Consider the following 56432-nt stretch of genomic DNA (forward strand, 5'->3'; position numbering starts at 1 on the left):
GCCGCATCGTGCAGTTTGGCGATCAGGCGGCCATCGGTGGAGTACGCCGGAGAATCCGGCAGGGTCACACCCGTCAGCGGGTACAGATTGCTCAGGCTCGCGCCGGAAAGCTTGAGGCGTAGATCCAGCGCGCCCAGGTTCTGTGGATCGGTCAGGGTCCCGGCGATCACCGCATGGGTGTCACCGACTTTCACGTCAGCCTGTACCGGAAACGGCTGACTGGCGTCCTTGAGCGCGAGCAGACCGCCCACCTTGCCGGTGCCGCTCAGTTTCTGACCGTGGTACTGGCCGGTGACCGCCAGACCGAATGCGTAGTCCTGCGGCACTGCGCCCTTTTCCTGAGCCTTTTGCGCTTCCTTGCTGCCGACGATTTCACTGAACGGGACCGGCTTGCCGAGCAGGTCGATCACGACGTCCAGATTGGCGTTGAGTTTCTGGTCGTTGAAGCTCACCAGCCCCTTGTCGAACTTGATCGCACCGATGTCCATCACCCATTTGGAGGGCTCGGCATTCGGGTCGGACTTGGGCAGTTCGAACACCCAGTTGGCGCGACCATCGGCCAGGCGCTCCAGCCGGGCCTCGGGGCCGGTCAGGTCGATACGCGGGATAACCACTTGCTGCGCCAGCAGCGGCAGCAGCGAGAGACGAAATTCGACGTGCTTGAGGGTCACCATCTGCGGGGTCTTCGACCACTCGGGGTTACCCAGGCTCAGGTCGTCGGCGACAAAATGCGGCGACGGCACCCAGGCGCGCCAGCCACCGAGTTCGGGCTCGCGCGTCCAGCGCACATCCAGATCACCATTGATGGCGAACGGACGATGCAGCGCTTCGCTGACTTTCGCGTTGAGGGTGGGTTTGATGCGGTTCCAGTCGAAAGTGACAATCACAATGACCAATATAGCCAGCACCACCAGCAACGTGGCACCTGTCCAGGCGAAAATCTTGCGGCTGCGCGTCATGCGTGACTCTCCAGAAAACAGCGCCCCGACCCTGGCGCGCTGAATACGACATGAATATTCGACTGACAAACGCGCCGAGGGTTTGATTTGAATACGAAAATGCATCGAAGGCCAGCACTCATGCACTATTACTGGTCAAGGAGCCTGACTGAAAACCCTTTCGACGCAGGTAAAGCGCATTTGCTAAAGTGCATCCCAGCCTAATCCAAGAATCGTTTGAGCCATGCTGCCCCGCGCCGAACAGAAACAACAGACCCGAAGAGCCTTGCTCGATGCTGCCCATCAACTGATGGAGAGCGGGCGCGGCTTCGGCAGCCTGAGCCTGCGCGAAGTGGCGCGCACGGCGGGCATCGTGCCGACCGGGTTCTACCGGCACTTTGAAGACATGGACCAGCTGGGGCTGGCGCTGGTCAGCGAGGTCGGCCAGACCTTTCGCGAGACCATCCGGCTGGTGCGCCACAACGAATTCGCCATGGGCGGGCTGATTCGTGCGTCGGTGAAGATATTCCTCGAACGCGTAGCGGCCAACCGCTCGCAGTTCCTGTTTCTGGCGCGCGAACAATACGGCGGCTCCTTGAAGGTGCGTCAGGCGCTCGGAGCACTGCGCGAAGGCATCAGCGCCGACCTTACGGCCGATCTGGCAAAGATGCCCAAATGGCAGCACCTGAATGCCGATGCACTGTCGATCATCGCCGACCTGGTGGTGAAAAGCGTGTTTGCGATGCTGCCGGAACTGATCGACCCGCCCCCCGCCTCACTTGCCCCGCACCTGACACCTCAGGCGAAGATCACCCAGCAACTGCGCTTCATCTTCATCGGCGCACGGCACTGGCGGGGGCTGGGCAGTCATGATTGAGCGTCAGCACGCTGTACTCCGTCCTGCGGCGTTAACCGTCTCACTATTAACGTTATCTTGATCACCACACTACGCACCAACTTAAAGCACGAACTTGATTGCGCACCATAAAAGATCACTGATAAGCCCGCCAATGCTCGCATCACCTGCCTCTGTCAGCCTTTTCCCTACAAGCTGCACTGTTGGCAAGCCCCTTGCTCTGATTTGACGCATCGCAATTGGCTGGAAGCTATCTGATGCTGGTGATTCACGACCGAATCGAACCTCAGGCCGAATGGGCCGCCGAGCTGCATTTGAATTTCGAGGCACGCAGCAAAAGTCGACTGCGCTGCTTCAGTGCGGAAAACGAAGACGTTGGCCTGTTTCTGCAACGCGGCCAGTCGCCGCTGCGCGATGGCGAGTTTCTGCAGGCCAAGGACGGCCGTGTCGTGCGTGTCTGCGCACGTCCTGAAAAACTCATGCATGTCACGTGCAGCAGCACCTTCGAACTGACCCGCGCGGCTTATCACCTTGGCAATCGTCACGTGGCCCTGCAAGTCGGCGACGGCTGGCTGCGCCTGCTCGACGATTACGTGCTCAAGGCGATGCTCGACCAACTGGGCGCTACTGTCGACACCATCGAAGCGCCGTTCCAGCCGGAACATGGCGCCTACGGCGGCGGGCATCATCACTCGCGCGCAGGCGAGGAGGATTTCAACTATCCGCCGCGCATGCACCAGTTCGGCGTGCGCAAGTGAACAGCGCCTGGGCGCTGTTGCGCCTGGCCAGTCCGCAGCTGCCCATCGGTGGCTACAGCTATTCGCAGGGGCTGGAAATGGCAGTGGAGCAATCCATTGTGGTGGACCCGCAGACCGCGGGCCGCTGGATCGGCGATCAACTGTTGCTTAATCTCGCGCGTTTCGAGGCGCCCCTGCTGCTGGCTCATTGCGAGGCGGCGGCAGCCGGTGACTGGGGCCAGTTGCTGCAAGTCAGCGAACAGCATCGCGCCAGCCGCGAGACCCGCGAGCTGCATCTGGAAAGTCGGCAGATGGGCTACTCCTTGAAGCAGTTGCTCAATGGCCTGCCTGAACTGGATCGTGATGCACGGCATTTTCTGCAGCAGACTGCCGAGCCGCACCTGGCCCTTGGCTGGGCGCTGGCCGCACGCGCCTGGCAGATCAGCCCGCAGGATGCGCTGGCCGCCTGGCTATGGAGCTGGCTTGAAAACCAGCTGGCGGTGCTGATGAAAACCCTGCCGCTGGGCCAGCAAGCCGCCCAGCGCCTGACCAGCGAACTGTTGCCGTTATTGCAGCAGGCGCAGGTCAGTGCCAGCGCACAAGAACCCGGCCATGCCGGCAGCGCAGCCTTCGGTCTGTCCCTGGCGAGCATGGCGCACGAACGTCAATACAGCCGGTTATTCCGGTCCTGATCAGCCCTTATGGAGAACTCAATGAACAGCCAACCTCTGCGCGTCGGAATCGGTGGCCCGGTCGGATCCGGCAAGACGGCGCTGACCCTGGCGCTGTGCCTGGCATTGCGCGACCGCTATAACCTGGCCGTCGTGACCAACGATATCTATACCCGCGAAGACGCTGACTTTCTGGTGCGTAACGAGGCACTGGCACCAGAGCGCATCATCGGCGTTGAAACCGGCGGCTGCCCGCATACCGCGATTCGTGAGGATGCTTCGATCAACCTGGAAGCGGTCGACCAACTCAATCGCCGCTTCGAAGGCCTGGACCTGATCATCGTCGAGTCCGGTGGCGACAACCTTTCCGCGACCTTCAGCCCGGAGCTTTCCGACCTGACCATCTACGTAATCGACGTGTCGGCCGGCGACAAGCTGCCGCGCAAGGGCGGTCCGGGCATCTGCAAGTCCGACCTGCTGGTGATCAACAAGATCGACCTCGCCCCTTTGGTGGGCGCGTCACTGGAGATGATGGACAGCGACACGCGCAGGATGCGTGGCGAAAAGCCGTTCGTGTTCAGCAATCAGAAAACCGGTCAGGGTCTGGAACAGATCATTGCCTTCATTGAGCGCCAGGGCCTGCTGACTGCGGCCGCCTGAATTCACAACCAAAAGGAACCCGTCGATGAATTACAAAAAAGCCCTTGGCGCCCTCGCGCTGTTGCTGGTCCCGACTCTGGCGCTGGCTCACCCCGGTCATGGCGATAACGGCCTGATCGCCGGTATCAGCCACCCGATCGGCGGGCTGGATCATTTGCTGGCAATGCTTGCCGTCGGCTTGTGGGCTGCGCAGCAACAAGGTTCGGCACGCTGGGCGCTGCCGTGCACCTTCGTCGGCACCATGCTGATCGGCGGCATGCTGGGCTTTGAAGGTCTGAACCTGCCAGCGCTGGAAAGCGGCATTGCCGCATCGGTACTGGCTCTGGGCCTGGCCGTGGCATTGGCAGTACGTCCGCCACTGGCATTGGCGGTAGCCGCAACAGCCCTGTTCGCCTTGTTCCACGGCGTGGCGCATGGCCTTGAACTGCCGGAAATGTCCAGCCCATGGGCCTACGCAGCAGGTTTCGTTGCAGCGACCGCGGCCTTGCATGCGCTGGGTTATGCAGTGGTTCGCGTGTTGCCGCAGGCGGCAGCACCGCTGGTGCGTATCGCCGGTGCAGCTTCTGCGGCAGCGGGAGTATGGTTGCTGGCAGCCTGAGGGAGTTTCGCGCTGCTCGTGTCCGCTTCAGCTGGGCATGATCAGCGTGAAAGCACAGGAATGCGGTACAGGTAGAGCAGCACTGCGCTGGCAAACGCCAGCAGGCAGACCGGCAACGGATGCAGACCGAACAGCACCGCGATGGCGGCGATCCAGGCAGGCAACCCGGCGGCCAGAAAGGCCAGGCGGCGGATGGCAGCGAGTTTCAGCCATGCTGCCGGCTCCTCGGGGGTATCGAGTGCAGCCTGGGTGACGGCCAACGCGCGCTTGTACGCGCCGAAGGGTTTCAGGCTGACGAACATCGAGCCTATCCCGGCGATGAACAGCGGGAGCGCCAACACCGGAATGAGCGGCTCGCTGGCACCGAAAAAGACACAGACCACCAGCAATGGCGCCAGGGTCAGGCCCAGTTGACGCCACCATTGCATCTCCAGCTTTTGACGAACCTCGCTGCGTGTCACGCGGGACCGACCTCGCTTTGATGTTCGTTACCCATCATGTGCCCCAGCTTGCCCGCCTTGGTCGCCAGATAAAGGCGGTTGTGCGGGTTTTGCCCGGTGTGCAGAGGCACGCGCTCAGCGACCCTGATGCCCATCTCGGTCAAGGCTTTGACCTTGCGCGGGTTGTTGGTCATAAGCCGTAGCGACTGCACGCCCAGATGCTGAAGCATCGGCAGGCAGATCGCGTAGTCACGCTGATCGGCAGCAAAGCCCAGACGCTCGTTGGCTTCAACCGTATCGGCACCGCCATCCTGCAACTCGTAGGCGCGGATCTTGTTCATCAGACCGATACCGCGCCCTTCCTGGCGCAAATACAACAGTACGCCCCGCCCTTCGGTGGCGATGGCGCGCAGGGCAGCCTCCAGTTGAGAGCCGCAATCGCAACGCTGACTGAACAGGGCGTCGCCGGTCAGGCATTCGGAATGTACGCGACCCAGAACCGGCTCACCGTCCGCCACATCGCCCAGACTCAGGACGACATGTTCACGGCCGGTTGCCGACTCGATAAAGCCGTGCATGGCAAACTCTGCAAAGGGAGTGGGCAGTTTGGAAGCGGCGACAAAGACGACGGGCACCGTGTGCTCCTGATCAGTATGAAGACTGGAAATTCGCAAGATTTGCATTGTAACAGCAGGTTCCTGCAGACGCTCAGGGTGAATTCTCGGGCATTTAGATCATAAAGTTCGATAAATAGAAGCGCTCATCCGCTCACTGCTCACCGCCAAAATGCTGGTAGCCACGCGTGTCGGGTGTGACGTCTTGCCCCGTGTCGTCGAAAAGCACGACGCCTTGCCCCTGCTCTACCCGGCCAATGACATGCACCGGCCAGCCTTCTTTCAGCAGAACCGGCAGATGTTCGGAGGGCAGCGTGAAGGCCAGGATGTAATCATCACCACCGCTCAGCGCGGCCTGTCGGGCTGAGGGCAGATCGAACAAGGTCAGCAACTGATCGGACATCGGCAGCCTGTCGCGCTCGACCACCAGACGCACACCCGAAGCGCGGGCGATATGCCCACAGTCGGCCAGCAGCCCATCGGAGATGTCCAGCGCCGACGTCGCCCTGCCGCGCAAGGCCTGGCCCAGCGCCAGTTGCGGTTGGGGCGACCAGTAGCGGGCCAGCAATGCTTCGGCGATCGAGGGTTCGGCGCTGCGCTGCTTCAATACCAGCGGCAATGCACCTGCGCCATCACCCAGCGTGCCGCCGACACACAGCAGGTCACCCGCCTCGGCACCCGCGCGGGTCAGGGCTGATCCGGCCGGCACAGCGCCGAACACTGTCAGGGTCAGGCTCAAGGGACCGCGCGTGGTATCACCACCGATCAGACGCAGCGAACAGCCTTGCGCCATCTGGTTCAGGCCGCGAGCGAAGGTCTGCAACCAGTCGGCATCGACCTGCGGCAGGGTCAGGGCAAGGGTGAACGCGACAGGCCGGGCGCCCATGGCCGCCAGGTCACTGGCAGACACTGCCAGCGCACGCTGGCCAAGCAGAAAGGGGTCGCAGACATCAGGAAAATGCACCCCGGCAACCAGGGTGTCGGTCGAGATCGCCAACTGCTCGCCGGGCGTCAACGCCAGCAGCGCGCAGTCATCGCCGATCCCCAGGGCAACTTCCTCGCCCGCCTGCGCACAGGGCGCGGCGGCGAAGTAATTGCGGATCAGCTCGAACTCTCCCATGAAGGTCAGGCGCGAATCAGCGCTTGTGGGCCTTCACTTCGACTTCACGCAGGCGCGGCGCCAGCTTGTCCAGCACGCCATTGACGAACTTGTGGCCGTCAGTGGAGCCGTAGACTTTCGCCAGCTCGATGCCTTCGTTGATCACCACGCGATAAGGCACGTCGATGCGCTTGAGCAGTTCGAAGGTGGACAGGCGCAATATCGCCAGCTCAATCGGATCGAGTTCTTCGATGGTCAGGTCAAGGCAAGGCTTCAGAGCGGTGTCGATCTCGGTCTGGTTGGTTGCCACGCCGTGCAACAACTCACGGAAGTAAGTGCCGTCAACGTTACTGAAGTCATTATCGACACGGAACTGGGCTTCGATTTCGTTCAGCGCGTGGCCAGCCATGTGCCGTTGGTACAGGGCCTGAGTTGCCATCTGACGCGCTTCGCGACGTTTGGCGCTCTTGCCCTTGGCGATTTCCGGCGATTTGGCGTCGCGCGGGTTGAACTGGTCGGTATCGTCGGAAATCACTTGGCCTCCAACTGCGACAGCAGGCTGACCATTTCGATGGCGGACAGGGCAGCTTCAGCGCCCTTGTTGCCGGCCTTGGTGCCGGAGCGCTCGATGGCCTGCTCGATGGAATCGACAGTCAATACGCCGAAAGCGACCGGCACGCCGAACTCCATGGACACCTGGGACAAGCCCTTGACGCACTCGCCTGCCACGTATTCGAAGTGCGGAGTACCGCCACGGATCACTGCACCCAGTGCGACGATGGCCGCGAACTCGCTGCGCTGGGCAACTTTCTGCACAACCAGTGGAATCTCGAACGCACCCGGCGCACGGATGATGGTGATGTCGCTTTCGCTCACACCATGGCGTACCAGCGCATCAACGGCACCGCTAACCAGGCTTTCCACGACGAAGCTGTTGAAACGGCCAACTACCAAGGCATAGCGGCCTTGGGGGGCGATGAAGGTACCTTCGATGGTCTTCAAGGTCATTCGGTGAGTCTCGTATTAAAGAGCAAGCCCGCCTTGGGGCGGACTTTGAGGGATATTAGGCCACGAATCATGCCTGTCAGGCCAAAACCTGCGAAAAACCATCTTTCACACGCCCCGACCTGCCAGTATTTATTCGGAGGGCACGTATTCTACAACTTCCAGATCGAAACCGGATATCGCATTGAACTTCATCGGCGAACTCATCAGGCGCATTTTGCGCACGCCAAGGTCACGAAGGATCTGCGAACCGGCACCGACCGTGCTGTACGTAGTCGGCGTCTTGATCGGTTGCTGACCGGCGGTTTCGCGAATATGAGCCAGCAAGACATCGCCATCCAGCGGGTGACCGAGCAGCAGCACCACACCGCTGCCCGCCTCGTTAACCGCGCGCATGGCGGCGCGCAGGCTCCAGCGGCCGGGCTGGTTGACCATCAACAGGTCACGCAGCGGGTCCATGTTATGCACGCGAACCAGCGTGGGCTCTTCGGCACAGATGGTGCCCAGGGTCAGCGCCAGATGCACGTCGCCCTCGACCGAATCGCGGTAGGTCACCAGGTTGAAACTGCCCAGTTCGCTGTCCATCGGCTGCTCGGCAATCCGCTGAACGGTACGTTCGTGGATCATCCGGTAGTGAATCAGGTCGGCGATGGTGCCGATCTTGATGTCATGTTGCAGGGCAAATGCTTCGAGTTCGGCGCGACGCGACATGGTGCCGTCGTCGTTCATGACTTCGCAGATCAGGCCCGTCGGCTCGAAACCGGCCATGCGCGCCAGGTCGCAGGCCGCTTCGGTATGACCGGCGCGCGCCAGGGTGCCGCCCGCCTGAGCCATGAGCGGGAAGATATGCCCAGGGCTGACGATGTCTTCGGCCTTGGCGTCCTTGGCAGCGGCGGCCTGCACCGTGCGTGCACGGTCGGCTGCCGAGATGCCGGTGGTCACGCCTTCGGCGGCTTCGATGGAAACGGTGAACTTGGTGCCGAAACCCGAACCGTTGCGCGCTGCCATCAGCGGCAGCTTGAGGGTTTCGCAGCGCTCGCGAGTCATCGGCATGCAGATCAGACCACGGGCGAAACGCGCCATGAAGTTGATGTGCTCGGGCTTCACGCATTCGGCGGCCATGATCAGGTCGCCTTCGTTTTCGCGGTCTTCGTCATCCATGAGGATGACCATCTTGCCCTGGCGAATGTCTTCGACCAGTTCTTCGATACTGTTGAGCGCCACGCGGCACCCCCTTCAATCAATTCAGGATTTGAGGTAGCCGTTCTCGGCCAGGAAGCTTTCGGTGATCGTGCCGTGGCCCGGCTCGGCGGCCTTGTCACCCAGCAGCAGGCGCTCCAGATAACGCGCCAGCAGATCGACTTCCAGGTTGACCTTACGGCCGGGCTGGTAGTCGGCCATGATCGTTTCGCTCCAGGTATGAGGCACGATGGTCAGTTCAAACTCCGCGCCGTTGACCGAATTGACGGTCAGGCTGGTGCCGTCGACCGTGATCGAGCCTTTGTGGGCGATGTATTTGGCCAGTTCACGTGGCGCACGCACCGTGAACTGAATGGCACGGGCGTTATCCGCACGGGCAACGATTTCGCCGACGCCGTCGACATGGCCGCTGACCAGATGGCCGCCCAGACGTGTGGTCGGGGTCAGGGCCTTTTCCAGGTTGACCCGGCTGCCGCTCTTCAGGTCGACAAAGGCGGTGACGGTCAGAGTCTCGCGGCTGACGTCAGCCCAGAAGCCATCACCGGGCAATTCGACGGCGGTCAGGCATACGCCATTGACGGCAATGCTGTCGCCGAGTTTGACGTCGGTCAGGTCAAGCTTGCCGGTTTCCACGTAAACGCGGACGTCGCCGCCTTTGGGAGTCAGGGCGCGGATGCTGCCAATGGATTCGATAATGCCGGTAAACATGGGTCCTCCGGGAGAACAAGGGCTGCGCGCAAGGCGAAAGCCGGGAATTATACGCCGGGTGTGCGCACAGGGAGAGCGATGACTCGCCAGTCATTACCGACAGCACGCATTTCCACAATGTTCAGTTCCAGCGCTTCGCTCATCTGCGCCAGTGGCAGATCGAGCAGCGGACGGGCCGATGAGCCGAGAAACTTGCCGGCAATGAAGAGCTGAAACTCGTCGACCAGCCCGAGACGCGCAAAAGCCCCCGCCAGTCGCGGACCGGCCTCGACCAGCACTTCATTGACGCCCCGCGCTGCGAGTTCGCCCATCAACCTGCGCAGGTCCACATGACCGGCGCTGTCGGCCAGCGCGAGCATTTCGTGGCCCTCCTCCTGATAGCGGCCTCGCGCCGACGCAGCAGCGCAGGTCACGACCAGCGCACTGCCTGCCTGGAAGAACGGTGCATCGAGCGGCACACGCAAACGGCCGTCGATCAACACGCGCAACGGCGCGCGTGCCGCGGCCAGCGCGGTCAATTCGGCATCGAGCCCCAGTTCATCAGGGCGTATGGTGAGACGAGCCTTGTCAGCCAGCACCGTGTCGGCACCGCTGAGCACCACGCTCGACTGGGCGCGCAGGCGCTGTACGGCAGAGCGCGCCTCGGGGCCGGTGATCCACTGGCTTTCCCCGCTGGCCATCGCCGTTCGGCCATCCAGGCTCATGGCCATTTTGACCCGCACATACGGCAGGCCGGTCTCCATGCGCTTGAGAAAGCCTTTGTTCAGCGCTCGCGCTTCGCTTTCCAGCACACCACACTGAACGCCGATGCCGGCATTCATGAGGCGCAACAGGCCGCGACCGGAAACTTCGGGGTTGGGGTCCTGCATCGCTGCGACAACCCGCGTCAGCCCGGCTTCGATCAGTGCATCGGCACAGGGCGGTGTGCGCCCCTGGTGACTGCACGGCTCGAGGGTGACGTAGGCGGTCGCGCCTCTGGCCAGCTCGCCGGCCTGGCGCAAGGCATGCACTTCGGCATGCGGTTCACCGGCGCGCGCATGCCAGCCTTCGCCAACGATCCGGCCTTCACGCACGATCACGCAGCCGACTCGCGGGTTGGGATGCGTGGAGTACAGCCCCTTGCGCGCCAGCTCGAGTGCTCGCGCCATGTAATGAACGTCGAGAGCCGCCTGTTCAGTCAGCAATGCATTTATTCCTTGCCCGGCTCGCGGGCCAGACGATCGATTTCTTCACGGAATTCGTTGAGGTCCTGAAAGCGGCGGTACACCGAAGCGAAGCGGATATAGGCCACTTCGTCGAGCTTCTGCAGCTCGGTCATCACCAGCTCACCCACCACCAGTGATTTGACTTCGCGTTCGCCGGTTGCGCGCAGCTTGTGTTTGATGTGAACCAGGGCCGCTTCCAGGCGCTCGACACTCACCGGACGCTTTTCGAGCGCCCGCTGCATACCGGCGCGCAGTTTTTCTTCATCGAAAGGCTGGCGGCTGCCGTCCTGCTTGATCAGACGCGGCAAGACCAGCTCGGCCGTTTCGAACGTGGTGAAGCGCTCGCCGCAGGCCAGGCACTCGCGTCGGCGGCGTACTTGCTCGCCTTCGGCGACGAGGCGGGAGTCGATGACTTTGGTGTCATTGGCACCGCAGAAGGGACAGTGCATGGTGGCTGGCAACAAAAGAATGAGGAGCGCCATGTTAGCGCATCCTGCTGGCAAGACAAGGCTGAGGGTTTACGGTATATAGACGCACATTAAAGCGGTGTGAAATTGTCCGGGCTCGGTAATACTGCACGCTTGGCGTCCCCCAGCCTTTCGAATTTTGTCTTGTGGAGCTTTTGATGACGTTACGCCCCGCTTTTCTACTCTGCTTCATCGGCTTGCTGGCCGCGTGCAGCAGTAATGACGCGCCGAAACCGGCTGCGCCGCCACCGGTCGCACCTTCGATCAAGCTGCCCGCCGGGCCGGGGCCACTGCAACCTTACCAACGTGAACTCAGCGGGCAATTGCTGGGCGTGCCGGCCGGCGCCGAGGTCGAGCTGGCAATGCTGGTCATCGACGAGCGCGGGCGTCCACAGAAGCTGCTGACCAACACCCTGCTCAAGGGCAACGGTCAATCATTGCCTTTCCAGCTGCGCTTCAACCCGGAAGCCTTTCCGGTCGGCGGACGCGTCGAGTTGCGTGGCCGCGCCAGCAAGTCCGGGCAATTGATCCTGCACCTGCCGTCAATGCGTATCGATCAGCCGGTGACTCAGGCCCTGGGGCAGTTGCAGTTCGTCAAGGCGCCATGATCGCTCCGCAGCATCTGCAACACGCGCTGAGCGAACTGCTTGGCGACGCCCGGTTGGTAGTCACTGCGCTGCCGGGCACCGAGCTGAAGCTGTGGCTGATCGACGATGTCAACATGGACCGCGCCTTCAGCCCGGAGGAAACGCGGCGCATTCTGGAAGAACCACCGTACTGGAGCTTCTGCTGGGCGAGCGGCCTGGGCCTGGCGCGTTTTCTGGCTGAAAACCCGCACTGGGTGGCCGGCAAGCGGGTACTGGACTTCGGTGCAGGCTCGGGTGTAGCGGGCATTGCCGCGCTCAGGGCCGGGGCGCTTGAGGTGGTGGCCTGTGATCTCGACCCTCTGGCGCTCGCTGCCTGCCGGGCCAATGCCGAACTCAATCAGGTGCCATTGAGTTACTCGACGGATTTCTTTGCCGAGGCGGACCGCTTCGATCTGATTCTGGTCGCCGACGTGCTCTACGACCGCGCCAACCTGCCGTTGCTTGATCAGTTTCTCTCCCGGGGCCGCGAGGCACTGGTGGCAGATTCCCGCGTGCGCGACTTCAAACACGCTGCCTACCAGCGTCTGACGATGCTGCATGCCCACACCCTGCCGGACCTGGCCGAACCGCACGAGTTTCGCGACGTGAGCCTCTATCACGCGGCGCGGTGAGCGCTAAATAACAGTCCGGGATTGCTCAGCTAAACGGCTTTTGTAGGAGCGAACTTGTTCGCGAAGACGGTCGTTCAAACGATAAATTTCCAGAGAGCTTTCCACCCCTTTCGCGAACAAGCGAAGCGTCGCCCGGTTCGCTCCCACGGCCTTCGGCCAGCATCAATAGCAATGAGTGTGGGCACGATCATGTCCAATAGACGACACCGCTTTCAGCATTGCCCTGCGGGCTTTATAGTTGGCAGCATTCAGATTCTTCGAGACGTGCAATGAGCCAGGAAACTGCTTACATCTTCGACGCAACCGCCGCGAACTTCGATCAACTGGTGATCGACAAGTCCTTCGACCAGCCGGTGCTGGTGGATTTCTGGGCCGAGTGGTGTGCGCCCTGCAAGGTCTTGATGCCCCTGCTGCAGCAAATCACCGAGAGTTATCAGGGCGAGCTGCTGCTGGCCAAGGTCAATTGCGACATCGAGCAGGACATCGTGGCGCGCTTCGGCATTCGCAGCCTGCCGACCGTGGTGCTGTTCAAGGACGGCCAGCCGGTAGATGGCTTTGCCGGTGCCCAGCCCGAGTCGGAAATCCGCAAGATTCTCGACCAGCACGTGGTCATGCCGCCACCGCCAGCCGCCGACCCGCTCAAGCAGGCACAGGCGCTGTTTGCGGAAAGTCGTTTCGCCGAAGCCGAAGCACAGCTCAAGGTGCTGCTGGGCGAAGACAACACCAATGGCGCCGCGCTGATTCTGTATGCGCGCTGCCTGGCCGAACGTGGCGAACTGAGCGAGGCCAAGGCTGTGCTGGATGCGGTCACCGGTGATGCGCACAAGGCCGAACTCGCCGGCGCCAAGGCCCAGCTGACGTTCCTCGCGCAAGCCGCGACCCTGCCGGACGCCGCCGAACTGAAAAGCCGTCTTGCGCAAAACCCGCAGGACGATGAAGCGGCGCTGCAACTGGCGATTCAGCAGTTGTCGCGTCAACAGTACGAAGCGGCGCTCGAGGGCTTGCTCAAGCTGTTCATCCGCAATCGCAATTACGCCGAGGGCCTGCCGCACAAGACGCTGCTGCAGGTATTCGACCTGCTGGGCAACGAGCACCCGCTGGTCACGGCCTACCGCCGCAAACTGTTTGCCGCGCTGTACTGAGGTAAAAAGCAACAGGCACGGCTCGGGTGCCTGTTGTTATTGAAAGCCGTCAGGTCACGTCGCTTCGACCCAGCTGTACAGCGGCGCATCCCCGCCGCTCTCGACTTTCACGTTCGCCGAGTGACGCAAGCGCACCAGCAGATGCTTGCCCGCAGCGGTACTGCCCGCCAACCCTTCCAGTTGCCCCAACAGATCCGGCCCACTCATCTGCCCGGCCTTGCGCAGCAATTCCTGAGCGACTTGCCAGAGCCTGTCGTCCTGGTTGAGCGGCGTGCTCTCGGCCACGGCGGCTGGCGCCTCCGGGGCCACGCCCTTGAGCTGCGCGCCCAGTTGTGCCCAGTCTCCTTCGTCCAGTTCTAGGGTCAAATCCACCGGCCACTGGCCTACGGTTCCACGAATACGCAACATGATGTGCACCTGCTGACAGTCAGGCGTACATGCTCCCACAGGCTGGCGCGCATTCCCATGATCAACCGTAACGCCACTGATTGAGGAGCGGTTCCTTGCCGTTCATGAAATTGCCAAGCGCCCGCACGTCGTAGACGTTTTCCCAGTACTCGATAATTCGGCCATCGCGAAACCGCCACAGGCCGCAAAACGGCATGATGATTTTCCGGCCCTCGCAACTGGCGCGCATCTCGCCCAGCACCGAGCCGAAGTGATCGTTGGCGACGATGTCGTGGACATCCATGTACAGGGTCTGATGCGTGCGTCTGATCAGATTGATCTGGTGGGAAAGCACGGCCTCCTTGCCAACGGCTATGGACAAGCCACCGCCAGCGCCTTGATCCGCCTTGTGCAGCACGATGTCAGCGTCGGCGAATTCGGTGATGCGTGTCATATCCTTGTACACCGCACGCAGGACTTCTCTGTTCGAATGGAGCTTGTTCATGAGTATCTTCCCTGATGTCGCGCTCGGCCCAGGTCGAGCGCAGGTCCCGGCTGGCGATGAAAATCTTTCCTGCGCATCCGGCGCAGGTGTAGCGATTTTCATCTTCCAGAGTAGGACTTGATAACGCGAAGTGTGAGACTACTTAGGCATAAGCACTGCACGGGGTATTCCCGATAAACTCGTCGATGGTGCTTTGCTGCAGCCCGGTCACCCGGCGCCTGGATAAAAACACGTCCACGCAGAACGCTACTTGTTATAAGATCACATAACAGTTTTTCTCGATTATTGTTCTGGAGCCCGCTATGCGCCGTCTGCTACTCGCCCTGCCTTTCGCCCTGTTGCCACTCGTTGCTGCGCACGCGGCTGAAGAACACGACCACGATCATGGCGATGAACATGGCAGCCTGGGCGCGCACGAGCATGGCGTAGGGCGTCTCGATGTGGTGCTGGAAGGCAAGACGCTGGAATTCGAATTCGACAGTCCGGCCATGAACATCGTCGGCTTCGAACACGTTGCGACCTCGGATGAAGACAAGGCCAAAGTCGCCAAGGCCCGCGAATTGCTGCTCAAGCCCAACGCGTTGTTCAGCATTGCCGATGCCGCCAATTGCTCGGCCACTTCGGTGAAGCTGGAAAGCCCGCTGTTTGGTGACAAGGATGACGATCACGACGCGCATGCCGACGCTGGCGATGCCGAGCATCACGAGCACAGTGAAATCCACGGTCACTACAAGTTCGTCTGTGACGCACCGGCCATTCTGAAGAAGCTCGACCTGTCGCAAATCTTCAAAACCTTTCCCGACACCAAGAAGCTTCAGGTACAACTGATTTCGCCAGGCGGCCAGTCGGGCGCAGAAGTGATCGCAGCCAACCCGACGCTGAAATTCTGATCGCACCCTGCGGCACAACGACCGGGCCTGGCCCGGTCTTTTAATTTCCAACCGAGCGTGAGTCAGCCCATGACCCAAGCACTGATCGAACTGTCGGACCTGCGCTTCAACTGGCCCGGCCACCCGCAACTGCTGGACATCCCCGAGTTCCGCCTGCAAAGCGGTGAAACCCTGTTCCTCAAAGGCCCGAGTGGCAGCGGTAAAACCACGCTACTGGGCCTGCTGGGCGGTGTGCAAAAACCGGTCAGCGGCAGCATTCGCCTGTTGAATCAGGACCTGTCGGCCCTCTCTTCGGCCGCGCGTGATCGCTTTCGCGTCGATCACACCGGCTACATCTTCCAGCAGTTCAACCTGCTGCCGTTTTTGTCGGTGCGGGAAAACATCGAACTGCCCTGCCACTTTTCCAGCGTGCGTGCCGAGCGTGCCAGGCAACGCCACGGCAGCGTCGAGAAAGCGACCACCACCCTGCTCGCCCACCTGGGTCTGGAAGATCCGGCGATGCTGACACGCCGCGCCGACTCGCTGTCGATCGGCCAACAACAGCGAGTCGCTGCCGCCCGCGCGCTGATCGGTCAACCGGAACTGGTGATTGCCGACGAGCCTACGTCTGCGCTGGACGCGGACTCGCGCGAGGCGTTCATTCGCCTGTTGTTCGCCGAGTGCCGCGAGGCCGGGGCCAGCCTGCTGTTTGTCAGTCATGACCAGAGCCTGGCACCGCTGTTTGATCGCAATCTGTCGCTGAGCGACCTGAATCGCGCCGCCGTCGCCGTGGAGATTTGAGATGTATCTGTTTCGTCTGGCCATGGCCAGCCTGGCCAACCGCCGTTTCACTGCATTCCTCACTGCCTTCGCCATTGCGCTGTCGGTTTGCCTGTTACTGGCCGTCGAACGGGTGCGCACCGAAGCGCGTTCCAGTTTCGCCAGCACCATCAGCGGCACCGACCTGATCGTCGGTGCACGCTCGGGCTCGATCAACCTGTTGCTGTACTCGGTGTTCCGCATCGGCAATGCCACCAACAACATTCGCTGGGACAGCTTCGAGCATTTCGCCAACAGCAAGCAGGTCAAGTGGGCGATCCCGGTTTCGCTGGGCGACTCCCATCGTGGCTATCGGGTGATGGGCACCAATGAGGCGTATTTCGAGCATTACCAGTTCGGTCGCCAGCAGCACCTGGAAATGGCCGAAGGACGCGAGTTCAAGACCGACCCCTTTGAAGTGGTGCTGGGTTCGGAGGTCGCCAAGGCGCTGCATTACAAGCTGGGCGACAAGCTGGTGCTGGCGCACGGTGTAGCGGTGATCAGCCTGGTCAAGCATGACGACAAACCGTTCACCGTGGTCGGCATCCTCAAGCCGACCGGGACGCCGGTGGACCGCACGCTGCATATCAGCCTGGGCGGCATGGAAGCCATTCATATCGACTGGCACAACGGCGCCCCGGCACGCGGCAGCGAGCGCATTTCAGCCGATCAGGCGCGCAATATGGACCTGACGCCGACTGCGATCACCGCGTTCATGCTGGGCTTGAACAGCAAGATTTCCACCTTCAGCCTGCAACGCGAGATCAACGAATACCGTGGCGAACCCATGCTGGCGATTCTGCCCGGCGTGGCACTGCAGGAGCTGTGGAGCCTGATGGGCACGGCGGAAAAGGCGCTGTTCGTGATTTCGCTGTTCGTGGTGCTGACCGGGCTGATCGGCATGCTGACCGCGATTCTCACCAGCCTCAATGAACGGCGCCGGGAAATGGCCATCCTGCGCTCGGTCGGCGCGCGCCCTTGGCATATCGCAAGCCTGCTTATACTCGAAGCCTTCGCCCTGGCGCTGGCGGGTGTCATCAGCGGCCTTGCGCTGCTCTATATCGGCATCTTCGTGGCCCGCGACTACGTGCTCGACAACTACGGTCTGTACCTGTCGTCTATGCCACCTGGCCAATATGAATGGACATTACTCGGTGCCATTCTCGGCTGCGCGCTGTTGATGGGAACCGTGCCAGCCTGGCGAGCCTACAGGCAGTCACTGGCCGATGGACTGTCGATTCGTTTATGAGGACCTTCATGATGCGGCGCATGCTACTCACTCTGCTGTTCTCGGTTACCACTCAAGTGTGGGCCGCCGAGCCGCGTGAGCTGACCTGGAATGACATGATTCCACCCGATGCACCTGTGGTGAAGCCGGTAACGGCTCCGCTCCACGATATGTCCAAGCTGTCCGATGCACTGGCCATGGAGGCAGCGCCTGCGGCCCACCAACTGGCGCCGCATGCGCCGGTGGTCAAGGCACTGGATGGCAAACTGGTGCGTTTACCGGGCTACATCGTGCCGCTCGAGGTCAGTGAGGAAGGCCGGGTGACGGAGTTTTTGCTGGTGCCGTATTTCGGCGCCTGCATCCATGTGCCGCCGCCACCGGCGAACCAGATCGTGCACGTCACGAGCGAGCTGGGTGTGAAGGTCGATGAGCTGTATCAGCCGTACTGGATCGAAGGACCGATGCAGGCCAAGTCGTCTTCCAGCGAACTGGCAGAAGCGGGCTATCAGATGCAGGCAGACAAGATTCTTGTCTACGAGTTGCCGGATTCATAAGGATGACGAGGTTCCCAGCGATTTCATTGAGCTGAGTCAAAGTCGCCGCTCGACAGCGCTTTAACATTACGCCCATAAATTTTGACTGATCTCTGGAGCCTCCATGCACAAGCATCTGTTACGCGCGTCCCTTGTCGCGCTTGCCCTTACTGCCCCGGTCGCGGCACACGCCTACCAGCCTGGCGACTTCATCGTTCGCGCCGGTGTCGCGCACGTTCAACCCAATGAAGACAGCGGCGAAGTGCGCCTCGACGGTGCCAAGGTTTCCGGCACCAAAGCGACTGTCGACGGCGAAAACCAGCTGGGCCTGACCTTCGCCTACATGCTGACCCAGCACGTCGGTATCGAGCTGCTGGCCGCCACACCGTTCAGCCATACCGTGTCGGTCAAAGGCCTCGGGCCTGGCCTGGATGGCAAGCTGGCCGATATCAAACAACTGCCGCCGACGCTGTCGTTGCAGTACTACCCGATGGAACCATCGTCGAAGTTCCAGCCGTATGCCGGCGTGGGCATCAACTACACCACCTTCTTCGATACCGACCTGACCGGCAACCGCAAGGATCAGGGTTTCAGCAACCTCAAGCTCAAGGACTCGGTCGGCCTCGCCGGGCAGTTGGGCATGGATTACATGATCACCGACAACGTACTGCTCAACGCCTCGGTCTGGTACGTCGACATCGACACCAAAGCAACCGTGGACGGCCCGTCAGCCCTGGCCGTCGGCAAGACCAAGGTCGACGTGGACATCGACCCGTGGGTGTACATGGTGGGCGTGGGTTACAAGTTCTGACCTGAACGTCTCAAGCGCCACACACACAAAGGCACCCTCAGCGGGTGTCTTTGTGTTTTGTAGACCTGATGATCTCGTACCAACTCCATGACGAAGTAATGCCGCGCTTTTTGCAGGAGCGGGCTGGTCCGAAGGCAGTTAAATTCGATGCACTTTCTGCGCCTGCAATATCGTCTTCGCGAACAAGTTCGCTCCTACAGGTGCTCACAGGCTTTTGTAGGAGCGAACTTGTTCGCGAATAGGTAGTTACACTCGATGTACTTTCTGCGCCTGCAATATCGGCTTCGCGAACAAGTTCGCTCCTACAGGTGCTCACAGGCTTTTGCAGGAGCGAACTTGTTCGCGAATAGGTAGTTACACTCGATATGCTTTCTGCGCCTGCAATATCGGCTTCGCGAACAAGTTCGCTCCTACAGGTGCTCACAGGCTTTTGCAGGAGCGAACTTGTTCGCGAATAGGTAGTTACACTCGATGTAATTTCTGCGCCTGCAATATCGTCTTCGCGAACAAGTTCGCTCCTACAGGTGCTCACAGGCTTTTGTAGGAGCGAACTTGTTCGCGAATAGGCAGTTACATTCGATGTACTTTCTGCGTCTGCAATATCGGCTTCGCGAACAAGTTCGCTCCTACAGGTGCTCACAGGCTTTTGTAGGAGCGAACTTGTTCGCGAATAGGCAGTTACATTCGATGTACTTTCTGCGCCTGCAATATCGGCTTCGCGAACAAGTTCGCTCCTACAGGTGCTCACAGGCTTTTGTAGGAGCGAACTTGTTCGCGAATAGGTAGTTACACTCGATGTAATTTCTGCGTCTGCAATATCGGCTTCGCGAACAAGTTCGCTCCTACAGGTGCTCACAGGCTTTTGTAGGAGCGAACTTGTTCGCGAATAGGCAGTTACATTCGATGTAATTTCTGCGCCTGCAATATCGTCTTCGCGAACAAGTTCGCTCCTACAGGTGCTCACAGGCTTTTGTAGGAGCGAACTTGTTCGCGAATGGGCAGTTACATTCGATGTACTTTCTGCGTCTGCAATAGCGTCTTCGCGAACAAGTTCGCTCCTACAGGTGCTCACAGGCTTTTGTAGGAGCGAACTTGTTCGCGAATAGGCAGTTACACTCGATGTACTTTCTGCGTCTGCAATATCGTCTTCGCGAACAAGTTCGCGCCTACAGGTGCTCACAGGCTTTTGTAGGAGCGAACTTGTTCGCGAATGGGCAGTTACATTCGATGTAGGACTCACTGCCCCATCAGCAACTCCAGCCCACGCACCAGCGGCGTTGGCTCGTCGAGGGTGAAGTGTTCCAGCAGGCGCTGGTTGCTGGCGCGGGAATGTTTGATATCGCCCGAGCGCGGCGCCTGGTAGGTGACTTCCGGCTGCTTGCCGACAACCTGCGCAAGCGCAGCCAGCAGTTCGTTGAGCGACGTGGTCTTGTTCAGGCCGACGTTGATCGCACCTTCGATGGCGCTTTCCCGTGACAAGGCCTGCAGCAGCAGCTTGAGCAGATCCCCGACATAGTAGAAATCCCGCGTCTGCTCGCCGTCGCCAAACACGCTGATCGGCAGGCCTTTGCGGATACGCTCGGCAAAGATGCTGATCACGCCGGAGTACGGCGACGATGGGTCCTGGCGTGGCCCGAAAATGTTGAAGAAGCGAAAGATCACCGGTTCCAGGCCATGCTGGCGACGGTAGAAATCCAGGTAATACTCGCTGGCCAGCTTGTCCGAAGCGTAAGGGGTCAGCGGTGCCTTGGTGGTGTCCTCGGTGATCGCTTCGCCCTCACCGTTGTTGCCGTACACCGCCGCGCTTGATGCGAAGATCACGCGCTTGATGCCCGCTTCGCGCATGGCCTCGCAGACATTCAACGTGCCGATGAAGTTGCTCTGGTGGGTGCGCACCGGGTCGTCTACCGACGCCTGCACCGAAGCCACTGCCGCCAGGTGCACAACGGCTTTGCAGCCCTGCGCCGCGCGCTTGACCAGGTCGGCATCGGCCACGTCCCCTTCGATCAGCTCGACCCGCGGATTGTCGAGCGGCAAATTGCTGCGCTTGCCTGCCGAGAGGTTGTCGAGGATACGCACGGCCTGCCCGCTGGCAAGCAATGCGTCGGTCAGGTGCGAGCCGATGAAACCCGCACCTCCAGTGATCAGAACAGGAGCGTCAGACATGTCGATAATACCGATCCAGCAGGTTTGGCAGACCGGCCCGCCAGGCGCGAGGCTTGATGCCGAAGGTGTGGAGAATTTTCTTGCAGGCCAATACCGCGTGCTGCGGTTCTTCGGCTGCATCGGGACGCGCGGCATGAGCCTGCGCAGTGGGCGATTCGATAGCCAGCGCGTGCAGCAGACGCGCTTCGGTGAGCACTGCCTGCCCCAGCGCCAGCGGCGTGGTCGCCTCGTGTCCGGCGTAGTGGTAGGTGCCCCATAGCGGCGCTTCGCAGTCGAGTTGCTTGATGACCGAAATGATCACCCGCGCCGCATCATCGACCGGCGTCGGGTTGCCGCGACGATCATCGGCGAGCAGCAGTTCTCCGGGTTCTTTGGCACGCGAGAGGAAGCGGCCCAGCACACCATCGGTGCTGTCATCCAGCAGCCAGCCGAAACGCACCAGTACATGTTGCGGGCAGGTCGCGCGGACGCTCTGCTCGATACGCCACAGGGCCTGACCGCGCAGGCCCAGCGGTACAGGCTCGTCTTTTTCGCTATAGGCCGTCGCGCGCGAACCATCGAACACACGATAGCTGGACGGCTGAACCAGCGTGATGTTGTGGTGCTGACAGAGTTCGGCAAGACGCTCGACAGAGCGCTCCTGATGGGTCAGGCGCGCTTCACTCACGGTCTCCGCCTGAAACCAGTCGAAGTAGTAAGCAAGGTTGATCAGGGCATCGGGACGGGTGTCATCAAGCAGTTGCGTAAGGCTCGCCACGTCCCAGCCGTCTTGCGGTGGACGTGGTGCGAGGAAACCAATGTCTTCCTCGGCACCCAGACGAATCAGCGCCTGCCCGAGGGCATTCCCGCCGCCCAACAGCATAAGGCGCATTCGCATAGAGTCAGCAGGCTCGGTATCAGGTAATCAAACGAACAATTGAAAAACGCCTGCAAACATAACACGTTGCCTGCCAACCCCCAACAGTTGCGCAGCCTGGCGGGTTGATGACGCCGCGACAAAGCGTTGCAGCGTCCTGACGTGCCGGTTGAGTTATTGAGCTGCCGGGCCCGGCGTGCTGTTGCCCTTGGATAGACCGGGCGGCGCAGGTACAGGTGCAGAAGGTGTCGCCGCAGCAGGATCCGAAGGCGCGGGTGGGCCTTCGGCTTCGACGCCAGCCTGCGGATTGTTGAAGCCCGGCCCCATGACCATCTGTGGATAAGTCTGTGCGAAACGCACATTCGGATTTTTATCCACAAGCCGCTTGAGGCGCTCGTTGAAAGCGCGCCCTACCGCGTACTGCCCGCCCGAAGAGGTACGAAACTGCGCGGTCAGCACCATGCCGTTGAGGTCCATGCTATCGACGCCGAACACTTCCAGCGGCCCCTGAAGGTTGTGCTTGAGCAGAATGTCTTCACTGATCGACTGGCCGGTTTCGCGAATCAGCGCCAGCGCATCATCAATGTCGGAGTCGTAGGTGAAGCGCACCGAGAAGAACGCGTAAGCGAATTGCCGTGACTGGTTGGTGACCGCCTTGATCTGGCCGAACGGCACCGAGTGGACGAAGCCCTTGCCGTCGCGCAGGCGCACGGTACGGATGGTCAGGCTTTCAACCGTACCGGAATGGCCCGTGCTAAGCACCACCCAGTCGCCCACCGAAAAGGTGTCCTCGATGATGATGAACAGGCCGGTGATCACGTCCTGCACCAGTTGCTGCGAACCAAAACCGATGGCCAGACCGACCACCCCGGCACCCGCCAGCAGTGGTGCCACGTTGATGCCCAGATTGGCCATGGTGGTGATCGCACAGATCACCACCAGAATGATTTTCACCGCATTGCGCAACAGCGGCAGAATGGTTTTGATCCGAGTGCTCGGCTGACGACCGCTGCGATGATTGACCGGCGGTTTGAGGGCTTCCTGAATGGCGGTGTCGAGTACCACCCACAACAGCCAGGTGACGACGAAGATCAGACCGATACTGCTCAACGAATCACTGATCACCCGGCCAAGGGTGTTGCGCTGGGCAAACTCGAACATCGAGAAGCCCCAGATGCGGCCGAGTATCTCGATGAAGCCGATGGCCAGTGCGATACGCAACACCGCGTACACCAGGCTCAACAGGCGCGCCTTATACACGTGCCCGCCGCGCCCGAGGGTTTCCGTCGGTTTGAACAGGTGCTGGAACACGGTGCTGAGAAACACCGTGGCAATCAGCAGAATAGTGGTGAACAACGCGCAACGCAGCGCTTCCTGACTGTCCTCACCGGCGCCGATGAGGTTGATCGCCGAGACCAGAATCATCAGCAGGATCGGCAGGTGCCACAGCCTGGAGAATATCTTCAACGACTGTTGCAGCGCGGGCCGTTGCAGGCGACTGCTCAATGAGCGGTTACGGATCAGGTGGGCAACCGGGCGACGCACCTTGATGATCAACATGCAAAACACTACCGAGGCGAACAGCCCGGTAAACACCGCAACACTGGTGGTGACGTTACTGCCGAGCTGACGGGCGATCTGCGGACTGGTCAACGCATCGCTCAGCGCCGCCAGAAAGCCGACCACGAACAGTGGCCTTGGTGCGTAGCGGCGAATCATGTGCACGGCGGCACGCTTGTGCCCGAAGTTGAACATCACGATCACGCAGAGCAGCACCGAAGTCGAAACGATGCCGCTGCTGGTTGCATACGCGAAACACAGCGCCAGCGCACGGCCTACCGAAGACGGCATGAAGTGGCTGACGTAAAGGGTCAACGGCAGGCAGACGATGGCTGGCAGGGTAAACGGCAACACGTACTTGAGCAGCGCCTGACTGCGCGCGCGCACCCGCATGAACGGTGTACGGCACAAGCGTACAGCCAGAAAACGACCCAGCGTGGTCAGAACCGCAAACGATGCGATCCATACAAAAGACAGGGCGAGGAAGTCCCCGGCGACACTCCATGGAGAACGTGTAGTGCGTTTGTTGACCAGCTTTTCGAGCTCATCGGCGGCGCGGTCGGCGCGCAGTTGCCAGACGTCGAACAGGTTGTCGTCCAGATTGAGCTTTTCCTGGACGTCATCGATGCTGGTACTGATGGCGCCGAGCAATCCGCCCTGCACCAGCAGCTCGGGAGCCTCGGCGGCAGGCTCTGCGCCATCGGCCGGTTTCGCATCGGTCTGGTCCTTGTCCGCTGCCTTGTCATCCGCCTGCGCAGCGGGTTTGTCAGCAGCCTTGGAGTCGGCTTTGGGGTCAGCCTTTTCAGCCGCCTTGTCGTCTGCCGGCACCGCCGCGCCCATCGGTAATGCAGGTACATCGGCCGCCTGGAGATTGAAACTGCCTGCGAATAGCAGCAGACCCGAAAGGATCAAGATTTTCAGCTGAGACGCCACGCAGTTCTCTCCTTCAATGGGCAAGTCAAACCATGGACAGGGCAAGGCAAGCCTCGACCCCAATGAACTGATTCCCGTATGCGCGGCAAGTTCGGTTTCGGCAGGGAAATACGATGAGTCAATGTTTCAGAAAAATCGCGCCAGGGCAGTACGCTCAGTCTTCTCGACTGAACTATGCAAAACGCTCACTGCCGGACTTATCGGGGGCTGCCGAAGGTGTACAGCCGTTTGCGCACCACGGCGTTCGCCCTGTAAACCCGACATCGAGAACCCGACATCGAGAGGAATCTGCATGAGCACGTTCAACACCAAAGATGGCACCGAGATCTATTACAAGGATTGGGGCACGGGCAAACCGGTCCTGTTCAGCCACGGCTGGCCGCTGGATGCGGACATGTGGGAATACCAGATGCAATACCTGAGCAGCCGGGGCTATCGCACCATCGCCTTCGACCGCCGCGGGTTCGGTCGTTCCGATCAGCCGTGGACCGGCTATGACTATGACACCTTCGCTGACGACATCGCCGAACTGATCGAACACCTCGATCTGCGCGAGGTGACGCTGGTGGGCTTCTCCATGGGCGGCGGCGACGTCACCCGCTACATCGCCAAATATGGCAGCGAGCGGGTGGCCAAACTGGCGTTGCTGGGCTCGGTTACGCCGTTTTTCCTCAAGACCGGTGACAACCCGGAAGGCGTCGATCAGTCGGTATTCGATGGCATCACGGCAGGCCTGCTCAAGGACCGTGCTCAATTCATCAGCGACTTTGCCAGCACGTTCTACGGCATCAACCACGGCCAGAAAGTCTCCGAAGGCGTACAGACGCAGACACTGAACATTGCGCTGCTCGCTTCACTCAAGGGCACGCTGGATTGCGTAACAGCGTTCTCCGCAACCGACTTCCGCCCGGACATGGCAAAAATCGATGTGCCGACCCTGGTGATTCATGGTGACGACGATCAGGTGGTGCCGTTCGAAGCCTCGGGCAAGCGTGCTGCAGCGATGATCAAGGGTGCCGAACTGAAGGTCTACCCAGGCGCACCGCACGGGTTTGCAGTGACCCATGCAGAGACGCTCAACAAAGACCTGCTGACGTTTGTGCAGGGCTGATCGTTTGTGTGACAGGGAGCCGATTGCCGACTCCCTGTCGGGAGCGGATCAGTCGGCCTGTACGGTCAATTGATTCTGCTCGCCCAGCCCCGCGATCCCCAGACGTATGCGTTGCCCCGCACGCAGGAAGACAGGTTGTGGCTTCACGCCCTGCCCCACACCCGGTGGCGTCCCCGTCGAGATGACATCGCCTGGTTGCAGGCTCATGCACCGGCTCAGGTAGGCGATCAGTTGCGGCACGCTGAAAATCAACGTGCGCGTATTGCCATTCTGATAACGATGGCCATCCACTTCCAGCCACAGGTCGAGCGAGTGAGGGTCGGCAACTTCATCGCGGGTCACCAGCCACGGACCTAGCGGGCCGAAGGTATCGAAGCCTTTACCCTTGTCCCAGGTCCCGCCGCGCTCGAGCTGCCATTCGCGCTCGGACACATCGTTGATCACGCAATACCCGGCCACATGCTCCATGGCATCGGCTTCGTCGATGTAGCGCCCGCCTTGCCGATGATCACGCCCAGCTCGACCTCCCAGTCAGTCTTGAGCGAACCACGGGGGATCTGGACATCATCATTGGGGCCGCAAATTGCGCTGGTCCACTTGTTGAAGATGATCGGCTCCTTCGGCACTTCCATCTGCGACTCGGCTGCGTGGTCGGCGTAGTTCAAGCCTATGCAGATGAACTTGCCGACCTGCCCGACACACGGCCCGATGCGTGGCTGGCCCGGAACCAGAGGCAGGCTCTCGGGATCCAGCGCAGCCAGGCTTGCAAGACCTGCAGGGCTCAGCACATCGCCAGCGATATCCTTGACGTGTGCGGACAGGTCACGGATCTGGTTGGCAGCATCAAGCACGCCTGGCTTCTCCAGACCCTTCTCACCGTAACGTAGCAATTTCATCGAATTCTCCCGTTTCTGTCCAAGGTGTGAACCGCGGATCAAGAGGGTGACGCCCTGTTGCCCAGCCTGCGCGGCGATACGTTTTCGTATAAGTCCGAACCTGACAAGTCCGGACACATAGCATTGCAGCCGATGCCTCGCCTAATGAAATTTACGAACAATTGCGCGGCAAGCCGGGTTCGCGTTTAACCACAGAAAACCAGGATCAAACAGCGGCGGTCATAATTAATACACACAACGAGTATTAATATCAGCTCCAGTTGAAACGAGCCTTTCGCCAACACGACGGGCTCGTATTCTTTCACGGGTGAGCTGAACTCATGTCAACGCTGATACTGTCCCGCCGATTACCGCCGCGTCAGCTACGCCACTGGCCAGATCAGCCCGTGGGTAACTGCAACGTTGCCCCATCGTCACTTGTCGTCCAGCACAGCGACAACACGCCACGCACATGGCCGCACGGCGCGTTGGCGATTGCACTGGCGATCGGGTTGCATGCCGCGCTGGCAGCGTGGCTGATGGCCGATCACCCGCAAGCGCCCGAGCCGACCCCGCCGATGCCGATCACCGTGCAGTGGGTGCCGCCGCCCGTTGCGCCGCCCGTTGCACAACCGACGCCGCCCGAGCCAACGCCTCAGCCAGCACCTGAGCCGCCTGCGCCAGCTCCCAAGCCCGCGCCACCTGAGCCCAAACCTGCCGAGCTACCCAAGCCCAAGGCGCAGCCCAGAACCGCGCCAAGCAAACCTGTCGCCAAGCCTGTTGCGCCAGCGCCTTCCGTCGCGGCGCCCGCACCGGCGCCTGCTGCAGCGCCAGCGCCAAGACCTGCGCCAACGGCGCCACAGACCACCACCGCGCCCATAGGCCGGGCGGGTTACCTGAACAATCCGCCGCCGGTCTACCCACCCGCCGCCGCGCGCCGCCATCAGGAAGGCACGACGATGCTGCGTGTGCATGTGCTGCCCAACGGACGTACCGACCAGGTGCAAGTGCTGCAAAGCAGCGGCGTCCCGGCGCTGGATGAAGCCGCGCAGGCCGCCGTCCGGCAATGGACCTTTATTCCCGCCAAACGCGGCGACACCCCGGTAGAAGGCTGGGTCAACGTCCCCATGGCTTTCAAACTCGCACCCTGAGGCTCACGTCATGAACACCGCTTACTCCGTACTCATTACTCAATCCTCAATGGCCCTGCTGGTGATTTTCTCGCTGGTGACCTGGGCACTACTGCTTGGCAAAACCTTCCAGCACTGGCGACTGACCCGGCAGAACCGACGCTACGCCACGCAGTTCTGGGCCGCCCGCGACCTGAAAAATGCGCTGCACCTGCCGCACAGTGAAGGCAGCCTGGCGCGCCTGACCGATGCCGGCGCGCAGGCCCTCGCCGCGCCCCACGACTCGCCGGACCTGGGCCACAGCTGGAACCGCCAGGACTTGCTCGAGCGCAGCCTGCGTCAACAGATCCACAAGGAACGTCGTCGCCTGGAAAGCGGCATGATCCTGCTGGCATCGATCGGCAGCACCGCGCCCTTCATCGGCCTGTTCGGTACGGTGTTCGGCATCATTCATGCGCTCAGCGCGATCAGCCAGGCCAAGTCGGCGAGCATTGCGGTGGTCGCCGGCCCCATTGGCGAAGCGCTGGTCGCGACCGGCGTCGGCATTGCCGTCGCGGTGCCTGCGGTGCTGGCCTACAACTTTTTCGGGCGGCGTCTGAAGCTGGTGATCGCGGACCTTGAAGAGTTCGCCGTGGACTTCCTCAACCTCTCGCAACGCAACGCCTTCCGGCTGCAACCCGACCACCGCGACAAGACGGCCCCGAGCCTGAAAGGAGTGAGCTGACATGTCCTTCTCCACGTCCAATGATGACGATGCAATCAGCGACATCAACATCACGCCGTTGGTGGATGTGATGCTGGTACTGCTGGTGACCTTCATCGTCACCGCACCGCTGCTCAATAACGCCATACCGCTGGACCTGCCGCAGACCGTCGCCACCACCTCACTGGATCAGGCCGACCCGGTGGTGGTGAGTGTCGATGCCAGCGGCGGCGTGTTCATCGACAGCGAAGCTGTAGCGCTGGAGCAACTTCCGGAGGCGCTGCAAGCCCTGCACAGCAAAGACCCGGACGTTGCCGTCAGCCTGCGCGCCGATCAGGCGACGGGTTACGGCCGCGTAGCCCAGGTGCTGGCCGATGTGCAGAAAGCCGGCATCAGTCGCCTGTCGGTGATTACCGAAAGCCCCTGAAACAAAAACCTGTCGTTCACCACATGACCCGCCGCAAGCGCGGCGCCCTGACGCCTCCAGGAAAACCTTTCCATGAACAATCGATCGATACTGCGTGCACCTCGATTCCCGGTAACGCGCCTAGCGCTACTGGTTTCATTGAACTCACTGTGCCTGATCAGCCCGTTCATTCAGGCCGATGACGAGGTGCCCACCTCGGCAACGGTGCCCGCCAGCGACAACAGCGCCGCCATGACGCTGGGCACGGTGTCAGTGATTGGTCAGGGCGAGACCCGCCAGGTGCAGCGCGTGACGCAAAAGGATGTGAAGGCTTACTCGGCAGGCACCAGCCCGATGAAGGTTCTGCAACGCCTGCCGGGGGTCAACTTCCAGTCCGGTGACCCGCTGGGCCGTGAAGAAGGCAGCCAGCGCATCAGCCTGCGCAGCTTCGATATGCACCACCTGGGCTACACGCTGGACGGCGTCACCCTTGGCAACATGAGCTTCGGCAACTTCAACGGTCTGAGCATCACCCGCGCGATCATCGCGGAAAACATCGCCTCCAGCGAAGTGGCACCCGGCATCGGATCACTGGGCACGGCATCGAACAGTGATCTGGGCGGCACGATCCAGTTCACCAGTTCCAACCCTGATAAAGAGTTCGGCGCGCGTCTGTCGCAAACCCTGGGCAGCTACGACACGTCACGCACTTTCATGCGGGTCGACACCGGCGAATACAACGGACTTTCAGCGTACGTGTCGGGCGAAAAGTACGACGCCGACGCCTGGAAAGGCCACAACAACCCGCAAAAGTCCGACGCGGTGAACGCCAAGGTCAACTACAACTTCGGCGACAACCGGGTGAGTTTCTTCCACAGCACCTCGTCCCATGACGAAGCCAACCTGCCGAACATGTCGAAGAGCATCATCCAGCGTCTGGGCTACAACTGGAGCTACTACACGCCGGACTGGACCCGCGCGGTCAATGCGGCCAACGGCATTTATAGCGGCGGGGTAACCAGCGCAAACGATGCGACCTACAACGCCAGCAGCCTGCGCGACGACGAACTGGATATCCTCAACGGCAACTTCTCGCTGACCGATGATCTGGTCCTGGACGCCACCGTCTATCACCACCATGACTCGGGCCGCGGCAACTCGTATTACCCGTTCGTCTACACCAGCGGCTCGACGACAGTGCCGAGCAATTCGATTCGCAGCACAAAATACGGCATCGATCGAACCGGTTTCCAGAGTTCGCTGACCTACTACCTGGGCCAGCATGAAATTCAGGGCGGGTTCTGGATTCAGTCCAACAAGAACGACATCTCGCGCTACCTGTTCGATACCACCAATGCGACGCCGCAGAACCACATCGTCAAAACCGATGGCCTGCCCTTGGCGGCCACCGTTCTGGACCAGAGTTACAATGACCTGACTCGGCAGTTCTACCTGCGCGACACCTACACATTGCTCGATGACCGCCTCAAACTTGAGTTCGGCGCGAAAAATACCGTGACCACCTCGACAGCCGAGGGCAAAGGTGGCGGTTATGCCAGTGGTTCGCTGCAAGCGCGGGACAGGTTTCTGCCGCAAGCAGGTGCGACCTACAAACTCGACGAGTACGACGAAGTCTTCACCTCTTACTCGGAAAACATGGCCGCATTCCCGAGTGGCGGTTACAGCCCGTTCTTCACGACGCAGAGCGCCGTCGATGCGCAGAACGGCTTCAAGGACCTGAAGCCGGAAACCTCGAAAACCGTCGAATTGGGCGTGCGCCGCAGCACCAAGCTGTATTCGGCCTCGGCGGCGATCTACAACACCAAATTCGATAACCGCCTGGTCGCCATCACCAATTGCACGGGCATCGTCATCTGCCAGAACGGCGTCGCCAACGTCGGTTCGGTCACCAGTCGAGGCCTGGAACTGTCGTTCGGCCTGACGCCCAATGAGAACTGGCGCTGGTCCAACTCCATGTCCTATAACCACAGCACTTACGACGATGACTACGCCAGCGGCGGCAACACCGTTCATGTAAAAGGCAAGACCGTCGTCGATACACCGAAACTGATGTATTCAAGCAACCTGGACTGGAATTGGGAACACTGGAACGCCGGCTTGCAAGGCAGCTACATCAGCAAGCGCTATTACACCTACACCAATGACTCCAGTGTCAGCGGCTACTGGCTGGCGAACGCCAACCTCGGCTATGACTTCGGCAAACTCGGCGCCCTCAAGGACACCACGCTGTCGCTGAACATGGTCAACCTGTTCGACAAACGCTACATCTCCACCCTCAACACCGACGCCAGCGCAGCCACCGACCCGGCGGGCAACTTGCAGATTCTTCAAGTGGGCACACCGCGCAGCGCATTCGTAACACTGGGCGTGAAACTCTGATCGTTGCTGACTGAAGACGGGCGAAGGATCGCCCCACCCGCCACCTGCATTGAATGACGCTACGCGGTTTGCTGCTGGAGACAGGATCCTTTGGGAGCAAGCACGCTTCTGGAGACCGGCTCTGTGGGAGCGAGCTTACTCGCGAAGGCAATCCGCCAGTCGCTGCATAATACGTGTCGGTTGCCAGCCCCACGGCGACGAACAGCGCACTGTGCTGCATACTTCCCCCCTCTCTAGCGCCTGACCTCCATGTGGACACCCCATGACACCCAACGCAGAACTCTATAACCCCTCCACCGAATATGCCGACAAACTGATCTCGCGCATTGGCCAAACCCCTTCGTGGATCGCCAAGCGCATCGGTGTGACCGACAAACGCATTCGCTACATCCTCGATGGCGAGCGGACCGTCAAGGGCGAGACCACGCCGATTCAGATGACCTATACCGAGCAGTTTGCGCTGGAGTGCCTTGTGGCAGAGGCTATAGCCCTGAGGATGTAGGCCCGCAGGCTATCAAGCATTGCCCTTGAATCTGAGGTTCCTGATAATCACGCCCCCAAATAACTCAGGCAAGGAAATGCAGTGAAAGGAAATCTACTGTTGGTTGCGGTGCTTGCACTGTTGATGCAAGGCTGTGGCGTGACCATGACGCGTTACGAGCCCAGCTTCGATAACGTCCAGAAGCTCAAGCAGACGCCTCCCCTTCTACCGATCCGTCAGGCCCAGGTCAGCGCCGCGGCAGGTCAGGATTCATTGCAGGTGCGGGGTAATCCTGTCACATCCCCTAGCGGCAGCATCACGCAACATATTCAGGATGCCCTGACGGGTGAACTGGACCGCGCAGGTCTCATCGACCCACAATCGCCGCGCCAGCTGAATGTGCTGGTTACCCATAATGAACTGACCGCTGGAATGGGTACCGGCACCGGCACAATCGCCGCGCGCTTCACCCTGCTTGACGGCGAGAAAGTTGAATATGACGCCACCAAGCAGGTCAGCAGTCAATGGAACAGCAGCTTTCTGGGTGCGGTCGCTATCCCCAATGCGGCAAACGCTTACAACCCGCTGGTGCGTGATTTGCTCAAGGCTTTATACAGCGACCCGTTGTTTACCCAGGCGCTGAACCACAAATAAAAAAAGAGCCCACATGGGCTCTTTTTTTGGGCGGTCAGTTCATTACGCCTGCGGAACACTAACATTCAGCATTGAATACTTCAGACTCTGGCTATCCACCAACTGCTTGAGCAGTGAATTGACCTGGCGCGTAAATGTATCGGTAACAGCCTTCTGCGGGGTATTGGCCATCATCGGCACAAACCAGATACCTATCCAGCTATTGATTGCATCATGGTTACCGACTGTTCTCAGCACCTTACCCTGAGAATCCTGCGCGTCCAGGCTCATGCTGTACTGATCGGTGGCCATCGAAGGAATAATAGTCAGGGTCAGGCCACTGACAAACGCCATTACCATTTGGCCACCGCTCGGCGGATGGTTATAAACCTTGAGGTGCAGGCTGTAGTCGCCTGGCTGTTTCTTGAACTCATCAAGGGTCACTCGGCCAAACAGCCCTGAGTCAGTCAGCGCTTTTTGCAGTTGAGGCTTGAGTGCATCCCGAGCTTGCGGTACTTCTACTGCGCCGGCGGTACCGGGTGTGCCCTGGTAGAAATCGAAGGCAACAAACACGTTGGGTTTGTTCGTGTAGCTGGCCATGGAGGGCATGGTGACTGGCGCTACTTCATCCTTGGTAAAGCTGGCGCAACCGCTCAATACCAGCATTGCCGCAAGACCCAGCGTCTTCAAGCGTTTCATTTACGATTTCCTTAGTCAATAACAGAACGTCTGTCCGAATCCATTCAAGAATTGCGGCCTTACCGCTGCCTCATACGGCAGCGATAGAGGCCACTATTGTGCCACCAACTAAAGCTTCGTCAATAATCTTTAAACTGGCGCAGGCCTACAGGCGAATGATCCGGGAAATAATTGGCCACAGCCGCAAAGAATTTCATGCGCCGGATCGTCTCGCGCTATTTCATACCCCACGGCTTATTTTCGCGCTGCTCCTAGTAAGCGATGCAACAGAAGCCCAGTAGTTCTTGAACTAACTACCTGCGGACCTGGGATGGCTGTTGACGCTACCTTTAAAGCCAAACGGCGCCACCAGGCACAACGCAGGCGCCACCCTGCCTGAGCGGGCCCTGCACATGCACGAATACCGTCAACGGTCAGGCAATGACCGCAATCGCGACCGGCAGCATCAGGTCACGGTGACTGACAGCGCACGTTCACAGCAAAAAATAAAGATTGAATCCTCACAAAAAATGTTATTTAAATAACACAAATAAAAGCCGTCGAGGCTTCCATCGGCGCTGGTGAGGTCAACATAACAATGAGCAAGATTGCAGTCATCGGCAGCAACATGGTCGACCTGATCACTTACATCGAACGCATGCCCGCCCAGGGCGAAACGCTCGAGGCACCGCGTTTTGCCATGGGGTGCGGCGGCAAGGGCGCCAATCAGGCCGCCGCTGCGGCGCTGCTGGGCGCCGACGTGCTGATGCTCAGCAAGGTCGGCGACGATGCGTTCGCCGATACCACCCTGGCCAATTTTCAGCGACTGGGCATTGATACGCGCTTCGTCGAACGGGTACCGGGCGTGTCGAGCGGCGTGGCTCCGATCTTCGTCCAGGAGAACTCCCATAACAGTATCCTTATCGTCAAAGGCGCCAATGCCCACCTGAGCCCGGCCGATATCGACCGCGCCGAGGCGCAACTGCGCGATTGCGCTTTGATTGTGCTGCAACTGGAAGTCGAGCTGGCGACCGTCTACCACGCCATCGCCTTCGCTCACCGGCACGCAATCCCGGTGCTGCTCAATCCGGCCCCAGCCTTGGCCGGCCTGAGCCGCGAGCACCTCGCGCAGCTGGATTTCCTGATCCCCAACGAGAGCGAGCTGGCACTGATCAGCGGCCAGCCGGTGACGTGCGCCGAGGAAGCGGCTCAGGCTGCACGCCAATTGGTCGCGCTGGGCGTACGCCACGTCATCGTCACCCTCGGCGAACAAGGGGCGCTTTACGTCGGCGCCGAAGGCGAGTGGCAGGTGCCAGGGGTCAAGGTTCAGGCGCGTGACACCACCGGTGCCGGTGACGCCTTCATTGGCTGCTTCGCCCGGCACTGGAGCCAGGACGGCAATATTCGCCAAGCCATGCATCAGGCGGTGGCCTACTCCGCCTGCTCGGTCACCGGCCTCGGCACGCAATCTTCTTACCCCGATGCGCCCACGTTTGCACGATTCCTCGATGCATCGGCCAACTGACACTCACCAGCATCTCGCGGAGAACAATAATGAATAAGCCTGCGCTGCAACAAACTCCGGACGGGTTCTACCTGAACCGCACGCCGTGGTTCGCCTTTCTCCTGCTCTGCAGCATCTTTGCCCTGTGGGCGGCGGCCGCGAGCATGAACGACGTGCTGATCGCGCACTTCAAGAAGGCCTTCCTGCTCAGCGACTTCCAGACCGCTTTCGTCCAGTCGGCGTTTTACCTGGGTTACTTCTTCGTCGCCATTCCGGCGGCACTGGTGGTGCGCCGCTTCAGCTACAAGACCACCATCCTCATCGGCCTGATGCTGTACCTGTTCGGCTGCGCCCTGTTCTTTCCGGCGGCGTCGACTGCCAAGTACGGCATGTTCCTGATGGCGCTGTTCGTCATCGCCGCCGGCCTGTCGTTTCTCGAGACCGCGTGCAACACCTACTCGACACTGATGGGGCCGCGGGAAACCGGCACGCGGCGCCTGAACATCTCGCAGACCTTCCACCCATTCGGCGCCATGACCGGGGTATACGTCGGCAGCTTCGTGATGTTCAAGGACACCGACGCCACGCGCGAACAGTTGACCCAGATGAGCGCCAGCGAGGCAGCAGCGCAGCAATTGCAAATGATCCAGTCGACCCTGCTGCCGTACAAATGGATGATCGCGGTACTCATATTGATGTTCATTCTGATCGCCATCACGCGCTTCCCCGCATGCAAGGGCAACGGCACCGTCAGCGAACCGCGGGCGAGCATCGGCCAGAGCCTCGGCCGCCTGCGGCGCAATCCGCGCTTTTGCTTCGGTGTGCTGGCGCAGTTCCTCTACGTCGGCGCGCAGGTCGGGGTATGGAGTTTCACTATTCGCCTGGCCATGCAAATGGGCGGCATGAACGAGCGCAGTGCCTCGTGGTTCCTGCTGACCACCTTTGCCGCCTATTTTATCGGCAAGATGATCGCCAATCTGCTGATGCGCAAAATGCACCCGGCCAAAGTCCTCGCGGTGTATGGCGTGCTGTGCATCGTGCTGCTGGCCTACACCATCCTGGCGCCGAACATCAGCGCGGTGTATGCCGCCGTGGGAGTCAGTGTGTTTCTCGGGCCTTGCTGGCCGACCATCTATGGTCTGACCATTGATGGGCTCGGCGAGGACACCGGTGTCGGCGGCTCGTTGCTGGTGATGAGCATCGTCGGCGGTGGCGTGATGCCGATCTTCCAGGGCCTGCTCAGCGACGCCAATGGCGGCAACATGCAGATTGCCTACAGCGTGCCGCTGCTGTGTTTCGTGGCCATCGTTATGTACGCAGTGTACTGCATGCGTCAGCCGCAACCGGTGCTGGGTGGCTCGGCCACGGCGGTGGCGCAATGAGTAACGAAGCGTGGCGCCTGCCGCTCTACCCACAGCTCTGGGACCAGGCCAGCCGGCTGCTGCTCGAATCAGCCAGTTTCAGCGTGCGTGCCTGGACCTACCCCAGCGGGGTCAAGGCGCTGTCACTGGAAAACAGCCGAGGCAAACTGGTGATCCTGCCCTGGCAGGGGCAGATGATCTGGTCGGCCGAATTCGACGGCGTTGATTTGACCATGCTCAATATGTTCACCCAGCCGCGGCCCAGTGCCAGCGTGATCGGCACCTACGGCTGTTTCATGTTTCACAGCGGCCTGCTGCGCAACGGTTGCCCGGGTCCCGAGGATGATCATGCGCTGCACGGCGAAATGCCCTGCGCGCCGATGGACGATGCCTGGCTGCAGGCAGGCGAAGACGAGCACGGCGCTTATCTGCGCCTCGGCGGTACCTACGAATACGTGCAGGGCTTCGGCGACCATTACCGGGCCAGCCCGAGCGTGACCCTGCGCCCGGCCAGCGGGCTGTTCGAGATCGGCATGCAGGTGGTCAATCTGGCCGGCAAGCCCATGGACCTGATGTACATGGCGCACATGAACTACGCCTACGTCGACGGCGCCCGCCTCACCCAGCCCCTGGGCTGCGAGCGCACACGGGTGCGCGCCAGCGTGCCGGCCCATGTGCGGCCGACGCCGACCTGGAGCGCCTATATCGCAGAACTGAGCCAGGACCCGACCCGCCTCAAGGTGCTCGACTCGCCCGCGCTGTATGACCCGGAGATCGTCTGCTTCTTCGATGACGTGCGCAGCGACGCTCAGGGACAGGCGCACTTCTTCCTTGATCACCCCGACGGCGCGGCGTTCTACACCCGCTACAGCCCCCGGCAATTTGAACATGCCGCGCGCTGGATCCTGCATAACACCGATCAGCAGGTGGCGGCCTTCATCTTGCCGGCCACCTGTGAACCGGAGGGCTACCGCGCCGAACTCGCCAAAGGCAACGTGCGCAGCCTGGCGCCCGGTGCCCGCGCCGGGTTCAGCGTGACCACCGGTTACCTCAACGCACCCGAACGCCGGGCGCTGCAACCGTGATGCATCTAGAGCACAAGCTGCGCGCCGCCGGTCTCGATGGCCTCGCGGTAGCTGCGCGGGATTTTCTTGTCGCTGACCACGCAATGGAAATCGCTCAAGGCACCGAAGTGCGCAGTGCGTACGGCGTCGAATTTGGAGTGATCGGCCAGCAGCAGGCTTTGCCGGGCCTGGCGCATGACCTTCTGCTTGACCTCAACCTCGTGGAGATTGAAGCAGGTGACACCGCAGTCCAGGCTGACCCCGGCCGCCGAGACAAAGGCCCAGGTCAGGCGCACGCCATCGAGGATGCTGGTTTCGGCATGGCTCTCGAACACCTGGTTCTTGCGGTGGAACATGCCGCCGCACAGGACGATGCTGCAGTTGGGTTTCTGCTGCAGCTTGAGCAGCACGTTGAGCGAGTTGCACACCGCGGTGAACTCCAGCTCGTCGGGGATGAAGTCGACCACGAAGGGGATCGTCGTGCCACAGTCGAAAAATACCGTATCGCCGGGCTGGATGAAGGTGGCGGCCAGCTTGCCGATGCGGCGCTTCTCCTCGACATGGCGGGTGCCCTGCTCGCTGACCCGGTAATCCCCCGGTTCAGGATCATCGTGGGCACGGGTGATGTAGCCGCCCAGCAGTCGTAACCGCTCGGGGTGCCGGCTGAGGTCGCGGCGCAAGGTCATTTCGGACACATCGAGCAGCGCCGCCATCTCCCGCAGATGGATCGCTTTCTGATCTTGCAGGGCCTGTTGAATCTGTTTGATGCGGTCGGTTTTCTTGACGTCCACGGGCATCCCGGCAATCCGTTGGTGGGGTCACTAGAGTAACACCAAGTGTTAATTTTATAACTTACGGGTATCCACCCAAGTATTTTTACCGATGACAGGAATCCCTTGATGAATTCGCTCGAACCCGCTGCACTGGCCCAGGCCATCGATCACACCTTGTTGGCGGCGGATGCCAGCCGAGAGCAGATTGCCACGCTTTGCGCAGAAGCCCGGGAACACGGCTTCTACTCGGTGTGCGTGAACTCCAGCCAGGTGCCTTTTGCCGCCCGACAACTGGCCGGGTCTGCCGTGAAGGTCTGTGCGGTGGTGGGCTTTCCGCTGGGCGCCGGGCTGAGTGCCAGCAAGGCGTCGGAAGCAGCCCTGACGATCGCCGCCGGGGCTCAGGAAATCGACATGGTGCTGAACATCGGCTGGCTCAAGGACGGTCTGTTCGATGAGGTCCGCGACGATATCGCCGCGGTGCTGCAAGCCTGTGGCAAGGTGCCGCTCAAGGTGATCCTGGAAACCTGCCTGCTCGATGAGGCGCAGAAGGTGCGCGCCTGCGAGATCTGCCGCGAGCTGGGCGTGGCATTCGTCAAGACCTCCACTGGCTTCAGCCGCAGCGGCGCGACGCTCGAGGATGTGGCGCTGATGCGCCGTGTGGTAGGCCCTGACATCGGCGTCAAGGCGTCTGGCGGGGTGCGTGACGTGGCCACGGCCAGAGCGATGATCGAAGCTGGCGCAACGCGCCTGGGCACCAGTTCCGGGATTGCGATCGTGACCGGCGCAGGTACGGGGGCGGGTTATTGAGTCTGCGGGCTTTGACATCAAAGCCCGCTGCACTTAGCTCAGGTCGATCACACCGGTCATGGCCGTGAAATGGCTTTGCTTGTGCTGGACCTTGTCGAGAATCTGCGCAGGGGTCGACTCGCGGAAGACCACCATGTGCCCGACGTCCTTGCCGCCCTCGGTCACGCGTTCGATATCGTTGATCATCCAGGTGGTCAGCTCTTCGGCAGTAATGCCCAGTTCGGCCGCTACTCGCTGGTGGAGGCGCTCGGCGTCGCATTGATTGAGTTGATCGCTGTTCATGGGGCTGGCTCCTTCAAGGGGGGTTAAGTTCAGTCCCCGCGAGGGCTCCATAGTTCAGTCGCGTTCGAGCGGGCTGCGAATGGCCGGTCACAACTGCATGACGGCTCTCGCAGACGCTATCACTACTGCTTCACGCAACACCGCTTTCAGAAAAGCCTATCTCCAGACTACGTGACGATTTAATCATGGCAGCACACTCATCACTGATGACAGGCTTACTAAAAAGATAACCCTGCATTTGATCGCAGCCATACGTCACGAGCAGTTCCAACTGGTCGACTGTTTCGACGCCTTCTGCAATGACGTTAAGACCCAATTCGTGCGCCAATACGATGACCGCCCTGGTGATCGCGGCGTCCTCATGATTGCTGGTTATATCCTTGATGAACGCCCTGTCGATTTTGAGGGCATCAAGAGGAAATCGCTTCAAGTAGGCCAGACTGGAATAGCCCGTGCCGAAATCATCGACCGAAAGGCTGATGCCATACGACTTTATATCTCGAAGTATTTCAACCGCCGACTCGGGATCGATCATCAGCATCGACTCGGTCAGTTCGAACTCTAAAAGAGCGGGGTTGATACCGTACGCTTCAACGATATGCTTGACGGTCTCAGCCAGGCCTTTTACCTGAAGCTGCCTGACGGACAGATTGATGGCGATCGGCACCAGCCTGATATGATTCTCTTCCCAGCGCTTCAGGGTTTCGCAGACTTTCCGGATGACCCACACGCCGACAGGAATGATCAGGCCCGTGTCCTCAAGAATAGGGATGAAATCAGCCGGAGAAACCATGCCTTGCTCAGGGTGATTCCAGCGCAATAAAGCCTCCAGACCACTTATCCTGCCATCGGTAAGGCTGACCTTGGGCTGAAAGTGCAGAATAAACTCATCGCGCTCGAGCGCGCCGCGCAACAGCGTTTCAGTTTGCAAGCGCCTGGTTAAACTTTCGTTCATCCTGGCGTTGTAAAACTTGAAATTATTACGGCCACTTTTCTTCGCCTGGTACATGGCGGTATCCGCATTCTTCAAGATCACACCAGTGTCACGCCCGTCAAACGGATAATTAGCGATGCCGACACTCGCCGAAACGAATATATCCTGGCCGCCAAGGTTGAACGGTTTCCCCAACGCCTCAACAACATGGGTCGCAAGCGATTTGATGAGGCTCTCGGAATAAACAGAGTGTGTGACGACGATCGAAAATTCATCGCCTCCCAGCCGCGCAACCACACTGTTCTCACCTATGCAGTCTTTCAAGCGTCGACCCGCCTGAATAAGCAATTGATCGCCCACTGAATGCCCCATGGTGTCATTCACGGCCTTGAATCTGTCCAAATCTATGAATATGACGCTTACTGCATCTGGCGCTGACGTTTTCCGACTGATTATCTCGCGCAGATAATTGCTGAGGAACCAGCGATTAGGCAGATGGGTGAGCGAATCATTTTCGGCCAGATAGGTGAGTTTTTTCTTTGCGTCATACCGTTCAAGCGCGGCGGCCAAGAGGTTGGCAAGTGTTTGAAGGTAGCTGACATCTTCACGTGTAAAGGGGTGGTCCGTGCTGGCATACACCCCAAGCACGCCCTTGAAAACCTCCGTGCAGGATATATCAACCTCCAGGCTACTTCTAATCGTGTAAGCGTCCACTGTTTCAGCAGGAAGCAGCGTGTAGCGATTATCAGGCGCATCAGAATTAATCACAAACCCCGCAGAAGGAGCAGTACCGTTCAGAAAATCATCATGATGACCGCTGCGGATTTCAAATCGGGTCAAGCCAACCCCCGCGTGGAGGATGGTCCCATGGCTCACTCGATCAACGACCAATAAAGCGGCCTTGCTCAATTTCAGTCCTTGCGCCGCAGTCAGTGCTGCCCGTTCACCTAGCACACTGACGTTTTCTTCTGTCAATGCCTGCTGGCCAAACAAGGCGATAAGGTTTTGCCTTCTGGAGTTATCCAGAATCGCCACTTCAAATTCTTTTCGATCTGTAATATCGATATCGATGCAGATGTATTTTTCAACGCCGCCCAAGTCATCGAGAATAGGTATGACAGTGCGTTGATGCCAAGCCTCCTTACCGGTACGACCAGAAAGCCTCACCTCACCGTTCCACACCTTGTTTTCAGGTGCCCATAGCCACGGTTCGTTGGCTGAAGACATGCCGGTCCAGACTTCATCGATCGTCAACTCTAAAAGCTCGGCTCGCGAATGCTGTGAGCTGGTGACGAATCGCTCGTTAACGTAGGTGATACGTCCGGAGGCCGACACTTCGCAAACGATGGACACCTCATCCAGCGCATTTTTATGCTGCACCAAGGTATTCATCAACGATTCGATACGCAGGCCAAAGTGATTGCGCATACTCGCAGCAGTACGGTTTACGGCTTTTATAGCCTCCTGTATTTCCATGGGAGCATCAGCGACCAACATCGCTTCTGCTGCCACTGCGCCTGAAGCGATTTCTGCCTCATAAGAATGAAGCTTGCCCAGGTGGGCAAGCGAACGCTTGATCATGAACCCCATTAACATCAAGCTGATCAGCAAGAAAAATCCCGCAAAGAGTGTCGCCTGGATCACCAGACTGTAGAGTTCGGCAGCAATTCTCTCGGCGTTGAAAGACAGACGCATCACGCCATAATCTTTCCCGCCAATAGTGATCGGACGATTGACATCGAATAATCGTGCAGCGACTTCAGACTCTATCCACGCAGGTGCTCTGCCAAGTGGCGCACTGGCGGCCTCAAGGCGAATGACGCCACCCGACAGGTCAATAAACATGGCCGATTTGAACGGCGAGCGGGCCAGGGTTTTTTCGAGGGTTCTTTTGATGGTGTCGTAATCGCCGATGACGACACTTTCCTCTACCGCTTGCGCGGCAACCTCGATCAGCATGTTGGCGGTGTCTTGTATCTCTTCAATATGCTGAAGCAGCTGATTTTTATAAAACAGAACCAGACCCGTCGTCAGAAAGGTCAGTATCAGAATGGATAACATCGCCAGTATTCGCGACGTCAGTGATTTGGGCAGCAGGCTTTTAAAGAAATTCATTAACAGCCTCTCCAGCTAACGTTGAAATTATTTACTTAAGGTTTGCCGGCAAACTTTTATAAAAATCTCGATAGGAAGCATAATCCGCTTCCGTCGCAGGAATGAACGTAATCGGTGCCGGTGCATGGACGAGCTCGGTTGCCTCACGCAGAATCCTGCTACCGTCGGCGTCATGTTGCATATTCAGAAATGCGTTGGCGACCGCATCACGTTCTTTTTTAGAAACCCGTGGGGATGCCATCAGGGCTAAATCATTGAACGAGGCCGAACTCCACAGTACGCGGAACGACTTCCCTTCCCTCTCCGTGTAGCCGCTTACAAGCTGTGAGTTGGCCCCCATCGCTTGAGCCTTACCACTCAGGAGTTGGCTGAACGCACCGTCCATGTTTCCTGCAAACACCGTAGATGTATTGATGCCTTGCTTGACCAATTCCGAGCTGGTGACTTTATAAGCAATAAACGCTTCGGGTCCCGGGTAAACAACTTCTTTGCCCGCTAGCTCCGAAAGGCTATGAATTGGCGAGTCGACAGGCACCACGATTTGTCCTTCGAGGGCAGGCGCGTCACGGCGACCAAACACCGTCCAGCCCATCTTGTCGCGTTCGGGGCTAAACAGATGGTTGGTGAACGCGAAATCAACTTCTTGCGCGAGCACATAACTGGTTGTGTCCGAGGAGGTTCGCCCTAATTTCAGCGTGAGGTTCACGCCGCTTTTTTCGGACACGTACTTTATGATGGGATTCCAAAAACTGGCTGAAAGATTAAGATTGTATTGATTGACAGGCGAAAAATTGTACACTTTAAGCTCTTCAGAAGTCGCCACATTCGACAAGGCAACAGACAGGGCGATCATGATAGCTTTGCAGCTTAGGCGTAACTTCACTTGTTCACTCCACCTACATAAGAACTTATTAGCCAACGGGGATGAGCACTAACTTAAGCTCAGCCATCTCATATAATCGGCCGAGGCGCTTGAATCTTAAGTATCGACTGCATTAATAAATGTTAATCGGCCAGCCCACACACCTGCCGGCCCCGCCACAGGCAGCTGTCTGCCCAAAACAGTCGCTTAGTACAGTACAAACGGCTGACTTCACCCCGGCGAAGAAGAATAATTGAGATCTCTTGTCGGGCTGTCGATCCGCTCACCATTCCAGGGAAGCCAATGCTCATTTCACTCTTGTCAAATGGTCAGCCACACACGCCAGAGCGATTGGAACTGATCGCCCCCTGGTGGAGTTTTACGAAAACGGTCCTGGCTGCGACAGCCCTATCGTTGGTGCGTGACGGACTGATCGGATTGGACGACCCCATTCCCGACCAGCCTTTCACCTTGCGCCAGCTACTGCGGCACGAGGCAGGCCTGGCTGATTACGGAGAACTTGCGCAGTATCACACCGCCGTTGCCAGCGGTGACCCCGCCTGGCCGGCAGATGAAATGATGCGACGTCTTGACGGTACTCGACTTCGATACAGTCCCGGAACCGGCTGGCGTTACTCGAATCTAGGCTACTTGTTCATCGGCAGGCTAATTGAACGGCTGACTGATCTGACGCTTGATGCTGCGGTGATTCAACGTGCTCTTTCGCCTCTGGGCATCTCGAACGTTCGCTTTGCTAAAACACGAGCCGATTTACAAACGACCCATCAGGGAAGTACCTCGAATTATGACCCCGCCTGGGTTTACCACGGTTTGTTGATCGGCCCGATTTCGCAAGCAGCGCTCTTTCTGGATCGACTTCTCTGCGCAGACCTCCTCTCCACGGGCCTGCTTCAGGAAATGCAGACAGCACGAACACTGGGCGGCCCGATTCCCGGGCGCCCATGGATCACGCCGGGCTATGGCCTGGGCTTGATGCAAGGTTCGATTGACGGTGGGTATTCTCTATCCGGGCACACAGGCTGCGGGCCAGGCAGCGTCATTGCTGTCTACCGCATCTGCGACGGCGACGCATCGGCTTGCTGCGCTGCTTTTGAGGCGAATGCCAGTGAAGGTGCTGTTGAAGCCATCGTTGTCGGGCAACTTATGCAACGTGTGCGGCAGGGGGTTGACGGCATCAAAGTCCGTTAGCCGTAGGCCTTATGGTTGGCCGGATGACCGCTTATGCGGTCACGCCTGTTGGCGACCATGCAATCGTCACAAACTGCTTACTTGATAATTCTTCTCTGTCACGTATCTGTCACTCGTCACTCCTATATTCCTCCGACACGCGTTACGAGGTGCCTGTACCGGCCTCGGACCCAACTTTCGCAGGGAATGCGCCCGATGTGCCCGGCCTACCGGCCTGGAGGAAATCAATCGTGGATGCGACGTTGACACCCCTGCTGCACCTTCAGCCATTGCCTGCCGGCAGCGCCTCGCGATTGCTGCGCCGAGGATGCGCGATAACGCTGGTGGTGGCGGTGCATATTTTGGCATTGAGCATGGTGACCGGGTCATCGACCCCTGCGCTTGCGCCGCAGGCGACTCGTACTATTTACGCCTCGGTCATCAATGAACCGACTCCGGCGCCAGCCGCAAGTGCCGCGCCCACGCCACCGCCTCCCGTTGCCCCGGTCGTACCGGCACCCACGTCTGTGGCCGTTCAGCCGGTGGCCCGGCACAAGCCCGCGGCCAAACCGCAGGTGATGCAACGCCCCGTTGTGGCCGCCGCAACGTCTGCCCCCGCGACCATCAGCACTGCGGCTGCCGCACCGGTAGTTGCGCAAACTCCCGCACCACCGCCGCAGCCTAAGACCCTCACCCGTGGCGTCGAATACGTGCATGAACCACAACCCGACTATCCCGACAGTGCGCGTGAAGAGGGCCACGAGGGCACCGTGATCCTGCGGGTGCTGGTGGACGAGCACGGCAAGCCCGGCGCGGTGGACATCGTACGCTCCTCGGGCTTTGGCAACCTCGACGAGGCGGGCAGGACGGCTGTGCGCGGCGCACTGTTCAAGCCTCATCTGGAGGAGGGTCATGCGGTGTCGGTGTACGTGATCGTGCCGTTGCGATTCCAGCTCGACAGTTAGCACTCACGCAGGCGTAACCCACCATCTTTTATCGACGGGCCTCCCGGTCAGGGCAGTGCTCACCTCAAAGAAAGGAAATACATATGGACACCGGAACACTGGGTTTGAATGTTTTGTGGCAACAGGCCGACGTTGTCACCCGTGGCGTGGCCTTGACGTTGCTGGTGATGTCGATTGCGTCCTGGTACGTGATGGTCGACAAGCTGGTGCGCCTGGCACTGCATCGCCTGCGTTCACCGAAGTTGCTGGAGGCGTTCTGGAACGCACCGACGCTCAAGGATGGCGTGCAACAACTGGGACATCATAGTGCCTACGCCGAACTGACCCAGGCCGGCGTCAGCGCCGCACGCCAGCACCGTGATGCGCTGAATGGCGACATGCACCCGCCGGCCTTCAGCGAATGGCTGACCCGCGCCTTGCGCCAAGCCACCCTGACCGTGGGCGGACAGTTACAGGGCGGCATGGCGATTTTGGCCACCGTGGGTTCCAGCGCCCCGTTTGTCGGTTTGCTCGGCACCGTGTGGGGCATCTATCACGCCTTGATGAAGATCGGCCTGACCGGCGACGCGAGCATCGACAAGGTCGCAGGCCCCGTCGGCGAAACGCTGATCATGACCGCTCTGGGACTGGCCGTGGCCATTCCGGCCACCCTGGGCTACAACCTGCTGGTGCGCAGTAACAAGCAGACCCTCGCTGAACTGGGCAAGTTTGCCTTCGAACTGCACGACCTGCTGGTGATCGGCGCCCGTGCGACCCCTCGCGGCGGGCAGCCTGCGCGCAGCACGTTCAACGCCCAGGCGGAGTTCGTCTGATGGCCAGTGGATTGCTGGGCGAGGATGAACTGGAAGAGGACGGCTTTAACCCCGAGATCAACACCACGCCACTGGTGGACGTGATGCTGGTGCTGTTGGTGATCTTCATCATCACCGTGCCGGCCATCCAGCACACGGTGAAGATTGACCTGCCCAAGGCCGCCGCGCAGCAGGACAACAAACCGCCGCCGTCCGTGGATCTGGCACTGGACAACGAAGGCCACCTGCATTGGGACGACCGCGACATCGGCGACAGCGACTTGCCGGCACTGATCGCCGAGGCCGCCGCGCGTCAGCCGGTACCGGAGTTGCACCTGCGCGCCGAACGCAACACCCCGTATGAAAAGGTGGTGCAGGTAATGGCCGCGGCGCAGTCCGGTGGCCTGGACAAGATCGGCTTCGTGACCAAGGCCGTTACGCCTTAACAACCGCGCCGCCTTCCTCCAACCCCCTTGGCCGGCTGTTACAGCCGGCCACGGCTAAGTGCGCGCGACAGAAATCAACCAGGCCGTGAACGGCCGTTTTCGAAGGTGCAGTCATGTTTCGCAAATCCTCGTTGTATGTGCGTGCAGGTCTCGGTTTCGCAGCGTTCTCCCTGGCCTTGCCATCGTTTGCTGCCGATGTACCACCGGCCATCGACGACAGTACATTGGCCACGTTGCCTCAAGTCACGGTAAAGGCCACCAAGCGCAAGCCGGCGCTGCACCAGCAGACCAACAGCGGCGCCTTGGGCAGCCACGCGGTGATCGACACACCGTTTTCGTTCAAGAGCGTAGGCAGCGACGAAATCCAGGCCCGTCAGGCGGGCATCCTGTCTGAGGCTGTCAAGTATGATGCCTCGGTCACCTCCATCAGTTCGAGCTATGGCACCCACCCCGCCACACTGGCCGTGCGCGGCCTCCCCCTCGATGACCTGAACGGCTACAAAGTCGACGGCATGGCCAACATCAACCGCGGCGTGGAAATGCCTCTTGAGATGTTCGAGCGGGTCGATGTGCTTAAAGGCCTGTCGGGCTTCATGTATGGCTTCGGCAGCCCGGGCGGCATCGTCAACTACGTAACCAAGCGGCCTACCGACAAGACCACCCTCAGCGTTGATGCCGGCTACCAGTCCGACAACGTCTATAAGGAACATCTGGATGCCGGAGGGCGTCTGGATGACCCGCGTTTCGGCTACCGGGTCAACGTGGTGCACGAGGAAGGCGATGCCGCTTCGGGTGACGCCAAGGTCAACCGCACGGCAGTCGGCGTGGCTTTGAACGCGCAGCTCAGTGATGACTTGAGCGTTGACTTCGACACTCTGTACCAGAAACGCAATACCAGCGGTGGCACCGACATCATCGTCAACACCAAGAACGCCCTGCCCAGCCCTATTGACGGCAGCAAGCGCCTGTACAGCAATGGCTCCTACACCGATGTCGATTACAGCCTGTCGACCGTGAGCGCCACCTACAAGTTTTCTCCCGACTGGACCGGCAAGCTGGCCTACCGCTACTCCGATTCGACACGCCGTTATGTGAAGGACCAATACCAGATTTCCAGCGACGCCGGCGCGTACACCGACAAGGTGACGTCCGAGTACCACGCCTACGACTACAACGACACCATGGGCACCCTGGAAGGTAAATTCACCACGGGATGGTTCACTCACGACGTGGTACTGGGCGCCAGCTATTCCCAACTGAACTCGGACAAATCCGTGGTCACCCCGAAGACCACCGTGGGCAAGGGCAACCTGTACAACCCGACGATCTTCTCGGTGTACAACATCGACTACAGCGGCGGTACCTACGGTGACGACAACGTCAAGGAAAGCGCGGTGTTCGCCAGCGACACCATCGGCCTGGGCGAACACTGGTCGTTGCTGGCTGGCCTGCGCAACGAAAACTACCGTGAGCAAACCCACGACTCCGCCACCTCCGCTGTGACGCCGTACAAGGCCCGGCCGGCCACCCCAACCGTTGCGTTGATGTACAAGCCGACCCAGGACGTGACGCTGTATGCCAGTTACGTCGAATCTCTGGAAAGCGGCGGCACCGCACCCAGCAGCGCAGTCAACTCCGACCAGACCCTGAGCCCGCTGCTCAGCAAGCAATACGAGGTGGGCGTGAAAGCCCAGCAGCGTAACTGGAGTGCCACCGCCGCAGCGTTTCGCATCGACCGTGGCGCCGAGTACACCAACGACGCCAACGTCTACGTGCAAAGCGGCACCATCCGCTATCAGGGCCTGGAGCTGAACGCCAGCGTCGATGCCACGCCGGACCTGACAGTGGAAGGTAGCGTCATGTCACTGGACTCGGCCTACCACGATGCGGGAGACGGTGTGGACGGAAACCGTGCAGCCGGTGCGGCGCACTATCAGGCCGCAACCCAGGTTACCTATCGTGTGCCCGTGGTGCCCGGGATGTTCCTGCACACCGGCGCCCAGCGTATCGGCGAAATGGCGGTGGATTCGGGCAACGTGCATACCCTCCCGGCCTACAGCCTGTTCGATGCCGGGGGCGGCTATCGTCTGCGTCTGGGCGATGGTCATGCGCTGACCCTGGGTGCCAACGTCACCAACCTGGCCAACAAAAAGTACTGGACCTACTATCAGGAAAACTACCTGCAACCGGGTTCGCCACGTACGTTAAGCCTCAATACCCGCTATGACTTCTAGGCCCGTGATGATGAAATCGACTTTGTTGAAGTATGCGGGGTTGGCGCTGGGCGTGTGCCTGGCGCTTCCATCGGTGGCCGCGCCTCTGGACACCACCGGCCTGCGCCTGGACAAGGTGGTACTGGTGATGCGCCACGGTATCCGCCCGGCTACCGACACCGCCGAGTTGCAACGCTGGTCGGCCAGGACCTGGCCAGCGTTTGGTACCCGCGACGGTCAGTTGACCGAGCATGGCCGCGCAGCCACCGTGCTGCTGGGCCAATGGCAACGCCACACGCTGGATTCGCTCGGGCTGTTCAAGGCGGGGCAGTGCCCGCAGGCGGGGGATGCCTACGTGTGGTCCAGCCCGGTAGCGCGAACCCAGGCCACCAGTGCGGCGCTGGTAAAGGGGATGTTCCCGGGCTGCAACATAGCAGTACACCATGGGCGTGAGAGTGAAGACCGGCTGTTCCACGGCGGCGAAAATGGCCTGGCACCGCTGGACCCGGCGCGCACCCAGGCGGCGATGCTGGCAGCCATGGGTGGCAGCGTCGACGCAGCTCGCGAGCGCTTTGCCGCGCCGTTGCTGGCCATGCAGCAATTGGCAGGCGTGCCGACGAACTGCGGGAAAAAGACCTGTGCCTTGAGCAAGCAACCCTGGGCACTGAAAGAGAAGGCAGGCGTCACCAGGCTCAGCGGACCGTTGAGCGTGGGCGCGGCCATGAGCGAAACCTTCCGCATGCAATACGCCGAAGGCTTGCCACTGGACCAGGTGGCGTTTGGCGAAGGGCGCACCGCTGCAGACGTATCGCGCTTGATGGCCTTGCGTTCGGGCAAATACGCGCTGAGCAATCACGTACCTTACATCGCCCAGCGGGGTGCTTCGCAATTGCTCGGACAAATCCTCCTGGCTCTGCAACCGACATCCGTGGGCAGCCCGCCGGGTAGCAAATGGTTGGCGTACGTAGGCCACGACAGCAACATCGCGCAGTTGCGAACGCTGCTGGGTTTTGACTGGAAAATCGCCGAATACCCCGAGAATGACGCAGCACCAGGCGGCACTATCGTGTTTGAACGCTGGGCGAACGACCGCACGGGCGCGCAGTTTGTCAGCGTTGCCTATGTGGCGCAGAGCCTGGACCAGTTACGCAATTTGTCCGGTGAACCGCCGTATCAGGTGCAGTACCCGGGGTATGCAGGAGAGCAATTGATGCCATTGAACGGGTTTGTTGCAGATATGGAAAAGCGCATCGATCGGTCTGCGACTGAGGTACAGCACTACGACAACCCTTGAAACACCAGCTTTGGCCCAACAACAGTCAACAGCACCACCCAAAAACCGCCAATACCTGTCCACCCAACGCCCAACGAATCAAACAAAAAACCGCTCCTTCAACGGCACCAGCGCTGCCCCCAGAACCGCCGCGTCCCCATTCGTTTCGCTCAGCAATAACTGGGGCCGAGGCGGTGGGGAGTTGTAGCGATGGGTGCCCCAGAAGGTCGTCGCGGCGATCAGGCGTTTTCCCAATTCGGGCGGTAATTGCCCGCCAAACACCACGGCCTGCGGATCGAACAGGCCCGCCAGTGCGTTGATCAGGCGATCCAGTGTGGGCTTGACGCGCGTCAGCCAGGTATCCACACCGGGCCAGTCGGGGTCGAAGCGCAGGCGCAGGTCTTCGATCGAGTCGACCTGCACGCCGTTCTGATGCAAGTCTTCCAGCAAGTAGCGCAAGGCCGGGCGGTTTATCGATTCTTCGTCGTTGTAGAGGGTGATCTCGCCTGCATTGCCGTGGCTGCCGAAATACGGTTTGCCGTTGATGACAACGCCTGCGCCGAAACCGAAGTTGAAGGACAGGTAGATGAAGTTGCTGGCCCAGGCGCCCACGCCGACCAGGCTTTCGCCGATGGCCGCGGTGGTGGCGTTGTTTTCCAGCCAGACCGGCATGCCGAAACGTTCTTCCAGCACCGGTTGCAGATCCATCAATGACCAGTCGCGCAGCGGTTCCGGTGCATTGATCTGGCGGTTTTCAAGAAAAAAGCCGGCAATCGCGAAACCCATGCCGACGACGCGTTGCGCTTCAATGCCGTTGCGCTGAAGCATGCGTTCGATGGTCTTTTCCAGTGAATCCAGGGTGCTGTTGCGGCTTAACGGCGGCGTGCGCAGGGTGACCTGCTCGAGCACATTGCAGCCCAGGTCGGCGACGCAGACCACCGCCGAGTCGGTGTTGATCGATACACCGATGGCATACACCGCTTCATTGACCAGTTCGATGCGCGGGCTGGGCTGACCGCGGCCGTTCTTGACGCGCTCACCACTGCGCAGCAGTCCACGGCTGATCAGCTCTTCAATGAGCCGGTGCACTGACTGCTGAGCCAGGTCCATCTCGGTCGAAACCGTAGCACGCGTGATCGCACCTCGACGACGAAGGATGTCCAGCAACTTGCGTTCATTGAGGCTCAACGGTTGGTGCGAATCAAGTGGCGTGTCGAGGTCGAGAGGCATGGAGTCTTCAAATCAGATGAGAATTAAAACAGTCGGCGTGTGGAGCAGTGTATCGCCCACCATCCACTGCACGCTTCAATCATGAAAATTTAATAAAAGTCGCGCAGGTCACAAATACTACACACAACCTGTATTAAATGGCATTGAGTTCTTGTGAGTGTCCTCATGCCTTCCGTCCGTAAGATGTTTTCCGTGCTGGCCCTGCTGTCGCTCGCCGCAAACGCCTTCGCCGCTGCACCGGCCGAGTTCTGGTACAGCCACAGTGGCGCGGCCGGGAGTGCCATCGCGGATCTGTGCAGAAGCTTCAATGCGCCACGCGAGGAAGGTGATCGCCTGCACTGTGTCCGCCAGGGCAGCTATGAGCAGACGCTGCAGAAAACCGTAGCGGCTTACCGGGCGGGCATAGGCCCGGCACTGGTGGAGATTTACGACGTTGCCACGCCTGACATGCTGCTGGGCGGTGCCACCCGACCTGTCGAGGCGATCATGGCCGATCATCACAGGGCCTATCCCGACGATACCTTTCTGCCAGCCTTGCGGCGCTATTACGCCGACGACAACGGCACGCTCGCGGCGCAGCCTTTTGCGGCGTCCACAGCCGTGCTTTATACACACCGGAAGGCGCTGGCCGCTGCCGGGATCAGCGAGCCACCCGCCACCTGGGAAGCCTTTGCGGATGCCTTGCGGGCCCTGAAGAAAAACGGTCAGCAATGCCCGCTCGTCAGCGCCTTTGCCCCCTGGATCTGGCTTGAGCAAACCAGCGCAGCGCAAGGCACCGACGTTGCGATTCGCTCCTCAGGCGGTGACCGCTATCAGTTCGACGAAGGCCCCCATCTGCGCCTCATGAAAGACCTCGCGCAATGGACCTCCGAAGGATTGGTGGTGCATGAGGATGCAACCCGCAGCGGGCAGCAGGCGCTGGCGTTCGCCACCGACGATTGCGCCATGCTGCTCGACTCCACCGGGGCGTGGAATGTTGTACACAGCACGCTCAAATCCGATATCCAGGTCACGGCACTGCCGATTTACGCGGCCACCCAGCGACGTGCCAACGTTCCCGGAGGTTCCTCGCTGTGGGTCATGCGCGGGCATTCCGTCAGGGATTACCGGCTGGTCTCGGAATTTCTGGCGTTCGTGCTGCAACCGGACAACCAGTTGATATTCAGCGCCCGAACGGGCTACCTGCCCGTTACCCAGGCCGCCGCTGCACGTTTGCAATCCGCAGCCAGCGAGCCATCGGCAATCACGGTCGGACTGACAGCGCTGGACGATATCGACGGTCAGCCTTCCGCGCCTTTGCGCTGCGGCTTTATCACGCTGATACGCCTGATCTGGTCGCAGGAAATGGAGAACGCGCTCGCGGGTCGCCAGAGCATCGATCTGGCCCTGCGCCAGACGACGCTACGGGCCAACGAGCTGCTGGGTCTGTTTCAACAGATGCACCGCGCCCAGGCCAGCAACGAGTCGAGCGAGGCCACGCCATGAAACCCCGTGCTCATTTCCCACAGCCACGTCTGGCGCTGCTGTTTGCCCTGCCGCAACTGCTGGCGCTCGGCCTGTTCTTTTATTGGCCTGCGGTCCAGGCCATCTGGTGGTCGTTTCATCTGGTGCCGCCCTTCGGCGGTAATGAAATCTTCGTTGGCCTGAGCAATTACTGGCGGGTGCTGAGGGACCCAGGCGTGCTGGCGTCGCTGGGCTCGACACTGGTGTTCAGCTTGTCGAGCGTCGTGCTTTCGATCCTTATCGCACTGGTGCTTGCGCTGTGCCTGGAACTGAAACTGCGCGGCAACGCCGTGTTTCGCAACCTGCTGATCTGGCCCTACGCGGTATCGGGCGCCACCATCGGTATCGTCTTTCATGTGCTGGCCAATCCGGTGATGGGCATCTTCGCCTGGTTCAACGCGATTGCACCCGGCACCTGGGCGCCCTACGCCAGCCCGATACAGAGCATGCTGTTGTTGATCGTGGCGTATGCCTGGTGCCTGGTGCCGTTCAACTTCGTGATGCTGGTCGCCAGCCTGAAATCGGTGCCCGACGACTACCTCGCCGCTGCTGCACTGGATGGAGCAGGTCCCTTGCGGCGCATGCTCGACATACAACTGCCCCTGATCGCGCCTTATCTGCTGTTCGTGTTTGTCATCGACCTGCTGGAAAGCCTGTCGAACAGTTTCGGCCTGGTCGACACCCTCACCCAAGGCGGACCTGGCGACACCACCAATGTGCTGGCCTACAAGATTTACACCGACGGTTTCATGGGGCTGGATCTGGCAGGCTCATCGACCCTGTCAGTGCTCATGCTGCTGGCGGTGGTGGCGCTGAGCGTCGCCCAATTCACACTCCTGTCGCGCTTCCAGCGTCGTGGGGTGAAAGCATGATCGAGCATAACCGGCTGTTCAACGCAGGCGCTTACCTGCTGCTGACCCTTGGCCTGGTGTTCGGGTCAGTCGGCGTCTGGATCTGCTGCGCCTGCTGGGCAACAGCCTGCTGGTCGCCACGCTGGTGGTGATCGGCAAGCTGGCGCTCTCGGCGCTGACGGCCTTTGCCGTGGTGTACTTTCGCAGCCGCTACAGTTCGGTGATTTTCTTCGCCGTGCTGGGGGCGCTGCTGCTGCCGCTGGAAGTACGGATCATCCCCACGTATGCCGTGGCCAGCGATCTGCTCGGCCCCGTGCGCAGCCTGTTGCACTGGCTGGGCATTCAGTGGCTGCCACTGCCGACCATCAATTTGCTCGACAGCTACCCCGGCCTCGCCCTGCCACTGATTGCCTCGGCGACCGGCACCTTTCTGTTTCGGCAGTTCTACCAGACGCTGCCTGCCGAGCTGGTCGAGGCCGCACGCATGGACGGTGCCGGGCCCTGGCGGTTTTTCATCGACATCCTGCTGCCACTGTCGAAGACCAACTTTGCTGCGCTCGGCACGCTGGTGTTCATCGGCGCCTGGAAGGACTACCTGTGGCCGCTGGTGGCAACCAATCGCGAGGACATGCGCACGCTGGTACTGGGCGTGGCCAGCTTTCTGCCGACCGATGCAACCCAGGTCCCCGAGTGGAACCTGCTGATGGCCGCTGCTGTGGTCAGCATGCTGCCGCCCATCCTCGTCATTGCGCTCATGCAGCGCTGGTTTGTCAAAGGCCTGATCGGAGTCGGTAAATGAACGCGCTCACCCCTATTACCTGCGCGCCGGATATTATCCTCACGGACCTGCACAAAACCTACGGCACCGAGCCCATCCTTCACGGGCTCGACCTGGTTTTCAAGGCGGGTGAGCTTAACGTCATCCTCGGCCCGTCCGGGTGTGGCAAGTCCACGCTGCTGCGCATGGTGGCCGGGCTGGAAGAGGTCAGCCAAGGGCAGATCCTCATGGGTGGCCGCGACGTCACGCGCCTGCCGCCCAAGGAGCGCGGCTGCGCCATGGTGTTTCAGAACTACGCGCTCTACCCGCACATGAGCGTGGCCGACAACATCGGCTACGCGCTCACGCTGGCGCGGGTTGCACGCAAGGAGCGTGAGCAACGCATCCGCGAGTGCGCCGCTTCGCTGGGTCTGGAAGAGCTACTGCAACGCAAGCCCGGAGAACTTTCCGGCGGCCAGCGCCAGCGCGTCGCTATCGGTCGGGCGTTGATCCGCAAACCGCCGGTGCTGCTGTTCGATGAGCCGCTGTGCAACCTGGACAGCGCGCTGCGTCATGAAATGCGTCTGTTGATTCGCAGCCTGCACCGGCAGACCGGCGCGACGATCCTGTATGTCACCCACGATGAGACCGAAGCCATGACCCTCGCCGAGCGCGTGGTGATTCTCGACAAAGGCCGTGTCGAGCAGATCGGCACGCCTGCGCAGATCTACGATCAACCCGCCAGCACATTCGTCGCCAGCTTCATCGGCACGCCGCCCATGAACCTGCTGCCGGTGCACTGCCTGGACGACAAGATCTTGATGCTCGCCGATGGTCAACGCCTGCCCATCAAGCTCGGCATTGCCAGCAACCGGACCGGCAAATGGCTGATGGGCCTGCGCCCCGAGACCTTCATGCTCGATCAACAAGGCGTGACTGCCACAGTGGAGTCTTCAGAGAATCTGGGCAGCCACACGCTGCTGTATTGCCAACTGGCTGGAACGCGCTGCGTTGTCAGCCTCGCCGGACGGCAACACCAGATACCCGGCACCCAGGTTCGACTGGCGATCAATTCCACGCCCTTGCTGTTCGATATCGAGACCGGCCAGCGCCAGCTCGTGACCTTTTCCCACACCACCAAGTGACCCGCCATGCTCAAACCTGCTCCCCTCGTCCGCTCGCCCCTGATTGCCCATCGCGGTGCCAAGGCTTACGTGCCGGAAAACACTCTGCTGGCCCTGGAAAAAGCTGCCGAATGCGGCGCCGAGTGGGTCGAGATCGACGTGAAGCTGACCCGCGATGGCCAGCCTGTCGTGATTCATGACGACTTGCTGGACCGCACCACCAACGGGCGCGGCGCCGTCGTGCTGCATGATCTGAAAGCTATCCGCACACTGGACGCGGGCAGCTGGTTCGCGCCTGAATTCGCCGGTTTGCAGGTCCCGACCTTTGAAGAGATCGTGGCCTGTGCGCTGCGCCTCAACCTGGGTCTGCAGGTCGAACTCAAGCCGACCATTGGCGACGATGTCGAGACGGCGGAAGTGGTGATGCCGATTCTCAAAAACCTGTGGCCCGCCGACAACGACCGGTTGTTCGTCTCCAGCTTTTCGGTGCGCTCGCTAACGGCCGCCCGACGCTTATGGAACGACGTACCACTGGCTATTGCCTCGGTGGTGGCGCCTGCCGACCCGGTCGCGCTATTGGCCGAATATGACTGCCGAATACTTCACGTACTTGACGATATGCTCGATGACCATCACCTTGTTCGCCTGAAAAGCAGCGGCGTCGAATTCGCCGTGGCTACCATCAACAGCCCGAAACGTGCGCGCTACCTGCTGGAACATGGCGCACAGTCGATTCTCAGTGATTACCCGGACTTGTTGAACCTGCCGAACGGAGGCTGTCTGCAATGAACAACCGACTCAGCGTCGCCATGCACGCCGTAGAACAGGCCACTGGCCTGGCCATGGCGTATTTTAACGACCGCCACACCCTCGACATCACCACCAAAAGCGCGCAAGACCTCGTCTCCCGCGCCGACTTTGAAGTGGAACAACTGCTGCGTGCAGAACTGAGCAAACACTTCCCCGACGATACAATCCTCGGCGAAGAAATGGGCGGCGAGTTCATCACCGATGGCTGGGTCATCGATCCCATCGACGGCACCGGCAACTACCTGCGGGGCACCCCATTGTGGGGAATCGCGGTGGCGTACATGTCGGCAGGCGAGCCCGAAATCGGCGTCGTCGCCTACCCGGCACTGGGCTATACCCTGGCAGCCCGCACGGGCGATGGCTTGCTGCGCAACGGTGTCCCCTTTGTCCGCCCGCAACCACCCGAGCACCTGCGCATCGCCGGCGTTGGCGAAAACACCCGCTGGGACGCCGAAGAGATGGGCAAACTGCACCTGAGCCTGCGCCGCCAGGGCTGGGGCCTTGCCGGTTATCGCTGCGCCACCATCGGCCTGGCGTTCGCCGCTTTGGGGCAAACGGACGGCTACATGGAGAAATTCACCAGCCTGTGGGACATCGCAGCAGGTGCAGTGATTTGCCGGGAAGCCGGATTGTTGTGCACGATTGAAGGCGAACAGAAACAAGGCTCGATGACGGTGATGGTAGGCCGTGAGGAGCTGATGGGGATTTTTGGTGCGTAATGCGCCGTGCTAGTCGACGCAGTTTTCTGACTGCGTTTGTCCGCCTGCTGGCGTGCCTGCCCTTTGTGAACAGCAGGCTGCTGGCGGCAGAAACCTTTACCGCGTTGCGCCAGCCTGCAGCCGGGAAAGGCATACGGTTCGGCTTTGCGGTTGATCCGGCAAAGCTGAATGACGACGC

The 56432-nt window shown here is 60.3% G+C and carries 57 protein-coding genes and 2 pseudogenes (2 of these 59 running past the window's edge); 37 read left to right on the top strand and 22 right to left on the bottom strand.

What is annotated here, in order from left to right; translation table 11 throughout:
• Window positions 1-959 carry the beginning of an AsmA family protein gene (locus AC54XV_RS23400; protein WP_111522226.1) on the bottom strand. Its footprint begins 1108 nt before the window's first position, so the window shows 959 of its 2067 coding nt (coding positions 1-959); the start codon lies at window positions 957-959; its stop codon lies beyond the left edge, outside the window.
• A gap of 223 nt (window positions 960-1182) precedes the next feature.
• Here AC54XV_RS23400 and AC54XV_RS23405 point away from each other — a divergent pair, with 223 nt between their 5' ends.
• The 5 genes from AC54XV_RS23405 (at window position 1183) to AC54XV_RS23425 (ending at window position 4460) form a co-directional block, all read left to right on the top strand.
• Complete coding sequence (locus AC54XV_RS23405) at window positions 1183-1815, top strand: TetR family transcriptional regulator (RefSeq protein WP_002555418.1); 633 nt, start codon at window positions 1183-1185, stop codon at window positions 1813-1815.
• Window positions 1816-2051: 236 nt separating this feature from the next.
• Window positions 2052-2552, top strand: a complete 501-nt coding sequence (gene ureE, locus AC54XV_RS23410; protein ID WP_003347894.1) for an urease accessory protein UreE — start codon at window positions 2052-2054, stop codon at window positions 2550-2552.
• Window positions 2549-3223 carry an urease accessory protein UreF gene (locus AC54XV_RS23415; RefSeq protein ID WP_024640908.1) on the top strand — a complete coding sequence of 225 codons (675 nt, stop codon included), beginning with the start codon at window positions 2549-2551 and terminating at the stop codon, window positions 3221-3223. Before ureE ends, AC54XV_RS23415 begins: the two co-directional genes overlap by 4 nt.
• A 21-nt stretch (window positions 3224-3244) precedes the next feature.
• Window positions 3245-3862, top strand: coding sequence for an urease accessory protein UreG (gene ureG, locus AC54XV_RS23420; RefSeq protein ID WP_003368915.1), 618 nt, complete (start codon window positions 3245-3247; stop codon window positions 3860-3862).
• 25 nt (window positions 3863-3887) lie between these two features.
• Window positions 3888-4460, top strand: coding sequence for a HupE/UreJ family protein (locus tag AC54XV_RS23425; protein WP_003368916.1), 573 nt, complete (start codon window positions 3888-3890; stop codon window positions 4458-4460).
• A gap of 41 nt (window positions 4461-4501) precedes the next feature.
• On the opposite strand, the gene AC54XV_RS23430 is transcribed toward AC54XV_RS23425, so the two are convergent.
• From AC54XV_RS23430 to nrdR, 9 genes are all read right to left on the bottom strand, one after another.
• Window positions 4502-4921, bottom strand: coding sequence for a hypothetical protein (locus tag AC54XV_RS23430; protein ID WP_024640907.1), 420 nt, complete (start codon window positions 4919-4921; stop codon window positions 4502-4504).
• Entirely contained in the window at window positions 4918-5535 is a 618-nt protein-coding gene (gene ribA / locus AC54XV_RS23435; protein ID WP_003419520.1) for a GTP cyclohydrolase II, read from the bottom strand. Before ribA ends, AC54XV_RS23430 begins: the two co-directional genes overlap by 4 nt.
• Before the next feature lie 133 nt (window positions 5536-5668).
• Window positions 5669-6634, bottom strand: a complete 966-nt coding sequence (thiL, locus tag AC54XV_RS23440) for a thiamine-phosphate kinase (protein WP_496717239.1) — start codon at window positions 6632-6634, stop codon at window positions 5669-5671.
• Window positions 6635-6650: 16 nt separating this feature from the next.
• Window positions 6651-7148, bottom strand: coding sequence for a transcription antitermination factor NusB (gene nusB, locus AC54XV_RS23445; RefSeq protein ID WP_011269045.1), 498 nt, complete (start codon window positions 7146-7148; stop codon window positions 6651-6653).
• Complete coding sequence (gene ribH, locus AC54XV_RS23450) at window positions 7145-7621, bottom strand: 6,7-dimethyl-8-ribityllumazine synthase (protein ID WP_002555427.1); 477 nt, start codon at window positions 7619-7621, stop codon at window positions 7145-7147. The genes nusB and ribH overlap by 4 nt, the downstream gene beginning before the upstream one ends.
• 129 nt (window positions 7622-7750) lie before the next feature.
• The gene (gene ribBA, locus AC54XV_RS23455) at window positions 7751-8842 is read right to left on the bottom strand and encodes a bifunctional 3,4-dihydroxy-2-butanone-4-phosphate synthase/GTP cyclohydrolase II (RefSeq protein ID WP_003400327.1); all 1092 of its coding nucleotides are present in this window, start codon (window positions 8840-8842) and stop codon (window positions 7751-7753) included.
• Window positions 8843-8863: 21 nt separating this feature from the next.
• Window positions 8864-9526 carry a riboflavin synthase gene (locus AC54XV_RS23460; RefSeq protein WP_003317049.1) on the bottom strand — a complete coding sequence of 221 codons (663 nt, stop codon included), beginning with the start codon at window positions 9524-9526 and terminating at the stop codon, window positions 8864-8866.
• 47 nt (window positions 9527-9573) lie between these two features.
• Window positions 9574-10674 carry a bifunctional diaminohydroxyphosphoribosylaminopyrimidine deaminase/5-amino-6-(5-phosphoribosylamino)uracil reductase RibD gene (ribD, locus tag AC54XV_RS23465; RefSeq protein WP_161806347.1) on the bottom strand — a complete coding sequence of 367 codons (1101 nt, stop codon included), beginning with the start codon at window positions 10672-10674 and terminating at the stop codon, window positions 9574-9576.
• A 41-nt stretch (window positions 10675-10715) separates the two neighbouring features.
• Window positions 10716-11180: a transcriptional regulator NrdR gene (gene nrdR, locus AC54XV_RS23470; protein WP_003317051.1), complete on the bottom strand. Its 465-nt coding sequence runs from the start codon at window positions 11178-11180 to the stop codon at window positions 10716-10718.
• A gap of 176 nt (window positions 11181-11356) precedes the next feature.
• Here nrdR and AC54XV_RS23475 point away from each other — a divergent pair, with 176 nt between their 5' ends.
• From AC54XV_RS23475 to trxA, 3 genes are all read left to right on the top strand, one after another.
• A complete protein-coding gene (locus AC54XV_RS23475) occupies window positions 11357-11806 on the top strand; it encodes a lipoprotein (RefSeq protein ID WP_003419544.1) in 450 nt (149 codons plus the stop codon).
• Complete coding sequence (locus tag AC54XV_RS23480; RefSeq protein ID WP_058399418.1) at window positions 11803-12456, top strand: class I SAM-dependent methyltransferase; 654 nt, start codon at window positions 11803-11805, stop codon at window positions 12454-12456. The genes AC54XV_RS23475 and AC54XV_RS23480 overlap by 4 nt, the downstream gene beginning before the upstream one ends.
• 269 nt (window positions 12457-12725) lie before the next feature.
• Complete coding sequence (trxA, locus tag AC54XV_RS23485) at window positions 12726-13598, top strand: thioredoxin (RefSeq protein ID WP_024638220.1); 873 nt, start codon at window positions 12726-12728, stop codon at window positions 13596-13598.
• A gap of 54 nt (window positions 13599-13652) precedes the next feature.
• Here the strand turns inward: trxA and AC54XV_RS23490 are convergent, their stop codons facing one another.
• Window positions 13653-14006 carry a hypothetical protein gene (locus AC54XV_RS23490; protein WP_058399419.1) on the bottom strand — a complete coding sequence of 118 codons (354 nt, stop codon included), beginning with the start codon at window positions 14004-14006 and terminating at the stop codon, window positions 13653-13655.
• 61 nt (window positions 14007-14067) lie between these two features.
• Complete coding sequence (locus AC54XV_RS23495) at window positions 14068-14490, bottom strand: nuclear transport factor 2 family protein (protein WP_024638219.1); 423 nt, start codon at window positions 14488-14490, stop codon at window positions 14068-14070.
• A gap of 302 nt (window positions 14491-14792) precedes the next feature.
• Between AC54XV_RS23495 and AC54XV_RS23500 the strand changes: the two genes are divergently transcribed.
• The 5 genes from AC54XV_RS23500 (at window position 14793) to AC54XV_RS23520 (ending at window position 18750) form a co-directional block, all read left to right on the top strand.
• Window positions 14793-15380, top strand: a complete 588-nt coding sequence (locus AC54XV_RS23500; RefSeq protein ID WP_003400340.1) for a DUF2796 domain-containing protein — start codon at window positions 14793-14795, stop codon at window positions 15378-15380.
• A 69-nt stretch (window positions 15381-15449) separates the two neighbouring features.
• A complete protein-coding gene (locus AC54XV_RS23505) occupies window positions 15450-16160 on the top strand; it encodes an ABC transporter ATP-binding protein (RefSeq protein ID WP_058399420.1) in 711 nt (236 codons plus the stop codon).
• 1 nt (window position 16161) lies between these two features.
• The gene (locus AC54XV_RS23510) at window positions 16162-17427 is read left to right on the top strand and encodes an ABC transporter permease (protein ID WP_058399421.1); all 1266 of its coding nucleotides are present in this window, start codon (window positions 16162-16164) and stop codon (window positions 17425-17427) included.
• A gap of 8 nt (window positions 17428-17435) precedes the next feature.
• Window positions 17436-17960 (top strand): DUF3299 domain-containing protein, encoded by a 525-nt coding sequence (locus AC54XV_RS23515; protein WP_004412093.1) that lies wholly within the window; start codon window positions 17436-17438, stop codon window positions 17958-17960.
• A 103-nt stretch (window positions 17961-18063) separates the two neighbouring features.
• Entirely contained in the window at window positions 18064-18750 is a 687-nt protein-coding gene (locus tag AC54XV_RS23520; protein WP_011269052.1) for an OmpW/AlkL family protein, read from the top strand.
• Between the two features lie 1236 nt (window positions 18751-19986).
• On the opposite strand, the gene AC54XV_RS23525 is transcribed toward AC54XV_RS23520, so the two are convergent.
• From AC54XV_RS23525 to AC54XV_RS23535, 3 genes are all read right to left on the bottom strand, one after another.
• Complete coding sequence (locus AC54XV_RS23525; RefSeq protein ID WP_003400349.1) at window positions 19987-20916, bottom strand: NAD-dependent epimerase/dehydratase family protein; 930 nt, start codon at window positions 20914-20916, stop codon at window positions 19987-19989.
• The gene (locus AC54XV_RS23530) at window positions 20909-21793 is read right to left on the bottom strand and encodes a sugar nucleotide-binding protein (RefSeq protein WP_011269054.1); all 885 of its coding nucleotides are present in this window, start codon (window positions 21791-21793) and stop codon (window positions 20909-20911) included. Before AC54XV_RS23530 ends, AC54XV_RS23525 begins: the two co-directional genes overlap by 8 nt.
• Window positions 21794-21946: 153 nt before the next feature.
• Entirely contained in the window at window positions 21947-24265 is a 2319-nt protein-coding gene (locus AC54XV_RS23535) for a mechanosensitive ion channel family protein (protein WP_496717240.1), read from the bottom strand.
• A 292-nt stretch (window positions 24266-24557) separates the two neighbouring features.
• Between AC54XV_RS23535 and AC54XV_RS23540 the strand changes: the two genes are divergently transcribed.
• The gene (locus AC54XV_RS23540; RefSeq protein WP_011269056.1) at window positions 24558-25376 is read left to right on the top strand and encodes an alpha/beta fold hydrolase; all 819 of its coding nucleotides are present in this window, start codon (window positions 24558-24560) and stop codon (window positions 25374-25376) included.
• Window positions 25377-25424: 48 nt separating this feature from the next.
• On the opposite strand, the pseudogene AC54XV_RS23545 reads toward AC54XV_RS23540, so the two are convergent.
• Window positions 25425-26272, bottom strand: a pseudogene (locus AC54XV_RS23545) (ureidoglycolate lyase).
• A gap of 320 nt (window positions 26273-26592) precedes the next feature.
• Between AC54XV_RS23545 and AC54XV_RS23550 the strand changes: the two are divergent.
• From AC54XV_RS23550 to AC54XV_RS23575, 6 genes are all read left to right on the top strand, one after another.
• Window positions 26593-27402, top strand: a complete 810-nt coding sequence (locus AC54XV_RS23550) for an energy transducer TonB (protein WP_032654149.1) — start codon at window positions 26593-26595, stop codon at window positions 27400-27402.
• A gap of 10 nt (window positions 27403-27412) precedes the next feature.
• Window positions 27413-28105, top strand: a complete 693-nt coding sequence (locus AC54XV_RS23555; RefSeq protein ID WP_011269059.1) for a MotA/TolQ/ExbB proton channel family protein — start codon at window positions 27413-27415, stop codon at window positions 28103-28105.
• A gap of 1 nt (window position 28106) precedes the next feature.
• On the top strand, window positions 28107-28511 hold the full coding sequence (locus AC54XV_RS23560; protein ID WP_010438282.1) for an ExbD/TolR family protein: 405 nt from the start codon (window positions 28107-28109) through the stop codon (window positions 28509-28511).
• 72 nt (window positions 28512-28583) lie between these two features.
• A complete protein-coding gene (locus tag AC54XV_RS23565; RefSeq protein WP_496717241.1) occupies window positions 28584-30890 on the top strand; it encodes a TonB-dependent receptor in 2307 nt (768 codons plus the stop codon).
• Window positions 30891-31152: 262 nt separating this feature from the next.
• A complete protein-coding gene (locus tag AC54XV_RS23570; RefSeq protein WP_003317071.1) occupies window positions 31153-31392 on the top strand; it encodes a hypothetical protein in 240 nt (79 codons plus the stop codon).
• Between the two features lie 81 nt (window positions 31393-31473).
• Entirely contained in the window at window positions 31474-32025 is a 552-nt protein-coding gene (locus AC54XV_RS23575; protein ID WP_011269061.1) for a hypothetical protein, read from the top strand.
• A 42-nt stretch (window positions 32026-32067) separates the two neighbouring features.
• Here AC54XV_RS23575 and AC54XV_RS23580 read toward each other — a convergent pair whose 3' ends face one another.
• Window positions 32068-32703: a hypothetical protein gene (locus AC54XV_RS23580; protein ID WP_024661149.1), complete on the bottom strand. Its 636-nt coding sequence runs from the start codon at window positions 32701-32703 to the stop codon at window positions 32068-32070.
• 577 nt (window positions 32704-33280) lie between these two features.
• On the opposite strand from AC54XV_RS23580, the gene rbsK reads away from it, so the two are divergent.
• Genes rbsK through AC54XV_RS23595 form a run of 3 tightly spaced genes read left to right on the top strand, consistent with a single transcriptional unit; the run spans window position 33281 to window position 36632 of the window.
• Window positions 33281-34207, top strand: a complete 927-nt coding sequence (gene rbsK, locus AC54XV_RS23585; protein ID WP_003436637.1) for a ribokinase — start codon at window positions 33281-33283, stop codon at window positions 34205-34207.
• Window positions 34208-34236: 29 nt separating this feature from the next.
• Window positions 34237-35568 (top strand): L-fucose:H+ symporter permease, encoded by a 1332-nt coding sequence (gene fucP / locus AC54XV_RS23590; RefSeq protein WP_003400377.1) that lies wholly within the window; start codon window positions 34237-34239, stop codon window positions 35566-35568.
• Window positions 35565-36632: an aldose 1-epimerase family protein gene (locus AC54XV_RS23595; RefSeq protein ID WP_003400379.1), complete on the top strand. Its 1068-nt coding sequence runs from the start codon at window positions 35565-35567 to the stop codon at window positions 36630-36632. The genes fucP and AC54XV_RS23595 overlap by 4 nt, the downstream gene beginning before the upstream one ends.
• 5 nt (window positions 36633-36637) lie before the next feature.
• Here AC54XV_RS23595 and deoR read toward each other — a convergent pair whose 3' ends face one another.
• Window positions 36638-37408, bottom strand: coding sequence for a DNA-binding transcriptional repressor DeoR (deoR, locus tag AC54XV_RS23600; protein WP_003400381.1), 771 nt, complete (start codon window positions 37406-37408; stop codon window positions 36638-36640).
• Window positions 37409-37510: 102 nt separating this feature from the next.
• Between deoR and deoC the strand changes: the two genes are divergently transcribed.
• Window positions 37511-38191: a deoxyribose-phosphate aldolase gene (gene deoC / locus AC54XV_RS23605; RefSeq protein ID WP_003436656.1), complete on the top strand. Its 681-nt coding sequence runs from the start codon at window positions 37511-37513 to the stop codon at window positions 38189-38191.
• A gap of 33 nt (window positions 38192-38224) precedes the next feature.
• Here deoC and AC54XV_RS23610 read toward each other — a convergent pair whose 3' ends face one another.
• The 3 genes from AC54XV_RS23610 to AC54XV_RS23620 all read right to left on the bottom strand — a co-directional run bounded on the left by AC54XV_RS23610 (window position 38225) and on the right by AC54XV_RS23620 (window position 42375).
• Complete coding sequence (locus AC54XV_RS23610; protein ID WP_011269066.1) at window positions 38225-38473, bottom strand: hypothetical protein; 249 nt, start codon at window positions 38471-38473, stop codon at window positions 38225-38227.
• A gap of 130 nt (window positions 38474-38603) precedes the next feature.
• On the bottom strand, window positions 38604-41522 hold the full coding sequence (locus tag AC54XV_RS23615; protein ID WP_011269067.1) for a putative bifunctional diguanylate cyclase/phosphodiesterase: 2919 nt from the start codon (window positions 41520-41522) through the stop codon (window positions 38604-38606).
• Between the two features lie 31 nt (window positions 41523-41553).
• A complete protein-coding gene (locus AC54XV_RS23620) occupies window positions 41554-42375 on the bottom strand; it encodes a phosphate/phosphite/phosphonate ABC transporter substrate-binding protein (RefSeq protein WP_003400389.1) in 822 nt (273 codons plus the stop codon).
• A 312-nt stretch (window positions 42376-42687) separates the two neighbouring features.
• Between AC54XV_RS23620 and AC54XV_RS23625 the strand changes: the two genes are divergently transcribed.
• The 6 genes from AC54XV_RS23625 to AC54XV_RS23650 all read left to right on the top strand — a co-directional run bounded on the left by AC54XV_RS23625 (window position 42688) and on the right by AC54XV_RS23650 (window position 49281).
• Complete coding sequence (locus AC54XV_RS23625) at window positions 42688-43593, top strand: serine hydrolase domain-containing protein (RefSeq protein WP_054091761.1); 906 nt, start codon at window positions 42688-42690, stop codon at window positions 43591-43593.
• A 230-nt stretch (window positions 43594-43823) separates the two neighbouring features.
• The gene (locus AC54XV_RS23630; RefSeq protein ID WP_024659938.1) at window positions 43824-44537 is read left to right on the top strand and encodes an energy transducer TonB; all 714 of its coding nucleotides are present in this window, start codon (window positions 43824-43826) and stop codon (window positions 44535-44537) included.
• A gap of 83 nt (window positions 44538-44620) precedes the next feature.
• Window positions 44621-45349 carry a MotA/TolQ/ExbB proton channel family protein gene (locus AC54XV_RS23635; RefSeq protein ID WP_011269071.1) on the top strand — a complete coding sequence of 243 codons (729 nt, stop codon included), beginning with the start codon at window positions 44621-44623 and terminating at the stop codon, window positions 45347-45349.
• A complete protein-coding gene (locus tag AC54XV_RS23640) occupies window positions 45349-45774 on the top strand; it encodes an ExbD/TolR family protein (protein ID WP_011269072.1) in 426 nt (141 codons plus the stop codon). The genes AC54XV_RS23635 and AC54XV_RS23640 overlap by 1 nt, the downstream gene beginning before the upstream one ends.
• A gap of 113 nt (window positions 45775-45887) precedes the next feature.
• On the top strand, window positions 45888-48008 hold the full coding sequence (locus AC54XV_RS23645; RefSeq protein ID WP_024642442.1) for a TonB-dependent receptor: 2121 nt from the start codon (window positions 45888-45890) through the stop codon (window positions 48006-48008).
• A gap of 7 nt (window positions 48009-48015) precedes the next feature.
• The gene (locus AC54XV_RS23650) at window positions 48016-49281 is read left to right on the top strand and encodes a histidine-type phosphatase (RefSeq protein ID WP_058398677.1); all 1266 of its coding nucleotides are present in this window, start codon (window positions 48016-48018) and stop codon (window positions 49279-49281) included.
• Window positions 49282-49359: 78 nt separating this feature from the next.
• On the opposite strand, the gene AC54XV_RS23655 is transcribed toward AC54XV_RS23650, so the two are convergent.
• The gene (locus tag AC54XV_RS23655; RefSeq protein ID WP_057458059.1) at window positions 49360-50490 is read right to left on the bottom strand and encodes an ROK family transcriptional regulator; all 1131 of its coding nucleotides are present in this window, start codon (window positions 50488-50490) and stop codon (window positions 49360-49362) included.
• 165 nt (window positions 50491-50655) lie between these two features.
• Between AC54XV_RS23655 and AC54XV_RS23660 the strand changes: the two genes are divergently transcribed.
• The 7 genes and pseudogenes from AC54XV_RS23660 to AC54XV_RS23690 all read left to right on the top strand — a co-directional run.
• Window positions 50656-51975, top strand: a complete 1320-nt coding sequence (locus AC54XV_RS23660) for an extracellular solute-binding protein (protein WP_058398678.1) — start codon at window positions 50656-50658, stop codon at window positions 51973-51975.
• Window positions 51972-52865, top strand: coding sequence for a carbohydrate ABC transporter permease (locus tag AC54XV_RS23665; protein WP_024659935.1), 894 nt, complete (start codon window positions 51972-51974; stop codon window positions 52863-52865). Before AC54XV_RS23660 ends, AC54XV_RS23665 begins: the two co-directional genes overlap by 4 nt.
• A pseudogene (locus AC54XV_RS23670) lies at window positions 52862-53643 on the top strand (ABC transporter permease subunit). Before AC54XV_RS23665 ends, AC54XV_RS23670 begins: the two are co-directional and overlap by 4 nt.
• Complete coding sequence (locus tag AC54XV_RS23675) at window positions 53640-54746, top strand: ABC transporter ATP-binding protein (protein ID WP_496717242.1); 1107 nt, start codon at window positions 53640-53642, stop codon at window positions 54744-54746. The pseudogene AC54XV_RS23670 and the gene AC54XV_RS23675 overlap by 4 nt, the downstream one beginning before the upstream one ends.
• 6 nt (window positions 54747-54752) lie before the next feature.
• Window positions 54753-55514 carry a glycerophosphoryl diester phosphodiesterase gene (locus AC54XV_RS23680; RefSeq protein WP_003400412.1) on the top strand — a complete coding sequence of 254 codons (762 nt, stop codon included), beginning with the start codon at window positions 54753-54755 and terminating at the stop codon, window positions 55512-55514.
• On the top strand, window positions 55511-56254 hold the full coding sequence (locus tag AC54XV_RS23685) for an inositol monophosphatase family protein (RefSeq protein ID WP_003400414.1): 744 nt from the start codon (window positions 55511-55513) through the stop codon (window positions 56252-56254). Before AC54XV_RS23680 ends, AC54XV_RS23685 begins: the two co-directional genes overlap by 4 nt.
• Window positions 56254-56432 carry the beginning of an endo-1,4-beta-xylanase gene (locus tag AC54XV_RS23690; protein ID WP_060405921.1) on the top strand. It continues 934 nt past the right edge of the window, so 179 of the gene's 1113 nt are visible here — the first part of the coding sequence; its start codon is at window positions 56254-56256; the stop codon falls past the right edge of the window. Before AC54XV_RS23685 ends, AC54XV_RS23690 begins: the two co-directional genes overlap by 1 nt.

The sequence above is a fragment of the Pseudomonas fragariae (ex Marin et al. 2024) genome (assembly GCF_059621105.1).

Bases quoted from the DNA above. Each gene is read 5' to 3' on its own strand.
- AC54XV_RS23405 (WP_002555418.1), top strand. From the start codon at position 1,183: ATGCTGCCCCGCGCCGAACAGAAACAACAGACCCGAAGAGCCTTGCTC.
- ureE (WP_003347894.1), top strand. From the start codon at position 2,052: ATGCTGGTGATTCACGACCGAATCGAACCTCAGGCCGAATGGGCCGCC.
- ureG (WP_003368915.1), top strand. From the start codon at position 3,245: ATGAACAGCCAACCTCTGCGCGTCGGAATCGGTGGCCCGGTCGGATCC.
- AC54XV_RS23425 (WP_003368916.1), top strand. From the start codon at position 3,888: ATGAATTACAAAAAAGCCCTTGGCGCCCTCGCGCTGTTGCTGGTCCCG.
- thiL (WP_496717239.1), bottom strand. From the start codon at position 6,634: ATGGGAGAGTTCGAGCTGATCCGCAATTACTTCGCCGCCGCGCCCTGT.
- ribH (WP_002555427.1), bottom strand. From the start codon at position 7,621: ATGACCTTGAAGACCATCGAAGGTACCTTCATCGCCCCCCAAGGCCGC.
- AC54XV_RS23460 (WP_003317049.1), bottom strand. From the start codon at position 9,526: ATGTTTACCGGCATTATCGAATCCATTGGCAGCATCCGCGCCCTGACT.
- ribD (WP_161806347.1), bottom strand. From the start codon at position 10,674: ATGGCGCGAGCACTCGAGCTGGCGCGCAAGGGGCTGTACTCCACGCAT.
- nrdR (WP_003317051.1), bottom strand. From the start codon at position 11,180: ATGCACTGTCCCTTCTGCGGTGCCAATGACACCAAAGTCATCGACTCC.
- AC54XV_RS23475 (WP_003419544.1), top strand. From the start codon at position 11,357: ATGACGTTACGCCCCGCTTTTCTACTCTGCTTCATCGGCTTGCTGGCC.
- AC54XV_RS23480 (WP_058399418.1), top strand. From the start codon at position 11,803: ATGATCGCTCCGCAGCATCTGCAACACGCGCTGAGCGAACTGCTTGGC.
- trxA (WP_024638220.1), top strand. From the start codon at position 12,726: ATGAGCCAGGAAACTGCTTACATCTTCGACGCAACCGCCGCGAACTTC.
- AC54XV_RS23490 (WP_058399419.1), bottom strand. From the start codon at position 14,006: ATGTTGCGTATTCGTGGAACCGTAGGCCAGTGGCCGGTGGATTTGACC.
- AC54XV_RS23495 (WP_024638219.1), bottom strand. From the start codon at position 14,490: ATGAACAAGCTCCATTCGAACAGAGAAGTCCTGCGTGCGGTGTACAAG.
- AC54XV_RS23500 (WP_003400340.1), top strand. From the start codon at position 14,793: ATGCGCCGTCTGCTACTCGCCCTGCCTTTCGCCCTGTTGCCACTCGTT.
- AC54XV_RS23505 (WP_058399420.1), top strand. From the start codon at position 15,450: ATGACCCAAGCACTGATCGAACTGTCGGACCTGCGCTTCAACTGGCCC.
- AC54XV_RS23510 (WP_058399421.1), top strand. From the start codon at position 16,162: ATGTATCTGTTTCGTCTGGCCATGGCCAGCCTGGCCAACCGCCGTTTC.
- AC54XV_RS23515 (WP_004412093.1), top strand. From the start codon at position 17,436: ATGATGCGGCGCATGCTACTCACTCTGCTGTTCTCGGTTACCACTCAA.
- AC54XV_RS23520 (WP_011269052.1), top strand. From the start codon at position 18,064: ATGCACAAGCATCTGTTACGCGCGTCCCTTGTCGCGCTTGCCCTTACT.
- AC54XV_RS23525 (WP_003400349.1), bottom strand. From the start codon at position 20,916: ATGTCTGACGCTCCTGTTCTGATCACTGGAGGTGCGGGTTTCATCGGC.
- AC54XV_RS23530 (WP_011269054.1), bottom strand. From the start codon at position 21,793: ATGCGAATGCGCCTTATGCTGTTGGGCGGCGGGAATGCCCTCGGGCAG.
- AC54XV_RS23540 (WP_011269056.1), top strand. From the start codon at position 24,558: ATGAGCACGTTCAACACCAAAGATGGCACCGAGATCTATTACAAGGAT.
- AC54XV_RS23550 (WP_032654149.1), top strand. From the start codon at position 26,593: ATGTCAACGCTGATACTGTCCCGCCGATTACCGCCGCGTCAGCTACGC.
- AC54XV_RS23555 (WP_011269059.1), top strand. From the start codon at position 27,413: ATGAACACCGCTTACTCCGTACTCATTACTCAATCCTCAATGGCCCTG.
- AC54XV_RS23560 (WP_010438282.1), top strand. From the start codon at position 28,107: ATGTCCTTCTCCACGTCCAATGATGACGATGCAATCAGCGACATCAAC.
- AC54XV_RS23565 (WP_496717241.1), top strand. From the start codon at position 28,584: ATGAACAATCGATCGATACTGCGTGCACCTCGATTCCCGGTAACGCGC.
- AC54XV_RS23570 (WP_003317071.1), top strand. From the start codon at position 31,153: ATGACACCCAACGCAGAACTCTATAACCCCTCCACCGAATATGCCGAC.
- AC54XV_RS23580 (WP_024661149.1), bottom strand. From the start codon at position 32,703: ATGAAACGCTTGAAGACGCTGGGTCTTGCGGCAATGCTGGTATTGAGC.
- rbsK (WP_003436637.1), top strand. From the start codon at position 33,281: ATGAGCAAGATTGCAGTCATCGGCAGCAACATGGTCGACCTGATCACT.
- fucP (WP_003400377.1), top strand. From the start codon at position 34,237: ATGAATAAGCCTGCGCTGCAACAAACTCCGGACGGGTTCTACCTGAAC.
- AC54XV_RS23595 (WP_003400379.1), top strand. From the start codon at position 35,565: ATGAGTAACGAAGCGTGGCGCCTGCCGCTCTACCCACAGCTCTGGGAC.
- deoR (WP_003400381.1), bottom strand. From the start codon at position 37,408: ATGCCCGTGGACGTCAAGAAAACCGACCGCATCAAACAGATTCAACAG.
- deoC (WP_003436656.1), top strand. From the start codon at position 37,511: ATGAATTCGCTCGAACCCGCTGCACTGGCCCAGGCCATCGATCACACC.
- AC54XV_RS23610 (WP_011269066.1), bottom strand. From the start codon at position 38,473: ATGAACAGCGATCAACTCAATCAATGCGACGCCGAGCGCCTCCACCAG.
- AC54XV_RS23615 (WP_011269067.1), bottom strand. From the start codon at position 41,522: ATGAATTTCTTTAAAAGCCTGCTGCCCAAATCACTGACGTCGCGAATA.
- AC54XV_RS23620 (WP_003400389.1), bottom strand. From the start codon at position 42,375: ATGATCGCCCTGTCTGTTGCCTTGTCGAATGTGGCGACTTCTGAAGAG.
- AC54XV_RS23625 (WP_054091761.1), top strand. From the start codon at position 42,688: ATGCTCATTTCACTCTTGTCAAATGGTCAGCCACACACGCCAGAGCGA.
- AC54XV_RS23635 (WP_011269071.1), top strand. From the start codon at position 44,621: ATGGACACCGGAACACTGGGTTTGAATGTTTTGTGGCAACAGGCCGAC.
- AC54XV_RS23640 (WP_011269072.1), top strand. From the start codon at position 45,349: ATGGCCAGTGGATTGCTGGGCGAGGATGAACTGGAAGAGGACGGCTTT.
- AC54XV_RS23645 (WP_024642442.1), top strand. From the start codon at position 45,888: ATGTTTCGCAAATCCTCGTTGTATGTGCGTGCAGGTCTCGGTTTCGCA.
- AC54XV_RS23650 (WP_058398677.1), top strand. From the start codon at position 48,016: ATGATGAAATCGACTTTGTTGAAGTATGCGGGGTTGGCGCTGGGCGTG.
- AC54XV_RS23655 (WP_057458059.1), bottom strand. From the start codon at position 50,490: ATGCCTCTCGACCTCGACACGCCACTTGATTCGCACCAACCGTTGAGC.
- AC54XV_RS23660 (WP_058398678.1), top strand. From the start codon at position 50,656: ATGCCTTCCGTCCGTAAGATGTTTTCCGTGCTGGCCCTGCTGTCGCTC.
- AC54XV_RS23665 (WP_024659935.1), top strand. From the start codon at position 51,972: ATGAAACCCCGTGCTCATTTCCCACAGCCACGTCTGGCGCTGCTGTTT.
- AC54XV_RS23675 (WP_496717242.1), top strand. From the start codon at position 53,640: ATGAACGCGCTCACCCCTATTACCTGCGCGCCGGATATTATCCTCACG.
- AC54XV_RS23680 (WP_003400412.1), top strand. From the start codon at position 54,753: ATGCTCAAACCTGCTCCCCTCGTCCGCTCGCCCCTGATTGCCCATCGC.
- AC54XV_RS23685 (WP_003400414.1), top strand. From the start codon at position 55,511: ATGAACAACCGACTCAGCGTCGCCATGCACGCCGTAGAACAGGCCACT.